The organism is Nocardia sp. NPDC059691, from assembly GCF_042733915.1.
Classification (GTDB): Bacteria; Actinomycetota; Actinomycetes; order Mycobacteriales; family Mycobacteriaceae; genus Nocardia; species Nocardia sichangensis.
Genome location: NZ_JBHWFB010000004.1, coordinates 456,789 through 513,464 on the forward strand (window position 1 = coordinate 456,789; position 56,676 = coordinate 513,464).

Sequence of the window (56,676 nt, forward strand, 5' to 3'; positions counted from 1 at the left end):
GCGGCCGTCCTCGGTGATCTTGTCCGGACCCCACGGCGGCATCCAGACCCAGTTGATCTTCAAGTCCTCCACCAGGCCGCTGCGCACCAGCGCGTTGCGGGACTGGTCCTCGATGACGTCGGTCAGCGGGCAGGCCGCCGAAGTCAGCGTCATATCCAGGACCGCGGTGCTGTCCTCCTCGACGCGCAATCCGTAGACCAAACCGAGGTCGACGACGTTGATGCCGAGTTCCGGGTCGACGACGTCACGCATCGCCTCTTCGATGTCCTCGAGCAGCTTGATGTCCTCGGCGGACAGCTCGGGCAAATCGGCGGCCGGTGCGGCCTGTTCGGCCTGCTCGGTGGCCGGTGTGTCACTCATGACGCTTCCCCGTTTTCCATCGGACGGTTCAGTTCTCTTCCGCGGCCGGCGCGGGCTGCTCGGGGCCGATCCTGAGGACGGCGTCCTTGAACGCCATCCACCCGAGCAACGCGCACTTCACCCGCGCTGGGTATTTCGAGACGCCTGCCAAGGCGACGCCGTCGCCGATCACGTCCTCGTCGCCCTCGATGGTGCCGCGGCTGGAGATCATCTCACTGTAGGAGTCGACCACCTTCAGCGCCTGCTGCACCGGGAGCCCGATCACCTGATCGGTGAGGATCGAGGTGGCCGCCTGGCTGATCGAGCAACCCTGGCCGTCGTAGGAGACGTCGGTGACGTCGCCGTTGTCGTCGAGCTGCACGCGCAGGGTCACCTCGTCGCCGCAGGTCGGGTTCACGTGGTGCACCTCGGCCCCGAACGGCTCGCGCAGCCCCCGATGGTGCGGGTGCTTGTAGTGATCCAGGATCACTTCCTGGTACATCTGCTCCATGCGCATGACTTATGCAACCCCGAAGAAGCTCTGGGCCTTCCGCACCGCGGCGACCAGCGCGTCCACCTCGGCGAGCGTGTTGTAGACCGCGAACGAGGCGCGTGCGGTCGCGGCGACGCCGAAACGCCGGTGCAGCGGCCACGCGCAGTGATGGCCCACCCGGATGGCCACGCCCTCGTCGTCCAGGATCTGCCCGACGTCGTGGGCGTGGATGCCGTCCACCACGAACGACACCGCACCGCCACGATCGATGTTCTCGGCAGGCCCGATGATCCGCACGCCGTCGATCCCGGCCAGCCCGTCCAGCGCCGCGCCGACCAGCGTGTGCTCGTGCGCGGCGACTGCGTCCATGCCGATCTCTTCCAGATACCGCACGGCCGCGCCCAATCCGACCACCTGGGAGGTCATCGGCACGCCCGCTTCGAAGCGCTGCGGCGGCGGCGCGTAGGTGCTGTGGTCCATGAAGACCGTCTCGATCATGGACCCGCCGGTGATGAACGGCGGCATCTCCTCCAGCAGCGAGCGGCGAGCGAAGAGCACACCGACACCGGAGGGGCCGAGCATCTTGTGCCCGGAGAAGGCGGCGAAATCCACACCGAGCGCGCGGAAGTCGACCGGCATGTGCGGCACCGACTGGCAGGCGTCGAGCACGACCAGCGCGCCCACCGCCTTCGCCCGGCGGACCAGCTCCTCGACCGGAGCGACCGCGCCGGTGACGTTGGACTGGTGGGTGAACGCGACCACCTTGGTGGCGGGCGACAGTTCCAGCGAATCCAGGTCGATCCGGCCTTCGTCGGTCACGCCGTACCACTTCAGCGTGGCGCCGGTGCGGCGGGCCAGCTCCTGCCAGGGCACCAGATTCGCGTGGTGTTCCAGCTCGGTGATCACGATCTCGTCGCCAGGGCCCACGTGGTGCGGGAACCGGTCGTCGGCGAAGGCGTAGGTCACCAGGTTCAGCGACTCGGTGGCGTTCTTGGTGAACACGATCTCGCCCGCGTCCACCCCGACGAACCGCGCGATGTCGGCCCGCGCGCCCTCGTAGGCGTCGGTCGCCTCCTCGGCCAGCTGGTGCGCGCCGCGGTGCACCGCCGAGTTGCTGGTGATCAGGAAGTCGCGTTCGGCTTCGAGCACCTCGATCGGCCGCTGCGCGGTCGCGCCGGAGTCCAGGTACACCAACGGTTTCCCGTCCCGGACCGTGCGGTTCAGGATCGGGAAGTCGGCCCGGATACGGGCGACGTCGAGGGTGCGGACCGTAGCGGTCATATCAAGCTCCAGCGGTGGCGGTCTGAGTGAAACGAACGTAGCCGTTGGCGTCGAGTTCCTCGGCGAGCTCGGCGCCGCCCTCGGCGACGATGCGGCCGCCGACGAAGACGTGCACGAACTCCGGCTGGATGTAGCGCAGGATGCGGGTGTAGTGCGTGATCAGCAGGATGCCGCCGTTCTCGCGCTCCTTATAGCGGTTGACGCCCTCGGAGACGATGCGCAGCGCGTCGACGTCCAGACCCGAGTCGGTCTCGTCCAAAATCGCGATCTTCGGCTTGAGCAGGCCGAGCTGGAGGATCTCGTGGCGCTTCTTCTCGCCGCCGGAGAAGCCCTCGTTCACGCTGCGCTCGGCGAAGGCGGCGTCGATCTCCAGTTCGCTCATCGACTCCTTCACCTCCTTGACCCAGTGCCGCAGCTTGGGGGCCTCGCCGCGCACGGCGGTGGCGGCGGTGCGCAGGAAGTTCGACATCGAGACGCCGGGAACCTCGACCGGGTACTGCATGGCGAGGAACAGGCCCGCACGGGCGCGCTCGTCCACCGACATCGCCAGCACGTCCTCGCCGTCGAGCGTGATCGAGCCGGAGGTCACCGTGTACTTCGGGTGACCGGCGATCGCGTAGGACAGCGTCGACTTGCCGGAGCCGTTCGGGCCCATGATGGCGTGCGTCTCACCGGACTTCACCGTGAGGTTCACGCCCTTGAGGATCTTGATGGGCTCGCCGGACTCGTCGGGGTTCGCGACCTCGACATGCAGGTCCTTGATTTCCAGGGTGGTCATCGAATTCGAATTCCTTTGCCAGGTATGGGGTCGTTGATCAGGCGCCGATGGCGGCGAGTTCGGCCTCGATGGCCGCCTCCAGCCGCTCCCGGACCTCGGGCACCGCGATCTTCTGGATGATCTCGTGGAAGAAACCGCGCACCACCAGGCGGCGGGCGGCGTCCTCCGGGATGCCGCGGGCGCGCAGGTAGAACAGCTGCTCGTCGTCGAACCTGCCGGTCGCGGACGCGTGTCCGGCGCCGACGATCTCGCCGGTCTCGATCTCCAGGTTCGGCACCGAGTCCGCCCGCGCGCCGTCGGTGAGCACGAGGTTGCGGTTCACCTCGAAGGTGTCGGTGCCCTCGGCGGCGGCGCGGATGAGCACGTCGCCGACCCACACGGTGCGAGCGTCGCCCTTGGGCGAGTGCGGGTCGCCTTGCAGCGCGCCCTTGTACAGCACATTCGACTTGCAGTTCGGCACGGCGTGGTCGACGAGCAGACGCTGCTCGAAGTGCTGGCCCGCGTCGGCGAAGTAGAGGCCGAGCAGTTCGGCGTCGCCGCCGGGGCCGTCGTAGCGGACGTTGCCGGTGAGCCGCACCAGATCACCGCCCAGGGTGACCGAGGTGTGCCGCAGCGTGGCGTCGCGGCCGAGCTTCGCGTGGTGGGCGGTGGCGTGCACCGCGTCGTCGGCCCAGTCCTGCACGGCCACCACGGTCAGCTTGGCGGAGTCGCCGAGCACGAATTCCACGTTCTCCGCGTAGGTTCCGCTGCCGCGTTGGTCGATGACCACGGTGGCCTTGGCGAAGTGCTCCAGCCGGATCTGCAGGTGCCCGTAGGCGGTCCTGCCCTCGCCGGGCCCGGTGATCGTGACCGTCACCGGTTCGGCGACCTCGACCTCCTTGCCGACCGTCACGACGGTGGCCTGCTCGAAGCCCGAGTACGCCTGCGCGGCAACGCGGTCGGACGGCACGCCGGCCTCGCCGAGGCGGGCGTCGGAGCGTTCGACCGTCTCCACCGTGACGCCCTCGGCCGCCGCGACCTCGACGCTCGTGCGGCCGTCCCGGACCGCGGTGCCGTCCTGCAGTCCACGCAGACGGCGCAGCGGGGTGAACCGCCACGCCTCGTCCTTGGCGGAAGGCACTTCGAAGGCGTCCACGTCGAACGACGTGAAGACCTCGCCCTTGTTGATCGCAGGGGTACGAGCCTCGGCGGCTTCGGCTACGTTCTCCACGGCCATCAGCCGACGGCTCCTTCCATCTGCAGTTCGATCAGGCGGTTCAGCTCGAGCGCGTATTCCATGGGCAGTTCCTTGGCGATCGGCTCGACGAAGCCGCGCACCACCATGGCCATCGCCTCGTCCTCGGTGAGGCCGCGGCTCATCAGGTAGAACAGCTGGTCCTCGGAGACCTTCGAGACGGTCGCCTCGTGACCCATGGTCACGTCGTCCTCGCGGATGTCGACGTAGGGGTAGGTGTCGGAGCGGCTGATCGTGTCGACCAGCAGCGCGTCGCACTTCACCGTCGACTTCGAGCCGTGGGCGCCCTTGTTCACCTGCACCAGGCCGCGGTAGGAGGCCCGGCCGCCGCCGCGCGCCACCGACTTCGACACGATGGTCGAGGAGGTGTGCGGCGCGAGGTGCAGCATCTTCGCACCGGTGTCCTGGTGCTGGCCCTCGCCGGCGAACGCCACCGACAGCACTTCGCCCTTGGCGTACTCGCCGGTCATCCAGACCGCCGGGTACTTCATGGTGACCTTGGAACCGATGTTGCCGTCGATCCACTCCATAGTCGCGCCCGCCTCGGCCTTGGCCCGCTTGGTGACCAGGTTGTAGACGTTGTTCGACCAGTTCTGGATGGTGGTGTAGCGGCAGCGGCCGCCCTTCTTCACGATGATCTCCACCACCGCGGAGTGCAGCGAGTCCGACTTGTAGATCGGCGCGGTGCAGCCCTCGACGTAGTGCACGTAGGCGCCCTCGTCGACGATGATCAGGGTGCGCTCGAACTGGCCCATGTTCTCGGTGTTGATCCGGAAGTAGGCCTGCAGCGGGATGTCGACGTGCACGCCCGGCGGCACGTAGATGAACGAGCCGCCCGACCACACGGCCGTGTTCAGCGCGGAGAATTTGTTGTCGCCCGCGGGGATCACCGAGCCGAAGTACTGCTGGAAGATCTCCGGGTGCTCTTTCAGACCGGTGTCGGTGTCCAGGAAGATCACGCCCTGGGCCTCCAGGTCCTCGCGGATCTGGTGGTACACGACCTCGGACTCGTACTGCGCGGCGACACCGGCGACCAGCCGCTGCTTCTCCGCTTCGGGGATGCCCAGCTTGTCGTAGGTGTTCTTGATGTCCTCGGGCAGCTCGTCCCAGGACGCGGCCTGCTTCTCGGTCGAGCGCACGAAGTACTTGATGTTGTCGAAGTCGATGCCGTCGAGGTTGGAGCCCCAGATCGGCATGGGCTTGCGATCGAAGATGCGTAGCGCCTTCAGCCGCTGTTCGAGCATCCATTCCGGCTCGTTCTTCTTCGCCGAGATGTCGCGGACAACCGCCTCGGACAGACCTCGTTGCGCGCTGGCGCCGGCCACATCCGAATCGGCCCAGCCGTAACCGTATTTGCCCAGGGAGGCGATCGCCTCTTCCTGGGTGAGCGGTTGCACCTGGTCGGTGGTCGTCGTCATTCGGCACTCCTTCCGGAGTCGTTCGTTCGTACCGCTGCGGGCTGTGCAGCGGTTGGTGCTGAAGTTTCGGTCCGGCCTGCGGGCAGGACGAGCAGCGGCACGTGCGTAGTGCACGCGCAATCGCCGTTGGCGATCGTGGCCAGCCGCTGCACATGGGTGCCGAGCAGCTCACGGAACGCCTCGAGCTCCGCCGCGCACAGCTGCGGGAACTCCTCGGCGACGTGCGCCACGGGGCAGTGGTGCTGGCAGATCTGCACGCCGGTGCCCACCTTGCGGGTGGTGGCGGCGAACCCGGCGTCGGTGAACGCCTCGGCGATCTCCTCGGCCTTGGCCGTGGTCTGTTCCGTGGTGTGCTCACCGACCGGTTCGATCCCGGCCACGATAGTGCGTGCTCGTTTGCGGGCGAACTCGGTGATGGCCTGTTCGCCGCCGATCTCTCCGAGCTGCCGGATGGCGGCTCCGGCCAGATCGTCGTAGGCGTGGCCGAGTTTGCCGCGTCCGGCCGCGGTGAGCTGGTACTGCTTGGCTGGGCGGCCCCGGCCTTTCTGCTGCCAGGGCGCCGATCGACCGGCCCGCGCCTGACCCGAATCGATCAGCGCGTCCAAGTGCCTGCGCACGCCCGCCGGGGCCAGGCCGAGCCGGTTCCCGATGGCGGTGGCGGTGATCGGTCCTTCCTCCAGCAGCAGCTGGACGATGGCCGCTCGGGTATGCCCTTCGCCGCCGACCGTCGCGGGCGCAGCAACCGACCCGGCGTCGGCCTTGCGACCGGCTCCTTCGTCGTCCCTCCGCAAACCCACGGTTTTCACAACATCAGTGTGGCGGAATTCGTTCCCGAAAGCTAATAAGGGTGCCCTGAGTCAGCGGCCCCGTCGACCTGCGGCGATTCCGGCACGGCGGAGGGCCCCATGCCGCCGTGCCGGACAGGTGTCCACCCGACGCGATGCCGGGTCGCAGCACAACTTTCCCGGCTGACCTGCGCAGAGAAAACGCCGCTCGGAACCAGGCGAGCCGCGTCCGCACGACTCCGGGCGTCGAGCGCCGAGCGGACAGCCCTCCTATCGGCGTCGGGGACAGGGCACGCAGTGCGATTCGTCACAGGCGCTCAGCGCACGGCGACCAGTTTCATCGGCGTCTCCAGCAGCGCGTCCACCGCCTCGTCCCACTCGGCCGTGACCGTGGTGACCAGCGAGGGATCGAAACGACCCGCGGCGACGAGATCGAGCACCTCGGGAATGACCGGGCGGACGTGCGCGCGACCCGTGTGGAAGGTGCAGCAGCGGGTGTACATGTCCAGGATCGGCAGGGCGACATCCTGCGACTGCACGCTGACGCTCGTGCACCAGCCGTCGTACGCCGCCGCATCGATCGCCGCGCGCAGCGACTTCGCCCCGCCGGCCGCCTCGACCACGATCGGGAACCGTCCCACCCGGGCGTCGCGCGGGCCTTCGATCGCCTCGGCGCCGAGCGATTTCGCGATCTCGAGCCGCTGGTCGGAGTCGTCGAGATAGACCACACGGGCAGAGCCGAGCGCGACCGCGAGCCCGGCGGCGTACAGGCCGATGGACGGCGCGGCGGGGCCCCCGATCACCAGTACTTCGGCAGCGGGATCGGCGGCCAGCTGGGGGCCGACCGAGCGGTAGGCGTCCGGGATGTTGTCGCTGGCGCTGGCCACCGCGACCGGGTCGACACCGGACGGCAGGCGGACCAGCATGGCGTCGGCGTGCGGTACGAGCGCGAGGTCGGCCCACAGCCCGCCCCAGTCCAGCCCGCCCATGGCGCCGAGACCGAAGGTGGACAGCCGCGGATGGCTGGTGCAGTTCCCGGTCCGGCCGCGCGCGCACGCCCGGCAGGCGCCGCACGAGATCTGGAACGGCACCACCACGAGATCGCCCACCGCGACGTCGCGGACCTCCGGCCCCACCTCGACCACTTCGGCGACTCCCTCGTGCCCGAAGGGATACGGCCCGGGTAGCGGGAAAGCGCCGCGCAGCACGGCCGGATCGATGTCGCAGGTGGCCAGCGCGACCGGCCGAACGAGCGCCTGATCGGGTCCGCCGAGGACGGGTTCGGGGTGGTCTTCCCAGCGCATCGCACCGGGGCCGGTCAGCATCAGTCGCTTCATCGTCCGAGTTTCGCTAGAACGTTCTTTCTAGTCAACAGCCTCACTTCGAATCTCTCTCCTCAGCGCGCATTTCCGGAAGATTTCCGGGCGACACGGCCGCATCGGCTTCGATTTCGTCCGAACCTTCTGCCGCCGAGACCGCGCCACCGATGCCCGCCGCCGCGAAGGTCGCCCGGATCAGCCGCTCCATCGACTTCGCGACCGTGCGCAGCGGTGCGTCCGTCTGGCGGATCCGGGCCAGGATGGTGGCGCCCTCGTAGGCGGCGACCACAGTGGCGGCGAGTTCGGCCGCGTCCTCCCCGCCGAGGCCGAGTTCGGCGAGCAGCCCGGCGAACGCCTGCTCCATCGTGTCGAAGGCGCGCACACAGGCCGAGCGCACCGCCGCCACGTCGCTGCCGCCGTCCAGCGCGGGCGTCCCGATCGGGCACCCGTCGGTCCATTCCGAATCCGCGAGCTTGCCCACCATGAATTCGAACAGCGTGGCCAAGGTGGCGAACACGTCGGTCGGCGCCTGCCGGATCATCCGGCCGGTCAGCACGCCGGTCCCGGTGATCGCCGCGACCGCGATCTCCTCCTTGCCCCCCGGAAAGTGGTGGTAGATCGAGCCGTACGGCAGTTCGGCCGCCTCGCTCAACGCCTTCAGACCGAACCCGTGATACCCGTGCCGCGCCAGCAGCCCGGAGGCGGCCACCTCGATCCGCCGCCTGGACTCCGAAACCATGCGTCGATTGTGCCGTGTGAGCGCCGCCGGTCCGGGCGGAACGATCTACAGCTGCTTCACGATTGCGCCTTGTTCATCGAGGATTGCGATCGATGGCGTGCCGTCCATGGCCACGCGCAACTGAATCCGCGGCCGTCCCTGCGGATCGCACAGTGTCAGCCCCGTTCCGTTCTCGGTGTCAGCGAACAGTCGCAGACCCATCGCATGAGTCGCTTCCTCGAGCGGCGTGTTGGGATCACCTATGTGCTTCATGGTCAGTGCAGCACCGGCAGGCGCGTCCTCCCAATTGGCCCCCAGGTGGATCGCATCCCCGTTGGGGTAGTCCAACGCGATCTGCGCCCCGACGCTGGAGGCGGTGATGCCACCCTTTTCGTCGCCATTCTCGTCGTTGAACAGCAGATACGAGGCATCAGGCCCTTGCCGCATCTGTGGCGGATACGTCTTACCTCCGAGGAGGATGGGTGGCTTCGCCGTTGCCAGCAGGAACCGTTGCTTGCCGCGATTGTCGACCACAGTGAACGAATCTTCGGCGGTCACGTCGTCCGTATCGCCCACCTTCGCCGCTGCGGCCCCGATTCCGACGCCTGCGGCAGCCACCGCGGATCCGATCACGACCGACCGCCGACTGACAGAGAGGATGTGGGTGAGCACCTCCCGCCGGGGTCTGACCCATCGACTGACTGACTTGGGGTCTTCAACGGGATTTGTCGGCCTGGGCGGGAGGTGCTCGTGTGCACTCACTGGGTGTGGCGTTGTGACTTCATAGGAGCCTGGCCAGAGGCCCCATCTCTGTCTTGTCCGCGTGCCCGGCTGGTGCGTGCCGCCCTGCCCAGTTGACGAGTAACAGGACGACGATGCGCTCCATTACACACGAACACACCGCGTCGGGCGAGATCGCCGGCGGAGTCGATACCCACCAGGACACTCACACCGCCGCCGTGCTCGATACCGTCGGCCGGGTCCTGGGGACGGCCGTGTTCACCGCCGACGCCGAAGGATATGCCGCGCTGTTGGATTGGATGCGCGGGTTCGGCCACCTGGTCCGGGTGGGAGTGGAAGGCACCGGTGTCTACGGTGCGGGATTGGCGCGCGTACTGCGCGAGAACCATATCCAGGTGGTGGAAGTCGATCGTCCCGACCGCAGGACCCGCCGTCTCCAGGGAAAGTCCGATCCGATCGACGCCATCCAGGCGGCGAGGACGGCATTGGCTGAGCACCGGACCGGCACACCGAAACAACGCGACGGCCGCGTCGAAGCGCTGCGCAATCTTCGCGTCGCGCGCCGGTCTGCGGTCGACCAGCGTGCCGACGCCCAACGCCGCATCAAGACGCTGATCGTCACCGCCCCCGACGAGTTACGCCAGCAATTGCGTGGGCTGGCGGTGAGCGCACTGATCGCCACGTGCGCGGGCTTCGAACCCGACCACACCGACGCCGCAACCCCACTCACCGCCACCAAGATCGCGTTGCGCTGCCTGGCACGGCGTCACCAGCAGCTCTCGACCGAGATCACCGAACTCGACGAACTACGCGCTCCGCTGGTGGCCGCCATCAACCCGAAGCTGGTCGCCGCCCACGGTGTCGGCACCGACACCGCCGGTCAACTGCTGGTCACCGCCGGGCAGAACCACGACCGCATCCGGTCAGAGGCCGCGTTCGCGATGCTCTGCGGCGTCGCTCCGATTCCCGCGTCCTCGGGCAAGACCCACCGGCACCGACTCAACCGCGGCGGCGACCGCCACGCCAACGCCGCGCTCTACCGCGTCGTGCTCTGCCGCCTGCGTTGGGACCCGCGCAGCCGCGCCTACGCCGAACGACGCACCAAAGAAGGCATGTCCAAGAAAGAAATCATCCGCTGCCTCAAACGATACGTCGCCCGCGAGCTCTACCAGCTCATCACCACAGACAGCCCTCAACCCGCTCCTTGACATCCATAGGAGCATCACAGACTCCCATCGGAGATACGGGACAGTGGCGGGCCGGTCCGAGGTTGGTGACGAGCCGACGACCGCACCGATCACATCCCGCCTTCAGCATCAGCGCGGCATGCTCCTGAAAACCGAATCCATCTGCCGAGCCGGCGGTGGTCATGCCGTGGCGGGAGCGGTGGGCACTCCTGGATATTGTTCTGGCGGAATATACAACGGCAAGCCCATCTCCGGTCGAACTATGGGTGCCAGCGCGTAGCGCCGAGAATTAGGGCGCGCGACGGGGTGGTGGGCGAACGCCGATGGTCGCTTCGCTCCCTGGATGACCTCGGACGAGGTCGCGGGCACACCCACTAGGCTTCGTGGCGTGGCGGTACTGGAGGGCGCGCGGCGCAGGACACTGGCGTTCGGGCGCCGGGCACTCGGACTCGACGTGCCCGCGGCCGATCACACGATCGCGGTGCTGCATCGCGACGAGTCGGAGGTGCCCGGTCTCGACCGCAAGGAGCTGGCGCAGCTCGACCGGATCCGCCTGATGGGCGCGACCGGCACGGTGCTGATGGCGATCAGCGCGCTGGGCATCGGCGCGCAGCCGGTGCACCAGAACCCCACGTCCGGCGTCCGGGTGCTCGGCATCTTCGCCCGCGCCCACACCGGATCGCTGGCCATGTGCATGACCGGCACCGTCGTCGTGGTGCTGGCCTGGCTGCTGCTGGGCCGGTTCGCGGTGGGCGGTATCGGCGGCTCACCACTGCACCGGCTGACCCGCTCGCAACTCGATCGCACGCTGCTGCTGTGGCTGATCCCGCTCAGCGTCGCTCCCCCGCTGTTCAGCAACGACGTCTACTCCTATCTGGCGCAGAGCGAGATCGCCGCGCGCGGCATCGACCCCTACGAGGAAGGCCCGGTCGCGGGGCTCGGGATCGACAACGTCCTCACCAACAACGTCCCGACCATCTGGCGTGACACCCCCGCGCCCTATGGCCCGCTGTTCCTTTGGATCGGCCGCGGCATCGCCGAACTCACCGGGGACAACATCATCGCGGGCGTGTGGGTGCACCGGATCCTCGCGCTCGGCGGCGTCGCGCTGATCGTCTGGGCACTGCCCCGGCTCTCGGTGCGCTGCGGCGTCGCGCCGGTCAGCGCGCTGTGGCTCGGCGCGGCCAACCCGCTGGTGCTGTTCCATCTGGTCGGCGGCGTGCACAACGACGCGCTGATGCTCGGCCTGATGCTGGCGGGCCTGGAGTTCTGCCTGCGCGCCATCGAGGACACTCACCCGTTCGACGGCCGCGCCTATGCGCGGCTGATCGGCGGCGCGGTCATCATCACGCTGTCGTCGTCGATCAAGTTCACCTCGATCATCGCGCTCGGTTTCGTCGGCATGGCACTGGCTCGCAGGTGGGGGGCCTCACTACGCACGGTGGCCATCGCCGCCGCCATGCTCGGCGCGATAGCCATCGGCACAACGCTTTTCATCAGTTCGGTGAGCGGGCTCGGATTCGGCTGGATCTACACGCTGAACACCGCGAGCGTGGTGCGCAGCTGGATGTCGCTGCCCACGGTGCTGGGCATCATCACCGGATTCGGAGGCGTGCTGCTGGGGCTCGGTGATCACACCACCGCGCTGCTGAGCATCACCCGCCCGATCGCGGCGCTGGTCGCGGCCTTCTTCACGGTGCGCATGCTGGTCGCCACCGGCACCGGGCGGCTGCATCCGGTCGGCGCGCTCGGCGTGGCGCTCGGCGCGATCGTGCTGCTGTTCCCGGTGGTGCAGCCCTGGTATCTGCTGTGGGCGATCGTCCCGATGGCCGCGTGGGCGACCAGGCCGGTGTTCCGCGTTCCGGCGGTGGCGTTCTCGGCGATCGTGAGCGTGATCCTGATGCCGCGCGGCGCCGATCTCGAGGTGTTCCAGATCGTGGGCGCCGCGATCGCCACCGTGATCGTCGGGGTGCTGTTCATCGTGATCACGCGCAATTCGCTGCCCTGGCGCGGGCAGACGGGGGTGTCGGCTCCGTCACAGGTGCCCACCTCTTACGGTGTGACATCGTGACCGAGCGTGGCGAGGGAGCCATCTACACAGCATCACCGGGTGCGCCGGAATCGAGCGCCGGCGAGGCGGCGTCGTGACGACAGCTTCCGGGCCTGCTGTCAGCGTGGACGGCGTCGTCAAGCGGTACGGCGACATCACGGCCGTGGACGGCCTGACGTTCGAGGTGGAACCGGCGCGGGTGCTCGCGCTGCTCGGCCCGAACGGCGCGGGCAAGACCACGACGGTGGAGATGTGCGAGGGATTCGCCGCGCCGGACGCGGGCACGGTGCGCGTGCTCGGCTTGGACCCGGTGGCCGATTCCGAACGACTGCGCCCCCGCATCGGCGTCATGTTGCAGGGCGGCGGCGCGTATCCCGGTGCGCGGGCGGGCGAGATGCTCGATTTGGTGGCCGCCTACTCCGCGGACCCGCTCGACCCCGACTGGCTGCTGCGCACGCTGGGCCTCCAGGACAACCGCCGGACCCCCTACCGCCGCCTCTCCGGCGGACAACAGCAACGGCTCGCTCTCGCCTGCGCACTGGTGGGCAAGCCGGAAATCGTCTTCCTCGACGAGCCAACCGCGGGGCTGGACGCTCAGGCCCGGTTGATCGTCTGGGAGCTGATCGATGCCCTGCGCCGCGACGGGGTGACCGTCGTGCTGACCACGCACATGATGGACGAGGCCGAGCAGCTCGCCGACCAACTGGTGATCATCGACCACGGCCGCATCGTCGCCTCCGGCACCCCGGCCGAGGTCACCGCCCACGGCGCGGCCGGGCAGCTGCGCTTCTGCGCGCCGCCCAAACTGAACCTGGAACTGCTGGCCAACGCCCTGCCCGAAGGCTTCGCGCCCCGGGAGACCACGCCGGGCACCTATCTGGTGGAGGGCGAGATCAATCCGCAAGTGCTCGCCACCGTCACCGCGTGGTGCGCGCGGATGAACGTGCTGGCCACCGACATCCGGATCGACCAGCGCCGCCTCGAGGACGTCTTCCTCGAACTGACCGGACGGGACCTGCGCGGATGAGCGAGCACGACCGGACCGCCAACCGTTTCGCGCCGGGCACTTTCGCTCCCGCCCCGCGCCCGAGCACCCGTGCCGCGATGCTGCTCGCGCAGACCAGGCTCGAACTGATCCTGTTGCTGCGCAACGGCGAACAACTGCTGCTGACCATGTTCATCCCGATCACCCTGCTGGTCGGCCTGAGCCTGCTGCCGTTCGGCGACCTCGGCGCGGACCGGGTGGACAAGATCGTGCCCGCGGTGATGATGGTGGCCGTCATGTCCACCGCGTTCACCGGTCAGGCCATCGCGGTCGGCTTCGACCGCCGCTACGGCGCGCTCAAGCGGCTCGGCGCGACGGCGCTGCCGCGCTGGGGCGTCATCGCGGGCAAGTGCGCGGCCGTGCTCATCGTGGTCGTGCTGCAAGCCGTGCTGCTCGGCCTCATCGGCTTCGCGCTGGGCTGGCGGCCGGAACCGCTCGGGTTGCTGCTTGGCGCGGCGGTGATCGCGCTCGGCACCGCGACGTTCGCGGCGATGGGCCTGCTGCTGGGCGGCACTCTCAAGGCCGAGGTGGTGCTCGCGCTGGCGAACATCCTGTGGTTCGTCATGCTCGGCGTCGCCAGCATCGTGTTCGCCTCCGACGACCTGCCCGCGGTGGTGAGCGTACTGGCCAGGCTGGTGCCCTCGGGGGCGTTGGCCGAAGCGCTGGAGAGCGCGATGCACACCAGCGTCGACTGGTTCGGGATCGCCGTGCTCGCGGTGTGGGGCGCGGTGTCGGGCGTCGCGGCCACCCGCCTGTTCCGCTTCCACTGAGCTTCAACGACGAAATGTAGTAGACCGGATGAAACCGCCGGATCCGGCCCGGCTACCATTTTCGACGTGCTGTATCGCGCGTTCTTGCGACTCGTCGACAAGCTGCCGCTGCCCTCCTCGCGGGTGCAGCGCCTGATCGCGCTCGCGGTCATCCTCTCCCAGGCGGGCATTTCGGTGACCGGCGCGGTCGTGCGCGTCACCGCGTCCGGGCTGGGCTGCCCGACCTGGCCGCAGTGCTTCCCCGGTAGTTTCACGCCGGTCGCGGTGTCGGAGGTCCCGGCCATCCACCAGGCGGTCGAGTTCTCCAACCGGCTGCTCACTTTCGTGGTCACGCTGTGCGCGGCGGCGATCGTGCTGGCCGTGACCCGGGCGCGCCGCCGCCGCGAGGTGCTGGTGTACGCGTGGCTGATGCCCGGTGGCACCGTCGTGCAGGCGGTCATCGGCGGCATCACGGTGCGCACCGGGCTGCTGTGGTGGACCGTGTCGACGCACCTGCTCGCGTCCATGGTGATGGTGTGGCTCGCGGTGGTGCTGTACGCGAAGATCGGTGAATCCGACGACGGCATCGACACCGTGCAGGCTCCCGCGCCGCTGCGCTGGCTGACCGCGCTGGCGGGGGTCGCGCTCGCGGCGGTCCTGGTCGCGGGCACCCTGGTGACCGCCGCAGGCCCGCACGCGGGCGACAAGAGCATCGAACGTCCCGTAGAGCGGTTGCAGGTGGAGATCGTCACCCTGGTGCATCTGCATTCGCAGCTGCTCGTCGGCTACCTCGCTCTGCTGATCGGCTTGGCCTTCGGTTTGTTCGCGGTCGGTATCACACCCGCCGTGCGCACCCGCCTCTTCGTGCTGCTGGGACTGGTGTGCGCACAGGGTTTGGTCGGCATCGTGCAGTACTTCACCGACGTCCCTGCGGCGCTGGTCGTCGTGCACGTGGGCGGGGCCGCGGCGTGCACCGCCGCCACCGCCGCATTGTGGGCTTCGCTGCGCACCCGGGAACGGGTCGTCGCCCCGAAGCCGGACCCCGCGGCACAGGCCGCCTGACGAAAACTGCGCGAACTGTGATCGTCCAGCGGGGAGCGAGCCGGGGTGATTCGGGGGCGGTGACCTCGGGCGGCGCCCACTCCGCGGGTCCTCCGGCGGGACGGGCCGCACGCTGGACGCCGCACCACAACCGCGACTGCGGGCGGTGAGTTCGCCGGCAGGCCTGACCGGTCAGTGAACTGCATCACCTACTGTTATTTCTCGGTGGTCGGCAGCGTCTCGTGGGCATGACGGAGCACAACAGCACCAGCTTCAAGGTCGTGGTCATCGGCGGCGGCTATGCGGGCACCGTGGCAGCCAATCGCCTGCGGCAGCGCGACGACGTCGAGATCACCGTGGTCAACTCTCGCCCGACCTTCGTCCAACGACTGCGGCTGCATCAATTCGTAGCCGGTACCGGAGAGGCCGAGGCGGACTACGGCCCGCTGCTCGGCGACGGTGTGCGCCTGGTCGTCGATGACGCCACCCGCATCGATACCGCCTCGCGGACCGTAGAGCTGGCATCGGGCCGCGCACTGGACTACGACTATGTCGTCTACGCGGTCGGCAGCACCGCGGCCCCGCCCACCACAGTGCCGGGAGCGGTCGAATTCGCCTACCCCATAGCGGAACTGGAGCACGCTCACCGCCTGCGGGCCGCCATCGATGAGCTGCCGACGCAGGCCCCGATCACCGTGGTCGGTGGCGGGCTCACCGGGATCGAAACAGCGGCCGAACTGGGCGAACAGGGGCGCGCCGTCACACTGATATGCGGCGATCGATTGGCTCCGAGTTTTTCGGAGCGGGCGCGACGGGTGGTGGCCCGGTGGATGGCCCGCAACAGCGTCGAGGTGCTCGAGAATGTGCGGGTGGCCGAGGTCCTGCGGGAGTCGATCGTCTTGTCCGACGGCTGCGTGGTGCCGAGCGCGGTCACCATCTGGACCGCCGGGTTCGGTGTGCCGGAGCTGGCCACACGCAGCGGCCTGCACACCGACGCTCTCGGGCGGCTCCTCACCGACGAGACCCTGACCAGCGTCGACGACAACCGTATCGTCGCGGCCGGGGACGCCGCCGCCCCGTCGAACCAGCCGCTGCGCATGAGCTGCCAAGCCGCCGGGCCGCTCGGCGCTCACGCCGCCGACACGGTGCTGGCCCGCATCGCAGGCACTGCGCCCGCGGCACTGGACATGGCGTTCCTCGGATCCAACGTCAGCCTCGGCCGCCGCGCGGGCATCGTGCAGCTCGCGCACAAGGACGACACACCCATGAACGCCCATATCTCCGGCCGCGTCGGCGCGCCGATCAAGGAGACGGCTACCAAGTGGACGCTGTGGGGAATTCGATGGGAAGCCCGCAAGCCCGGCTCGCTGTTCTGGCTCAAGGGCGGCAGGCGGCTCCCGCTGTCCGATTCGGAGATGGCGGCCAACTCGTGAGCACTACCGATGAGCATGCCGAGCGGTTCACCCTGTTGCGGCCGTTGCTGTTCACGATCGCCTACGAAATCCTCGGCTCGGCGACCGAATCCGACGACGTGCTGCAGGACAGCTACCTGCGGTGGGCCCAGGTGGACCTTGCGACGGTGCGGGACACCAAATCGTATCTCGCGCAGGTGGTGACCCGGCAGGCGCTCAGCGCGCTGCGGCTCAGCGCTCGCCGCCGCGAGGAATACATCGGACCATGGTTGCCCGAGCCGCTGCTGCTCACCGAGCACGATGCCGCGGGTGATCTGGTTCTCGCCGAGTCGGTTTCGATGGGGATGCTCGTGCTGCTGGAATCGCTCACCCCGGATGAACGCGCGGTGTTCGTGCTGCGCGAAGTATTCGCCTTCGGTTACGACGATATCGCCGCATCGGTCGGCAAATCCGCGGCGGCGGTGCGTCAAATGGCCTACCGCGCACGCGAATACGTCCGGTCGCGACGCAACCGGTTCGGGCCTTACGACAGCGCCCGCATCGCCGAGCTCACCGAGAAATTCATGACGGCGGCGACCACCGGTGACCTGGCGGGCCTGCTGTCGATGCTCGCGCCGAATGTCACTTGGACCACCGACAGCGGCGGCAAGATCACCGCGGTACGCCAGTTGGTGATGACCGGCGCCGAGCAAGTTGCCACGATTCTGCTGAACCTGCTGCAAGCAGTGCACCGCAGGCCCGGCATGCGGATCGAGCCGGTGAACTGCAACAGCGAGCCCGCGGTCGCCATCTACACCGGCGACCATCTGGAGGCCGTTCTCGTGCTGGACATCGTCGACGACGTGATCGTCAACGGCTACGGCATCCGTAACCCCGACAAACTCGCCGCCCTCGCCATCGCGCGCACCATCACCCGCGATCCCGACCGGGCGTGAGACCCGCGTTACCGCACCACGCTTCGAGCGGCCGGCTCGCCCGAACCATCCGACATCGCCAGGAGTGACCGACCATGTCAACCACCATCGAACTCGCCGACCTGACCGGCGACTTCGTCATCGATACCGCCCGCACACGAATCGGCTTCATCGCCCGGCACGCCATGGCCACCCGGGTGCGCGGAAATTTCGGGGAATTCGACGGCAGCGCGCATCTGCACTTCGGCGACCCCTCGAAATCCAGCGGCCGCCTGCGGATCCAGGCCGCGAGCATCGACACACGCAACCGGCGGCGCGACGACCTGCTGGGCAGAAAGTTCCTCGGCGCCGATGACCATCCGACGATCACCTTCGCCCTGACCAGGGTGGCGCGCGTCGACGAGACCACAGTCCAGGTCACCGGCGACCTGACCATCCGCGGTGTCACCAAGCCGGTGACCGTCGACTTCGAACCGGCCAGCGTGCGGAACGACCCGAACGGCGCCCTCCGAGTCGGCTTCACCGGCGCAACCACGATCAACCGCAAGGACTGGGGGGTGCACTGGAAGGCGGCCGCGGGCATGGTCGCTCCGAAGGTGACGCTGGAGTTCGACCTCGCGGTGATCCGGCAGTCCTGATATCGGCAATATTCTGAAAGCCGAGCCCGTCGCTCTTGGGTGATTCGACGCCCGAGGGCAACGGGCTCGAACCACCTGCGAGAACGGCAAGGACATCATGACCGATTACACGCTGTGCCCGATCGGGCACGTCGAATCCGTGCTGACCGACCCCGCCACCGCTCCCCGCCAACCCGACGAAGGAGCCCCGCCGGCCTGGCTGGTCATCGATGACCGATATGCCCGCGCCCTCGACGGACTCGCCGCAGGCATGGACATCTTGGTATTGACCTGGCTCGATCGTGCCGACCGCGAAACACTCACCGTCCACCCGCGTGGTGACGCGACTCGCGCGACCACCGGCGTCTTCGTCACCCGCGCACCGCATCGGCCCAATCCGATCGGTCTGCACAGCGTCCATGTCCTGGCCGTCACCGGAACCCGCATCCACGTCCGCAACCTCGAAGCTGTGCACGGCACGCCGGTCCTCGATCTCAAACCTGTTCTCACCGAGGACCGTTGACCGCTGTGGACGAGCCGTGCCGGGCCGCCACCGGCCCGGCACGGGTGTGAGCTAGCGCGGTCCGAGGAATCCGGTCAGTTCGAGCGCGACCGCGGCGGGATCGTCCTCATGGACATTGTGTCCGGCGCCCGGAATGATCCGCAGTGTCGAGTGGGGGATCAGCTGAGCGAGCGGCCGAGCCTGTGACGGGTCGACGACATGGTCGTTCTCGCCCCACAGGATCAGCGTGTCGGCTTCGATCGCGCTCGATTCTCGCTGTACTACGACCAGATCGAGAGTGCGTGGCTGCTTCCACATCGCGGTCCGGTTCTCCGTGCGGCTGAGCGGAGTCCAATACGTGTCCGCCAGCTCATCGGTGAGAATCTCCGGGTGCGCGTAGGCCCCGCGCAGGCCCGCCACGTAGATCTCCTCGGTCATGACGGAGGCGGCGAGCTCGCCCGCACCGGGTTGGCGCATCAGCCGCATGTTCATGTTGAGGTCGGTGTCCAACACGAGCGGCGCGATGAGGACCAGACGATCGACCTGTTCGGGATGCCGTGCGGCGAAATCGACTGCGACCGAACCGTTCAGCGAGTGCGCGACGACGGACGCGCGGGTAACCCCGACCGCGGACATGAACTGCCGCAACGCGTCCGACATGGCCCCCACGTCGTATCCGAAGTCGGCATCGTGCGGCGTGGTGTACCCGCTGCCGGGCAGGTCGACGGCATACACGGTGTGCGCGGTGGCGAGAGCCGGAATGATGTCGCGATAGGTATAGGACCACAGCGAGCCGCCTGGCAGGAGAATGAGCGGCGGTCCTTCGCCCGCTTTCCGGTAGTGGAAACGTGCCGTCGCGGTCTCGACGTACTGCCCCTCCGCGAGAAACGTCGAATCGGGCGTTCGGGCTCCGCTCGGTTCGGCCCCGGCCGGCGCCGCCATGTTCACCACCAGCAGAGCCGACACTATTACGAGCACCTGCCACCATCGAAACCGCTGACGCGGAGATCTGACGACCGACATTCGCACTCCTTCGCTTCGATGCTCACGCCGTTTCGCGAGCCGTACCGGAATGGGTCGAGCGGACCCAGCTGTTCAATCCACTAGACGCGGGTGCCCGCCGTTTTGTGACGCCGCGGGTGCACCTCCCCACCCGGAACACGTGTCCAGGTGGGGTTCTGCAGGCCGGTCGCGTCGCACCGAGTCAGGCTGCGGGCGTGTGGCCTTGAGCCGCCGCCGAGAGCTCCTTCCACTCGGCCCAGGTCTCGAGCCGGTCGGCGTAGACCTGCGGAAGGATTTGATTTCCCCCGGAACCGAAGAACACGCGCAAAGGCGGGTTGGTGGAGTCCGCGATCTCGAGCAACGCCCGGCCCGCGGCGGACGGGTCGCCGGAATCGAGGCTCTGCGCGTAGGCGGCGAACGCCGCGCGGAGTCCGTCGTAGCGCGGGTCGGCCTGGGCGTGGACCGCTCCGGCGGCGCCGTCGGTCGCGTAGGAGCCGGGCTCGACCAAGGTCACCTTGACACCGAAGCCGGCGACCTCCTGGGCGAGGGATTCACTCAGGCCTTCCAGCGCCCATTTGGAAGCGTGGTACGCGCCACCGAGCGGCCAGGCGGCGAGACCACCCACCGACGAGATCTGGATGATGTGCCCTCTGCCTTGCTCCCGCAGATATGGCAGCGCGGCCTGGACGACCCATACCGTGCCGAAGAAGTTGGTTTCCAACTGATCTCGCAGTTGCTGCTCGGTCAGTTCCTCGACCGCGCCGAGTAGCCCGTAACCCGCGTTGTTCACGATGACGTCCAAGTGGCCGAAATGCGCGTGGGCATGCTTCACGCTCTCGAAGACTCCTGCCCTGTCGGTCACATCCAGCTCGAGCGGGAGCACCGCGTCGCCGTAGGCGGTGACCAATTCCGCGAGATGTTCGGTACTGCGAGCGGCCGCGGCCACCTTGTCGCCGCGAGACAACGCGGCCGCGACGAAGTTTCGGCCCAGACCGCGAGAGGAGCCGGTGACGAACCAGACCTTGCTCATGATGTCCTTCCGTTCTTTCTGCAGTGGCGAGCGCAGCGAGGAGGCCCCTCACTGCCGATGTCCCGTGCTGCCGCACTGGACGAACACAAGATGTCGCCGACCCGCTCTTCGTAACGAAACCGCGGGGTGACGTGCGTCACCGCCGCATGTTGCGGGCCGGACTGAAAGGCGGCCTCGCTCACCGATTCAGCGAACTGCGGGGCGTGGTTATCCGGCCGGGTCCGACACGATTCCGACTAGCCCTGTTCACGCAGACCGCGGTTGCCGAACACCAGGTCACCTGGTTGCTCACCGGTAGTGTGGTCGACCGTGTCCACGCCACACGCGCGATCCGATGCGCCGCAGCCCTTTCCCGACATCGAGCCGTATGCGCACGGACTCTTGGACGTCGGGAACGGCCAACGGATCTACTGGGAGACCAGCGGTAACCCGGACGGGAAGGCCGCGCTGGTCGTGCACGGCGGGCCGGGCGGCGGCGGGCGGCGCGGTTCACGGAGGAGTTTCGACCCGGCCGCCTACCGAATCGTCCTGTTCGATCAACGTGGCTGCGGCGAGAGTCTGCCGCATGCCTCCGACCCGTCGGTCGACCTCACGCACAACACCACGCATCACTTGATCGCGGACATGGAACGTCTGCGCGAACACCTCGGAATAGACCGGTGGTTGCTCTTCGGCGGTTCCTGGGGCTCGACGCTGATCCTCGCCTACGCCCAGCGCTACCCCGAGCGGGTCAGCGAGATCGTGCTGGTCGGGGTGACCATGACCCGGCAAGAGGAGATCGACTGGCTCTACCGGGACGTCGCGAAACTCCTGCCAGCACAGTGGGAGACCTTCCGCACCGGCGTTCCCCTCGCCGACCGCCACGGCGACCTCGTCGACGCTTATCACCGACTGATCGAGAGCCCCGACGTGCAGACCCGCGAGTCGGCGGCGCGGCGGTGGTGCGCCTGGGAGGACGCGGTGATCGCGCACGAGAACCTGGGCAGCCCAGGGCAATACAGCGCGAAGCCGGACGCGGCGCGAATGGCCTTCGTGCGAATCTGCACGCATTACTTCGCCAACGCGGCCTGGCTGGAGGACGGGCAGTTGCTGCGTGACGTGCACCGGCTCACGGGCATTCCAGGCGTGCTGATCCACGGCCGACTCGACCTGAGCGCCCCGCTGTACACCGCCTGGCAGCTGGCCCAGGCGTGGCCCGACGCGGAACTACAGGTCATCGACGATTCCGGGCACACGGGCAGCACGGCCATGGGCGCCGCCGTCCTGCGGGCGATCGCCCGGTTCGCTCGGTAGCCCGCTCCGGCCTCGGCGGGCAATTTCGCCCGGTGAGGGTCTTAAGTCCCGACCATCAGGGGCCACCGCCCCCGGTGCGGAGCGGGTCCCCGCTGCGACTGTGGAAGTGACCATGTCACAGCCGCAAACGGAGACGAAATGAGCACACCAGCCGACCGTCAGTCGATCGTCGTCGGAATCGACGGCAGCCCGACCGCTGTGGGTGCAGCGCGCTGGGCCGGAGCCGTCGCGAATCGGCAGCGCGCCACGCTGGTGCTGCTGGGCGTGGTTCCCGCCCTCGACTACCCCATGACCTCCTCCGCTCTGGCCGAGGTCAATCTGCTGCCCGAACTCCGAGCGGCGGCGAAGCAGAAGGTCGAGGAGGCATTCGACGCCGTGCGCGCCGATCAGCCGGACATCGAGATCCACCGGACCGTCGAGGACGGCTCGCCCGCGCGCGAGTTGATCAAGCACAGCGCGGAAGCGCGCATGGTCGTCGTCGCGGCGAAACACCAGGACCGGCTGTCCACGCTGTTGCTGGGATCGACCGCGCTCACGGTCGCGAACAAGGCGGCCTGTCCGGTGACCGTATGGCGAGGCAGGCTCGACCAGCCACAGCCGGACGAGCGGCCCGTGCTCGTCGGCGTCGACGGGAGCCCGGGTAGTTCCGCGGCGCTCGGCGAGGCGTTCGAGCTGGCGTCCACACTCGGCGTCGAAGTGACCGCCTTGCACGCGTGGAACGACCCGGACCTGCTGCAGTGGACCCCGGTGCCCGACGCGTGGGATGTGCTGGCTCAGCAGGAGGAGGCACTACTGTCCGAATGCTTGGCCGGATGGTGCGAGAAATACCCGGACGTCACGGTCACCAAAGTGGTCGAGAAGAACACGCCCGCGCAGGCGCTGCTCGCCCACGCCGAGAAAGCCCAACTGCTGGTGACCGGCAGTCGTGGGCACAACCGCCTCACCGGACTCGTCCTCGGATCGACGAGCCAGAACTTGCTGCATCACGCCGCGAGCCCGGTGGTGATCTGCCGTGAGCGGTAGGACAGCGGTCGTGGGCGTGCGCGCGGATCAGTCCACGTCCGCCGCTGACGCCTGGACCACCCGCTGGAGCGCGCGCAAGTCCGCGTCCAGCGTGCGGAACAGCCAGTACACGGCGACGAACGCGAGCCCGCCGACGGCGCACAACCCGAGGACCGAATCGCGCACCAACGGAAGTTCCTCGGGTTCGAGCAGGCTGAATCCGGCCAGCACCCCGACCAGTGGCACGGACGCCGTGACCGCGAGATAGATCGTGGTTCTGCGGCGCAGCGTGCGGATGACGCCGAAGTCGTGCGCCGTCGTGCGGCTGTAACGCAAATAGATCGGATAGACACAGCGGACGATGTAGAACGTCGACAGGAAGAACGTGTAGGCGACGGAGATGACAGCCGCCATGAAAACGGTCATCGCCGCGTGTATCACCAGTCGCGCCGGAAGATCGGTGAGCCAGAGGCAGAGGAACACCCCCGTCACCGTTGCCGTAATCCCGGTCTGGAAGGTGTTCAGCGCACACATGTCCCCCCAGAACAATGTTCGCGACCGCACTCGCGCGAGCAGTGCCTCGTCGTAGCGTCTGCCCTCGCGCAAGCCGCGCGGAACCGCGAGCAGATCCCGCGACATATACGCGTAGATCACGATGGACAGCGGGCAGGCGATGAGGACGAAGACGTACACACCCATGTTGAGCTGCGCGTTTGTGGCATCGGGCAGGCGCTCTCTGATCAGGTCCTGGACGTGCACGGCCATGTAGATCGTCGCCAGGCCGACACCGACCAGCGAGGACAACCACAGAACCGGAGTGGGCCTGCTCGCGAGCCGTGCGCGCCAGCTGTCCGGGGGCGGATAGACGAGATCGCGGGCCCGCTGCTCCAGGCACAGGTCGAGTTGTTGCGCCAATTCCGAGCCGGACGAGTAGCGGTCCGCACGGTCGGGCGACAAACACTTCAGCAGCACGCGGCGCAGCGCCATGGGGCAGTCCGGCGGCAGCTCCGACAGGAACGCCGGACCGATGGGCCTGCGCCGCAGTGCGATCATGCGGGCCAGCGACGTCTGCGAATCGCCCGCCGACGTCTCGTCCGCGAAGGGGCGGCGCCCGGTGAGCAACTCCCACAGCATGACGCCGAGCGCGAAGATGTCGCTTCGCGTATCCAGTTCCACGGCGGTCGCGGGCAGGTCGGGGTGGCAGGCCTCGAGTTGCTCCGGCGACATGTATGCCAGCGACCCGCCGAAGTACGCCAACGGGCTGGTGCCCCGGACACGTTTGCTGAAGCTGACATTGAAGTCGGCCAGCTTCGGGATTCCCTCGGCGCTCAGCAGCACGTTCGCGGGTTTGATGTCGCGATGCAGCACCCCACGTTCGGACGCGTGCTCCAGCGCGTCCGCGAGCCGGCGCCCCAGCCATACCACGGTCTCCGGCCAGGTCAGTCCGGCGATCCTGGTCCGGACAGCCGACTCGGTCGGCCGCACCTCGCCCTTGTCGGCGAGCACCTTGTCGATGGCGTCCAGCAGCAGTTGCCCACTGCGACGTTCGGGCGGCGTCGTGCGCGACAAGCGCAGCACGTCGAGCAGCGTTCCGCCGGGCAGATACTGCATGTAGAGCAGCTTCAGCTCGCCGTCGGCGATGAGTCGCTGGTCGAAGATCCGCACGATGTATTCGTGGTCGAGCTGGGCGAGCGTCTGCGGCTCGTTGCCGTGGTTGTGCGAGATCTTGACCGCGACCAGTCGCTGCATCGACTGCTGCCGCGCGAGGTACACCTGGGCGAACGCGCCGACACCGATCCGCATCAGGAGGTCGAAATCATCGACCCGATCGCCGACGTCGATGGCGTCGAGCGCGACTTGGGCGCTCGGCCGCGCGATCATCGTGCTGCGGTAGTCGCTGGTGAACCGGTCGAGCTCCGGATCGGCCGCCGTCGCGGTGGCGGTGCCGTCCGAATCGGCGGCGTCGCGGCGGCCGCTACGGCGCATGGCGTGGAATTCCTCGTAGACCAGATCGGCCGGGAACGGAGCGCTGCGCAGCTCGGGGAATTCCGCGCGGTAGTCGATCAGCCGTTTGGGGAAGTGGTAGCGAAGCCAGCGGAACTCGAGGTCCACCTTGATCAATTCGATCAGCATCGTGTGCCGATCGGCCGGTTCGCGGGGCAGATAGGAGGACAGATCGGGCGGGAATCCCGACGCCCAGGCCTCGGAGAATCGCGCCACGGCGGCGGCGAGCGCCGCACGGGTCCGTTCCGCCGAATCGGCGAGATCGATCGGTTCGCGCATGGGTAGCTCGGAGTCAGCCGTTGCCGGTCAGACGACGGCTACACACGATGCGCCCTTGCCTCGCAGGTGTTCCACATCAGCTCCTTGACGTCGAATTACCCTGCTCAAGGGTATCGCTCCGAGCGGGGGCTTCGCGGCATCAGCGCCAACGCCGCCGAGTGATTGCTCAGCGGGCACTCGCGCCCCGCGCTCGACTCGGGTTCGGTCGCCGTCCGATCGTCCGAACTGCCGGGAATGGCATCGCCGAGGTGGTGCTCGAGACCACTGGTATCCGCTCATCCGGCGGGAACGGGCGGCGAAAACCTCCCACGAGTAGAACACGCGCCGCGAGACCTAGGACACCGCCCCGCACATCTGCACGGCGGCCGATATGCCCGGCAAACCTCGACTTCCTAGGTGCGGCGGGGCCAGCGCTCGACCTGGACACCACGATCCGTCTCCGAGTACACCGGGGCGGTCGACGGAAGACCGGCCGACAGATCGGACGCCGGGCAGCGCCGAGAACACCGGAAACACCGCGAGCATGCCTGCCGCCCCTGTCGACCCGGTGAACGTAGCGCTGAGGAACAGCTAACCGGGACCGCCCATAAGCGGACAGGGTGACGCGACGAGTTGGGCCAGGACGGGAACCGGACCGCGGGACCTGCGTCAGCGCCTTCGCATCCTCACCCAGCCGAGCGGGCACGATGATGCGGCCGGGTCCCGATTGCACGGGCAGCGCGTCACCCCGCCGAGTCCGGCTCGGCGCTCGGACGCCGCCGCGTGCGCTGCCAGGCCGAGCGCTGCTCACGGGTCGAGGAACAACCGCTCGTTCGGCAGGCGGGGCAGGCCCGTCGGATCGCCCGGGAGCACCGTGGCCGCGTCCTCGTAGTGGCGGGCGCGCCACTCCTGGACGAACAGCGCGGCAGCGCTCGCACAGGCCGCGAAGTTCAGACGCACGTCGTGGAATTGGACCGATACATGGACATCGGGCTCTTCCGGGCGCGGCGACCGCTGCTGCGGCCCGGTCACCACCGGCGTCCCGCGCGTACCCGGATCGCCGCGACGACGACCGAACCCGACGGCCGGAACGTATCGCGCGGCGGTTCCACCCACACGCGGAAGCACGGTGACCGGTCGGCGGGCGACGGCAGGGCGATCTGCGCGCCGCACCGTGCGACCGACACGTCCAGCCGGAACAGCTCGGCGAACAAGCCGACTTCGTCGGGCAGGTCCGGCCGCACCAGATAGGTCCAGCGCTTCGAGCGTGGATGCGAGATGATCGGCCCGAGCGCGGACCGCCGGACCTGCAACAGCGCCTTCACCTCCTGGCCGAGCCGAGCGGGCATGGTGATCGCGCCGACTCGGCCCGCGGGCACGATGATGCGGCCGAGTTCCGGTTGCACGGCCGCCGGAAGCCCGCACTGCCGGTAGAAACGGCACCGGCTGGCCGGGGTGTCGGCCGCCGGATCGCACAGGTCGCTCACCGCGTGCCCTCCCGCCCCGCCGCGCCGGGATCACCGACGCGGTGCGAGGCCGTCGCGCGCCGATCGTGTCCGCGCAGCGGTCGCGACGGCATCACGTCGAGGCGCGGTCGGTTGCTATCGGCGACTCGCGGACGGCGACGGCGGAGTCGGTGTGCGTGACACTGGACGACTCGCGCCCGGAAATCGTTGCGAGCCAAGTGATCCGGTAGGGATAGCGTGGAGCCGGGCGCGGACGCCGACACCGCGCGAATCGCACCGAGCTCGTTTCGATCACCGATCGCCACCGTCGCGATCGCGTCACCGTGCCGCTTCACGAACGTGTCGTTCCACGCGAAATCGACTGCCACTCCCCGCATCACGTTTGCCTTCCCCTGCTCATCGCGTTGTGAGCACCCGCGCCCTGGAGCGCAACCCGTTGTCGCGCGCACCGACGTGCCCGTCCCGGGGGCGAGTGCTCGCGACAGCTTGGCGGGCTGCCGGATCGGCGTTGTCCCGGTGCGGGACACCTGGCGGCGCGTCTAGCATGAGGTTTCGATCAGCATCCGGCGAGGGAGAGCCGATGAGCGAGGGTCAGGGGAACGACGAGGGCCGGTACATCGGCCGACAGGTGCGTGCCATTCGCGCGCGCCGTGGGATCTCGCAGCAAGTGCTGGCCGATCGGGTCGGCGTCAGCCGGGGCGCGATCGCCAAATACGAGAACGGCGAGCGTCCTATCGATTCGCGGCGGACCCTGCACGCCCTCGCCCAAGCGCTCGGCGTCGCGGTCGGTGATCTGACCGGCGATCAGGACGATCGGTTCGACCCGTCGTCGGCCGGGTTCCACGCCGCGGTGCCCGCCATCGAAACCGCGCTGTGGACCCGGGGCGACACCACTCCGACTGCACCACCCCGCAGCCTCACCGAACTCGCGGCGGCAGCACGTCATGCTGCCCATCTACGACGCGCGTGCGACTACGCGGCACTCGGTCCGATGTTGCCTGCTCTACTCACCGACTGCTATCGACACGCTCGTGATTCGGCCGGAGCCGATCGCGATCTTGCCTGGGATGTGCTTGCGGCGGCGGCGTACACGACAGCCGCGTCCTTGAAGGCCAGAGGGTACTCAGCGTTGGCTTGGACAGCAGCACAAGAGATCGAGCACGCCACCGCGAACATCGGTGGCACCTCCGGTTCGGCTACCGCAGCCTTCACTCGAAGCCAGATCCTGCTGTCGCGCCCCGGCTCATTGACTGCCGCGCTCGACGGCGCGACGAACGCTGCCGAGCGCCTGGGCCCGGAGGTGCGAAGCCGCGGCGAGATCGAAACCTACGGCATGCTGCACTTGCAGGCCGCGCTCGTTACCGCAGCGCTCGGCGGCGACCCTGGCGACCATCTGGACGAAGCGAGCGAGCAAGTCACCAGGCTCGACCAGGCTCCCCCGGAAACCGCGACTCTCCGCAACCCGACATTCGACGCGACGAACGTGATCCTCTGGCGAATGTCAGCGGCAATGGAGAAACGCGAACCAGGCCAAGTCCTCGAACTCGCCCCCACCCTCGACCCGCAAACCATCCCCGCCGAAGGCCGCAGAGCCCAATACTTCGTCGAGATCGGCCGAGCCCACGCCCTGCGCCGCGACTACCACAACTCCCTGCACGCCCTCCTGCGCGCCGAACACATCGCCCCCCAGCAAGTGCGCGGCATGACCCACGTCCGCGAACTCGTCGGCCACATGATGCGCACCGCCCACCGCAACCTCACCACCGGCGACCTCGGCCGCCTCGCCAAACGCATCGGCGCGGTCCCCTCCTGACCCATACCCCGGGCAACATATGCATCGGCCACAACAGGTTTCAGGTACCACGCGTCCGGCCTCGGCGGACCGGAGATGGGCGACATCCGAACGCAGGTCCGGCGGCATCCGATGCCGCACCCGTTGGCTGGCGGACGTCTAGGTCTCGAGTCCTGCCAGGATTATGCGCATCCCGGCCCGGAATTCGGCTGTCGGGTCGCTCGAGGCGGCGGCGTACGCGATCTCGATGAGCTTGGGGAACTGCTCGGGCGGCAATGCCGCGATCCGGTCGGTGATCGTCGTGAGGTCCTCGTCGCGCGCCACGGATAGCGGGCCGACGAGTTCGGCTTGCGCGTATCCGGTGATGAAGCCGGACACTGCGCGGAACGCCACCAGCAACGCGGTTCCTGATCTGCCGCTACGCGCGAGCGCCTGCAACAGGGCTTCGGTTGGCCGCAGGGTCGCCAGGTCGAGGCTGCGCCGAGTGAGAATCAGTGGGATCGCATGGGGATGTGCGCGCACGGCGCGCCACATTCCCTCGGCGACGGCGAGTACCTCGTCCTCCCAGTCCATGGACGGCGTGGCGTCCCAGTGCGCTTCGGCCATGACGGCCTCGGTGACGAGCTGCTCCAAACCTTCCCGTCCATCGACGTAGTTGTAGATCGTCATCGCACCGGTGCCCAGCGCCGACGCGAGACTGCGCATGGTCAACCCGGCCAGGCCATGGTCGTCGACCAAGGCCAGTGCCGCGGCTTGCAGCTGCTCGCGCGCGAATTTCCTGGGGGCGGGCATACTTCTCCTTGTTTAAGTACAACGTACGTGTTTAACTGAGCATGTTCACGTACAACGTACCTATATCGAGGTGTCATGACCACTCGCACCACCTTCCCTTCCGGCCGCGACGAATGCGCGGTGTGGCTGACGCTTCCGGACGGCCCAGGTCCGCATCCGGCCGTGGTGCTCGTCCACGGCGGTGGCGCAACGCACGAAATGATGCTGGCCCAGTACGAGAAGTGGTTCTCCGACGCGGGTCTTGCCGTGGTGGCCTTCGACTTCCGCCACCTCGGAGAATCAGGCGGCATGCCGCGCCAGCTGGTGAGTCAGCGCCGTTACGCCGAGGATGTCGACGCCGCCGTGGCTTTCGCCCGCTCCCGCCCCGAACTGGACGCTCACCGGATCGCGTTGTGGGGCACGTCGTTCGGCGCCAGCCACGTGCTGGCCGCAGCCGCACGCCACGACGACCTTCGTGCCGCGGTGGTTCAGTGTCCGGTCTTCAGTGGGCGAGCCGTGGTGTCACGGGCGGGGGTGCGGCATCTGTTGCGGTTCACGGTTCCGATCGCGTCCGACCTGGTGCGTGCCGCACTCGGTCGGTCGCGCCGTTACGTCCCCTTGGTCGGAAAGCCAGGGGACCTGGCGTTCGTGAACCAGCCCGGCGCTCTCGAGGGGTGGCAGTCGGTGACGCCACCGGGTTACGGCTTCGACAACCGGATCACGGCGGCCTCGGGACTGGGCATGTTGTTCTACAACGCCGCGTCCGCCGCGCCGCGCGTGCGCTGCCCGCTGCTGGTGTGCGCCTGCGATCGAGAAAATCTCATCGACCCCGCCATCGCGGGGCGGGTGGCCGCCACCGCACCACGGGCAACCCTGAAGCATTACGACGCCGACCACTTCACCGTCTACCATCCGCCGGCTGTCGATCGGATCGTCGCCGATCAGATCGAGTTTCTCACCACGCATCTCGCGTCGAACGCGTAACGAGAGGAGTACACCGGTGCAGCGTATTCACGACGTCCTCCATGGGGCGGCCACTACTGCCGCGGATGCTGTCGGCTGGATCGCGGACGACCGGAAGATCCGGTTCGCTGAGATGGACGCATGGTCGGACCGGGTCGCCAGCGGATTGCTGCGGCTGGGCATCCGGCGGGGTGATCGCGTCGCCGTCAACGGGCCCAACACACCCGAGTGGCTAGCGGTGTACTTCGCAGCGGCCAAAATCGGTGCGGTGGTGGTCGGGCTCAGCGTCCGATACCGGGAGACCGAGTTCGCGCGCATCCTCGGCGATTCCGGGTCCCGAGCGGTGGTCACCGTGCCGTCCAGTGAGGGAATCGACTTTCTGCAGATGCTGGCCGGTGCGAAATCGTCTTCCGCGGCTGGAAGCCGTAGTGACCTTCGGCGCCGACGGCGACCACCCGCTCGATGAGCTCTGGTCGACATCGGCGGACACCGTGGCGCTCGCTGAAGCCAAGGACGCGGTCCGCGAGGACGATCCGGTCATGATCATCTATACGTCCGGGACAACCGGCCGACCCAAAGGCGCGGTGCAGACGCATCGCGGCCAACTCGCAGCCGCTACCGCACAAGCGGAGCACATGCGGCTCGGACCTGGCGACACGCTACCGGTCGCCGTGCCGCTCAACCATGTCAGCGGCATCACCTGTTGCGTACTCGCCGCGCTGGTCACCTGCGCCCGCACCGTGCTGCTGCCGACGTTCCAGCCCGCGGCCGTCGCCGACCTGTTCCACTCAGCGGACCTCACGATCTGGGTCGGGGTACCGACCATGCACATTCTGCTACTCGACCGGTCTCGGTTCACCACGGTGGACACAGCCGCGGTTCGGCTCGTGGTCACCGGCGGCGCCAACGCCGAACCAGCCTTGCTGGAACGTTTGACCAGATTCTTTCCGAACGCCACCGTGATGAACCTCTACGGGCTCAGTGAGTCCTCGGGTGCAGTTGTGATGACCCCGTGGGGCAGTGACATGGAGTCGACCGTGCGCGCGATCGGCCGACCGCTTCCGAACGTGCAGATCAAGATCGCCGATGCCGACGGGACCGAAGTCGCCATCGGCGAAGCCGGCGAACTCCTGCTCCGAACCCCTTCGGTCATGGCGGGCTACCACAACATGCCCGCGGAAACGGCCGACGCCATCGGTAGCGACGGCTGGCTGCGCACGGGCGACATAGCCTGGACCGACAACGACGGCTTGATCACCCTGCACGGCCGGGCCAAGGACATGTTCGTCCAAGGCGGATACAACATCTACCCGATCGAAGTCGAGAACATACTGGCGGAGCACCCGCAGGTCCTCATGGCGGCCGGTATCGGTGTACCCGATCCGGTGCTCGGCGAGATCGGCCGCTACTACGTTGTCCTCACGCCGGACGCTCGGCTCGCCGAAGGCGACCTCGAACGATTCTGCGCGGACAGAATCGCGGATTACAAGGTCCCCAAGCAAATCATCATCATGCCCAACCTTCCCTTGACTCCATCCGGCAAGGTGCACAAGGCCATACTTCGCAACGAATCAGCGCAACCGGGCGCCGCGAGCTGACCGGTCCACTGGCGGTGGAGTGATGCTTCCCGTGCCATCCAACCGCTCCCGTCGGCATGGCACCATGAAAGTCGTGGACGCCAACGGAAATCCCGTGCTGTACGCCCTCGTGACCGGTTCGCCCCCCGCCCGCGATGTCGGCAAGTTGATCGCCCTGGCCCAGGCCGGCGGCTGGGAGGTGTGCGTCATCGCCTCCCCTTCGGGAACCGGGTTCATCGACGTCGACGCGCTGCGCGCGCAGACCGGTTATCCCGTGCGCAGCCAGTACAAGGAACCGGGCACGCCGGATGTGCTGCCACCCGCCGACGGCATCATCGCCGCACCGCTCACCGGCAATTCGATCGCGAAATGGGCTGCGGGGATCTCGGATACGCTCCTGCTCGGTCTGCTGGTCGAAGGGCTCGGCAAGGGCCTGCCCATCGTCGGCGTGCCGTACTCGAACCGAGCGCAGATCAGCTTTCCCGCGATCCAGGAGGGGATGCGCAAACTGTCCGAGTGGGGCGTCACCATCGTGATCGGCGAGGGCGAGCCGCACGAGCGGGGCACCGGAGCGGCGCGCCTGCCCCTTTTCCCCTGGCAGGCGGCCTGGAAAGCGCTCCTCGAGCATCCACGCCGGGACGGGGCCGCACCGAATCGGCCGTAGACAGCGACCCTACTCAGCCCACCGGGGCGTTCGGCCCGATCCACTGGTCGAACAACCGATCCACCGCCCCCGTCGCGAGCTGGGTGGTCAAGTACGCGTCCAGTAAGGCCGCCAGAACGGGATCGTCCTTGCGCACCAGCAGCACTTTCCCGAACGAGTCGAACGGCGCTTCGGGATGCAGCACTTGCAGATCCGGATGCTGACGAACGCGGTAGCGGCCCTCGACCGAATCGGTGACGAACACGTCGGCGCGGCCCTGCTCGATCTCACCGAAGATTGTCAGATTGTCCGGCCACAAGGTGAGTTGCGCGTCGGGGAAATTCTTGCGGGCGAAATCCTCGTTCGTCCCACCCCGATTGGCGATCACGCGAACACCGGGACGGTTGATCTCCGCGACGGTCGAATACGCCGCGCCGTTCGCGCGGTGGGTGATCGGGGCCTTGCCGTCGGTGCCGTAGGTGATCGAGAAGTCCGCGAACGCGCGCCGCGACGGCAGGTCGGAGATACCTCCGACCGCGAGGTCGCAGTTCCTTTCGGCGAAGTCGGTTTTCAGCGTCGCCCAGGTGACGGGCACGAACTCGACCGGACGGCCGAGCAGCGCGGCGAAACCCCGCGCGAGATCGACGTCCACCCCGCGGTGCTCGCCCGCGTCGTCCCTGATCGAGTACGGCGGATAGTCGCCGGGCGTGCAGGCACGCACCGCGTTCGAGGCCTGCGCGGCCGCGGGAGTCGCCACGGCGGCGAGCACCGTCCACCCGGCGATCAGCACCGCGCCGATCCGGCCGGGCAGCGTCAGGTTACGCAACGATCACTTCTCGTTGCGCGCCTTGGGGAAACGGGCCTGCTTGGCGACCCAGCCCGCCATCTTGGCCCAGTGCCCCTTGCGCGGGGTGACGATCGAGGTGAGCTCACGATCCCATTCGTCGGCCTCGGTGAGGCCGTCGATCGTGGCGACCAGTTCCTTGGCTGTCTCCAGGTCCGGGACCACCCGGTCACCGAGCACACCGTCGGAACCGACCAGGGTGACCCGCACACCAGCGCGACCGATCGGCTGGAGCACGGCCGTGGCGGAACGTCCGTGATCGGCGACGAACCCCTTGACGGACTCGACGAGGGCGCCCGACAGCTTCTGCGGCGCCGTGGCGGTTTCAGAACTCATGGCACGCAGTTTACCGACCGGTAGGCAGCGTGCCCGCCGCTCGGGTGTAGAACTGGATCTCATGCACGCCATTCAGGTTTCCGAACACGGTGGTCCCGAGGTCCTGAAGTACGTGGAGGCGCCCGATCCGCGGATCGGACCGGACCAGCTCCTGGTCGACACACAGGCGATCGGCGTCAACTTCATCGATACCTACATCCGTACCGGGCGCTATCCGCAGGACGTCCCCTACGTTCCCGGCGCGGAGGGCACCGGCGTCGTCGCCGAGGTCGGCTCGGATGTCACGGAGTTCGCGGTCGGCGACCGGGTGGCCTGGGCCGCCGCCCCGGGCAGCTACGCCCCGAAGGTCGCGGTGCCCGCCGCCGTCGCCATCCGGGTACCGGACGGCGTCGATCCGCCCGTGGCCGCGTCGGCGCTGTTGCAGGGCATGACGGCGCACTATCTCATCGAGTCCATCTACCGGCCCGAGCCAGGGGAGGCGGTGCTCGTGCACGCGGGCGCGGGCGGGGTCGGGCTGATCCTGACCCAGCTCCTCAACGCGCGCGGCGTCCGGGTGATCACGACGGTGTCCTCCGACGAGAAGGAGACGCTGTCGCGCGCGGCGGGAGCCGACGAGGTGCTGCGTTACGGCCACGGACTGGCCGGTCGCGTGCGCGAGCTCACCGACGGCGTCGGCGTGGCGGCGGTCTACGACGGCGTCGGCGCGGCGACCTTCGAGTCGAGTCTGGCCGCGCTGCGCGTGCGGGGCACGCTCGCCCTCTTCGGGGGCGCGAGCGGCCCGGTGCCGCCGTTCGACCTGCAACGGCTGGGCGGGGCCGGTTCGCTGTTCGTCACCCGTCCCACGTTGATGCACTACATCCGGGACCGCGCCGAACTCACCTGGCGCGCTGGCGACGTCTTCGACGCCATCGCGCGAGGCACGCTGAACATCCGGATCGGCGCGACCTACCCCCTCGCCGACGCCGAGCGGGCACACCGCGACCTGGAAGGCCGCAAGACCACCGGTTCCATCGTCCTGCTGCCGTGAGCCACGGGCGGGGGACGGTCCGATGGGCCGTCCCCCGCCCGCTCAGTAGTCGCGGCCGGTGAGACCGCGATAGATGAACCGGGTCAGGCCCTCCACGGCCTGTTCGTCGGTCAGCTCGACGCTCCCCTCTTCCACCGCGGCCAGCAGGCTCTGGGTGAGCATGAACATCATCGCGAGGCTGGCGTCGGGCGTGCTCGGCAGCCGCAGGCCCCGGTCGGCGAATCCTTCGACATGGTCGGCGATGTCCGCCCGCTGTTGTCTGCCGAACCGCGCGACCATCTGCGCGAATTCCTCGTTGACCAGGGCCGCCTGATTCACCGCGCGCAGCACGGGCCCGTGCTCCCGCGCGAAGGTCCAATACCCCGCGACGTGGTAACGCACCGCCTCCGGATCGCTGAAATCCGGGTTGTGATCGGGTCCTTCCGCGCGCTCGTCCCCTGCCGCGGCCAGATCGCTCAGCAGCGCCTGGAGCAGTTCTTCCTTGCTCGCGAAGTGGTTGTAGAACGACCCGGCCGCCCGTCCCGCGGCCGTCGTGATGTCGGTGATCTTGGTGTTCAGGTAGCCGCGCTCGGCGAACAACCGCAGCGCGGCGGCCTTCAACACCTGCTCGGTTTCGGCCGACTTCTCCTTGCGACTCAGCGACACCCACCTCACCTCCTTGACAACGCAACGTACCAAGCATGACACTGAATACTCATTCAGTGAATATTGATTCAGCAGGAGTACGCCATGGCACAGCTCGTTCTCGTCGCGGGCGCCGGACCCACCGGCCTCACCCTCGCCCTCGATCTCGCTCGCCGGGACATCCCGGTCCGGATCGTCGACAAGGCGGCCACCTTCTTCGCCGGCTCGCGCGGCGACGGCATCCAGCCGCGCACCCTGGAAGTGTTCGACGACCTGGGGGTATTGGACGCGGCGCTGGCGGCCGGAATGCCGACACCGGTAATGCGCGTACATCTGGGCGGCGAGTTCGTCACCGAACGCCGAATGAGCGAACCGGTCGAGCCGACGCCCGCCGTCCCCTACCCGAACCTGTGGGTGCTCGGCCAGTCCCGCACCGAGGCCATCCTGCGCGAGCGGCTCGCCGAGTTCGGGGTGCACGTGGAACTGGGCACCGCGCTGACCGGCTTCACACAGGACGACGACGGCGTCACCGTGACGCTGGAACACGACGGCACGCCGGAGACCGTGCGCGCCGCCTACCTGATCGGCGCGGACGGCGGCAAGAGCACCGTGCGCAAGACACTCGGCATCCCGTTCGAGGGCAGCACCGACGAATCGCTGCGCATGCTGCTCGGCGACGTGCGCGCCGACGCGCTCGACCACGAGTTCGGCTACTGGTTCGCCGCCGCCGACGAGCCCATGCGGGGCATCGCGTTGTCACCGCTGCCCGGTGGGCGTCAATTCCAATTCGCCGCCCCGTTGACCGGCGACGCGGAGCCGAGCCTCGAGCTGCTCCAGGAATACGTGGACCGCTATTGCGGACGCGACGACGTCACCCTCACCGACCTGACCTGGGTGACCGTGTGGCGCCCGAATATCCGCCTCGCGCAGCGCTTCCGCGACGGCAGGGTGTTCCTGGCCGGCGACGCCGCGCACGCGCATCCGCCCACCGGCGGCCAAGGCATGAACACCGGCATCCAGGACGCCTACAACCTCGGCTGGAAGCTGGCCGCCGCGCTCGCCGGGGACGACACGCTCCTGGACAGCTACGAGGCCGAGCGCAGGACCGTGGCCGCCAAGGTGCTCGGGCTCAGCTCCGAACTGCTGGACAAATTGGTCGACGGCGACGAGGACGCGATGGAGCGCGGAGCGGAGACCCAGCAACTGGACATCAGCTATCGAGACCCGGCCGAGCGCGGCTGGTTCGCCGTCGGCGACCGGGCGCCGGACGCGCCGGTGAAAGACGAGCACGGACGGCCCGTCCGGTTGTTCGACCTGTTCCGCGGGCCCCACGCGACGGTGCTGTCATTCGGCGCCCAGGCGGAAGCCGGGCCGTACGCGTACGCGGTGGTGCGTCCCGGTGAGCAGGTGGAAGGGCCGCACGTGGTGGATGTCGACGGGCATGCCCACGCGGCCTACGCCGCGGCCGAGGGCACCAGGGTGTTCGTCCGCCCGGACGGCTACGTCGGCGCGCTCAGCTGAAGAAGCTGCCGACGGTGTCCCAGCCGAGCACCGAGTCCACCGCGAGGCCGCAGAACACCACGGCCAGGTAGTTGTTCGACTGGAGGAACAGCCGAAGCGGCTTCACCGACTCGCCGCGCCGCACGCCCGCGTACAGCTGGTGCGCCATGAGCAGGAACCATGCTCCGGCCACCAGCGCCACGGCCGCGTAGATCACGCCGGTGGCGGGCACCAGGGCGAGCGTGGTGAGCACGGTCAGCCAGGTGTAGACGACGATCTGCTTGGTGACGGTCTTCTCGGTGGCAACCACCGGCAGCATCGGCACGCCCGCCGCGCGGTAGTCCTCCTTGTAGCGCATGGCCAGCGCCCAAGTGTGCGGCGGTGTCCAGAAGAAGATGACGCCGAACAGCGCGATGGCGGGCCAGCCGATGCCGCCGGTCACCGCCGACCAGCCCACCAGCGCGGGCATGCAGCCCGCCGCGCCGCCCCACACCACGTTCTGCGAGGTGCGGCGCTTGAGGCCCAGCGTGTAGACGAAGACGTAGAACAGGATCGTGGCGACGACGAGCACGCCGCTGAGCAGGTTGGCCTGCCACCACAGCCAGGCGAACGAGCCCAACCCGAGCACGACGCCGAACACGAACGCGTTGCGGGTCGGCACCGCGTCCCTGGCCAGCGGCCGCTTGGCGGTGCGCTTCATGACCTTGTCGATGTCGGCGTCCGCGACGCAGTTGAGCGTGTTCGCGCTCGCCGCGCCCATCCAGCCGCCGAACAGCGTCGCGAGGATCAGACGGATGTCGACGGTGCCGCGGTCGGCCAGCAGCATGGTCGGAATCGTGGCGACGAGCAACAGCTCGATGACCCTGGGCTTGGTCAGCGCGACGTAGGCCAGTACCCGTCGAATCAGCCGGGACGGTAGGCCGGGACCCGTGAACCGGTCGGCCAGCGCCGTCGCGGAGGAGCCGTGCGCACCATCGCCACCCGGCTGTTGCCCAATCCGCACTGTCTCTCCTCGCACGCTGTGCATCGCATCCGGCATCGACCAGCAGTGCACTCGTCCCGGTGGTACGGGTGCGCCCGCGCCGGACTTCCGTCCGCCCCGGCGCCCCTTCCGACCGGTGCGGCGCGACTACTACTACTACAAAGGATGGTAGACCCCCGCCGCGCGCGCCCCTCCCGTCGCCCCCGCGCTAGAGGACCGGAATGTGACGGGGGCGACGGCTCGTTCGGCTCGTCCGCGCCACCCGGTTCGGAGCCCTTGCCCTCCCCCTGTCCACGTCCTCGACTCGCGCGGAGCCGTGCGCACGCGCGACGCGGATTCCGCGCCGCGAAAAAAATTCGTCGACTCCACCGAACCCGGCGAACCCACCGCATGCCCCGCACCGCATGGTGCGGCAACTTTCGCCACCGCACCGGCGCGTGCCACAAAGCAGTCGCTTGCTCAATACTTTCCCATCACACCGAACACCCGCCCTACGAGGGCGTTCACGACCCGTCACGCGTCACGCATGCGCGTGACGCGAGCACCGAAGACACCCGGCCCACCCGTTCCGGCGCCCCTGATGCAAGGCCGCCAACCCGCCGCCGTCGCAGTCGCGGCCTGTGCGAAACCACCTGCGAACGCGCAGCGCAACGAGCGCCGCGAAACCAACACAGGGTTAATGGTGTGCCGGTCACCGGGCACATCTAGGGTAAGTGGGTATACCCGGTTAGCACGCCGTAGCTGCCGCGCGATCATCGCCGTCAGAAACCCACCCGCCGTCGACGAACCAATGTCAGGAGAACCTCGGTCGTGTCGATCACAGACGACATCCGCGCCCTCACTCAGCCGAACCACCCGGACGACTGGACGGATCTGGACACCAAGGCTGTCGACACCATCCGGGTCCTGGCCGCCGAGGCGGTGCAGAACGCCGGAAACGGCCACCCCGGCACCGCGATGAGCCTGGCGCCGCTTGCGTACACGCTGTACCAGCGGACCATGCGCATCGACCCGAGCGATCCGAGCTGGGTCGGCCGGGACCGGTTCGTGCTGTCCTGCGGGCACTCCAGCCTCACCCAGTACATCCAGCTCTACCTGGCGGGTTACGGTCTCGAGCTGGACGACCTGAAGAACCTGCGCAAGTGGGGCTCGCTCACCCCTGGCCACCCCGAGTTCCGGCACACCGACGGCGTCGAGATCACCACCGGCCCGCTCGGCCAGGGCCTGGCGTCGGCGGTCGGCATGGCGATGGCGGCGCGCCGCGAGCGCGGACTGTTCGATCCCGCCGCCGCGCCGGGCACCAGCCCGTTCGACCACTTCATCTACGCCATCGCCTCCGACGGCGACCTCGAGGAGGGCGTCACCTCCGAGGCGTCGTCGCTCGCGGGCACCCAGCAGCTGGGCAATCTCGTCGTCATCTACGACGACAACAAGATCTCCATCGAGGACGACACCACCATCGCGTTCACCGAGGACGTCGCCGAGCGCTACGAGGCATACGGCTGGCACGTGCAGGTGGTCGAGGGCGGCGAAGACGTCGTCGCCATCGAGGCCGCGCTGGAAGCCGCCAAGGCCGAGACCGGCAAGCCCTCGATCATCGTGCTGCGCACCATCATCGGCTACCCCGCCCCCAGCAAGATGAACACCGGCACCGCCCACGGCGCGGCGCTGGGCGCCGACGAGGTGGCCGCCACCAAGAAGGTCCTCGGCTTCGACCCGGACAAGAGCTTCGACGTGGACCCGGCCGTCATCGAGCACACCCGCAAGGCCATCGAGCGCGGCCGGAAGGCGCACGAGCAGTGGCAGCAGTCGTTCGACGCGTGGGCCGCGGCCAACCCGGAGAACAAGGCGCTGTTCGACCGCCTCTTCGCGCGGCGCCTGCCGGAGAACTGGACCGCGAATCTGCCCAGCTACGAACCGGATCCGAAGGGCATGGCCACCCGCAAGGCGTCCGGCAAGGTGCTCGCCGCGCTGGCGCCGGTGCTGCCGGAGCTGTGGGGCGGTTCGGCCGACCTGGCCGAGTCCAACAACACCACCATGCCCGACCAGCGCAGCTTCGGGCCTGAGTCGATCTCCACCGGCATGTGGAAGGCCGATCCGTACGGCCGCACCCTGCACTTCGGTGTGCGCGAGCACGCGATGGGCGCGATCCTCAACGGCATCGCCCTGCACGGCCCGACCCGTCCGTACGGCGGCACCTTCCTGGTGTTCAGCGACTACATGCGCCCGTCGGTCCGCCTGGCCGCGCTGATGCGCGTGCCCGCGATCTACGTCTGGACCCACGACTCCATCGGTCTCGGTGAGGACGGCCCCACGCACCAGCCGATCGAGCACCTCGCCGCGCTGCGCGCCATCCCGGGCCTGAACGTGGTCCGGCCCGGTGACGCCAACGAGACCACCTACGCCTGGCGCACCATCCTGGAGCGCGACAGCAGCGAGCACAGCTCGCACTTCTCGGTGTCCGAGCCGCCGCACCAGGACGGCCCGTCCGGGCTGGCGCTGACCCGCCAGGACCTGCCGATTCTCGAGGGCACCAGCTACGAAGGCGTGAAGAAGGGCGGCTACATCCTGGCCGAGGCGTCCACGGGCACACCGCAAGTGATCCTGATCGCCACCGGTTCGGAGCTGCAGCTCGCGGTCGCCGCCCGCATTACGCTGGAGGAGCAGGGCATCGCCACCCGCGTGGTGTCGATGCCGTGCGTGGAGTGGTTCGACGCGCAGGACAAGGCTTACCGGGATGAAGTGCTTCCCCCCGCGATCGCCGCGCGCGTCGTCGTCGAAGCCGGTATCGCGATGCCGTGGCACCGGTTCGCCGGTGACGCGGGCGAGATCGTGTCGATCGAGCACTTCGGCGCCTCCGCCGACTACAAGACCCTGTTCCGCGAATTCGGCTTCACTCCGGAAGCCGTCGTTGCCGCCGCGCAGCGCACGCTCGAGAACGTGAAGGGATAAGCGCTCATGGCTCAGAACGAGAATCTCGCCGCCCTCTCGGCGGCGGGAGTGTCCGTATGGCTCGACGATCTGTCCAGGGACCGGATCCAGTCCGGCAACCTGCTCGAGCTGATCGAGACCCGGTCCGTCGTCGGGGTCACCACCAACCCGACGATCTTCCAGGGTGCGCTCAGCCAGGGCCACGCCTACGACGGCCAGCTGAAAGAGCTTGCCGCGCAAGGCGCCGACGCCGACGCCGCGATCCGCACCATCACCACTGATGACGTCCGCGCCGCCTGCGACGTGTTCGCTCCGGTCTTCGAGGCGACCGGTGGCGTGGACGGCCGGGTCTCCATCGAGGTCGACCCCCGCCTGGCGTTCGACACCGACCGGACCGTCGCGCAGGCGGTCGAACTGTGGAAGATCGTCGACCGGCCCAACCTGTTCATCAAGATCCCGGCCACCGAGGAGGGCCTGCCCGCCATCGCGGCCGTGATCGGCGAGGGCATCAGCGTGAACGTCACGCTGATCTTCTCGGTGCAGCGCTATCGCGCGGTGATGGGCGCCTACCTGGAGGGCGTGAAGAAGGCCAAGATCGCCGGTCACGACCCGGCCAGGATCCACTCCGTCGCCTCGTTCTTCGTCTCCCGCGTGGATACCGAGATCGACAAGCGACTGGAGGCGCTCGGCACCGACGAGGCGCTCGCGCTGCGCGGCAAGGCGGGTATCGCCAATGCCCGCCTCGCCTACGCCGAGTACCAGGATGTGTTCGACGGAGGCAAGCACACCTCCACGTTCCTGAACCTGGCCTCCTCGGGCGCGAATCGGCAGCGTCCGCTGTGGGCGTCGACCGGCGTGAAGAACCCGGAGTACGCCGACACGATGTACGTCACCGAACTGGTCGCCCCCAACACGGTGAACACGCTGCCGGAGAAGACGCTCCAGGCGGTCGCCGACCACGGCGTGGTCTCCGGCGACACGGTCAGCGGCAAGGCGGCGGAGGCCAAGGACGTCTTCGATCGGCTCACCGCCGTCGGCGTCGACCTCGACGACGTGTTCGCGGTGCTCGAGCGCGAGGGCGTGGACAAGTTCGAGAAGTCCTGGGAGGAGCTGCTTTCCGCCACCGCCGTCGAGCTGAAGTCGGCGTCGACCGGGAACGGCTGATCGATGGCCGGGGCAGCACCCGCGGATCGACCGGACGCAGTCGAATGGCAGAACCCGCTGCGGGACAAACGGGACAAACGGCTTCCGCGCATCGCCGGACCGTGCAGCATGGTCATCTTCGGCGTCACCGGTGACCTGTCTCGCAAGAAGCTGATGCCGGCCATCTACGACCTGGCCAACCGGGGGCTGCTGCCCCCGGCCTTCGGCCTGGTCGGTTTCGCGCGCCGCGACTACGCGGACGAGGACTTCGCGCAGGTGGTGCTGGAAGCGGTCAAGGCGCACGCGCGTACCCCCTTCCGTCAAGAGGTCTGGGACCAGCTCCTGGAGGGCATCCGGTTCGTCCAGGGCACCTTCGACGACGACGCGGCCTTCGACCGGCTCGCCGACACCTTGACCACGCTGGACAAGGAGCGCGGCACCGGCGGCAATCACGCGTTCTATCTGTCCATCCCGCCGAACATGTTCCCGCTCGTGCTCGACCAGCTCTGCGCGCACGGCCTGGCCCAGACCACCGGGCCCGACGCTGCGCGCAAGCCCTGGCGGCGAGTGGTGATCGAGAAGCCGTTCGGGCACGACCTGAAGAGCGCGCAAGAACTCAACGCACTGGTCAACGGCGTGTTCCCCGAGGAGCGGGTCTTCCGCATCGACCATTACCTCGGCAAGGAGACGGTGCAGAACATCCTGGCGCTGCGCTTCGCCAACCAGCAGTACGAGCCGATCTGGAACGCCAACTTCGTCGACCACGTGCAGATCACCATGGCCGAGGACATCGGCCTCGGCGGACGCGCGGGCTACTACGACGGCATCGGCGCCGCGCGCGACGTGATCCAGAACCACCTGCTGCAACTGCTGGCCCTCACCGCCATGGAGGAGCCGATCAGCTTCGAGCCCAAGCAATTGCAGACCGAGAAGATCAAGGTGCTCTCGGCGACCAGGCTCATCGAACCGCTGGACGACACCACCGCGCGCGGCCAGTACACCGAAGGCTGGCAGGGCAGCGAGCACGTGGTCGGGCTGTTGGAAGAAGAAGGCTTCGACCCGAACTCGAAGACCGAGACCTATGCCGCGATCCGGCTGGAGATCGATACCCGCCGCTGGGCGGGTGTTCCGTTCTTCCTGCGCACCGGAAAGCGGCTCGGCCGCAGGGTCACCGAGATCGCGGTGATCTTCAAGCGGGCGCCGCACCTTCCGTTCGACCAGACCATGACCGAGGAACTCGGGCAGAACGCGCTGGTCATCCGGGTGCAGCCGGACGAGGGCATCACCACGCGGTTCGGCTCGAAGGTGCCGGGCTCCAGCATGGAGGTGCGCGACGTCAACATGGACTTCAGCTACGGCGAGGCGTTCACCGAATCATCGCCGGAGGCCTACGAACGCCTGATCCTCGACGTGCTGCTCGGGGAGCCGTCGCTGTTCCCGGTGAACGCGGAGGTCGAATTGTCCTGGCGCATCCTCGATCCGGTGCTCGACCACTGGGCGGGCGACGGCAGGCCGGAGCCGTACGAGGCGGGCACCTGGGGCCCGTCGTCCGCGGACGAGATGATCGCCCGCACCGGGCGGGAATGGCGGCGCCCGTGATCGTCGACATGCCCGACACCAAGACCAGCGAGGTCACCAAGCGCATCGTGCAGTTGCGCGAGAGCAACGGCGTGATCACCATGGGCCGCGTGCTCACGCTGGTGGTGTGCACGCTGGACAGCTCCGAGGCCGAGCACGCGATCGAAGCGGCGAACGAGGCCAGCCGCGAGCACCCCTGTCGCGTGGTGGTGCTCGCGCGCGGCGACCGGGAGGCCGCCACCCGGCTGGACGCGCAGATCCGGGTGGGCGGCGACGCGGGGGCGGCCGAGGTCATCGTGCTGCGGCTGCAAGGCGAACTGGTCAACCACGAGAGCAGCGTCGTCACCCCGTTCCTACTGCCGGATACTCCGGTGGTGGCTTGGTGGCCGCGCGGAGCGCCGGAGTTCCCGTCGAAGGATTCGGTGGGCCGCCTGGCGGGCCGCCGCATCACCGACGCCACGTTCGCGTCCGATCCCCAGGCGGCGATCAAGAGGCGGCTGCAGTCCTATGCCAGCGGCGACACCGATCTGGCCTGGAGCCGGATCACGTACTGGCGGGCCCTGCTGGCAGCGGCCATGGACGAGCCGCCGTTCGAGTCGGTGGATTCGGTGACGGTGTCCGGGCTGCGCGACGAGCCCGCCTTGGACATGCTGGCCGGCTGGCTGGCCGCCCGGCTGGGCTGCCCGGTACACCGGCGCACCGGCCCGCTGCGGGTGGAACTGCATCGTCCCACCGTCTCCATCGCGATCGAACGTCCGCAGACCGGCCGCACCGCGACGCTGACCCGCACCGGCGAACCGGTGCAGCGAATCGCCCTGGCGCGCCGGGAGACTCGTGACTGCCTCGCCGAGGACCTACGCAGGCTGGACGCCGACGAGACCTACGCCGAGGCGCTGGCCGGAATCGAGAAGGTGATCTATGAGTGAGCACACCGATTCGCCGTTCCCCAGCGACACCGTCGAGGTGCATCTCGACACCGAGTCGCTGGTGGCCGCCGCCGCGGCCCGCTTCGTCTCCGTCGTCGTCGCCGCCCAGGCCGAGCGCGGCTCCGCGTCGGTGGTGGTGACCGGCGGCGGGACCGGCATCGCCCTGCTCGAACAGGTGCGCAAGTCGCCCGGCGATATCGACTGGTCCCGAGTCGAGGTGTTCTGGGGCGACGAGCGTTTCGTGCCCGCGAACGACCCCGAGCGCAACGACCTGCAAGCCAGGCAGGCGCTGTTCGACCATGTGCCGGTGGATCCGGCGCGGGTGCATCCGGTGGCCGTCTCCGACGGCGAGTACCCCGACCCGGTGGAGGCCGCCGCCGAGTACTCCGCGACGGTGCACGCCCACCTAGCCGAACACGGCGCGTTCGATCTGCACCTGCTCGGCATGGGCGGCGAGGGACACGTGAATTCGCTGTTCCCGGATACCGACGCGGTGCGCGAATCCCACGAACTCGTCGTCGCCGTGACGAATTCGCCCAAGCCCCCGCCGGTTCGGGTGACATTGACCCTGCCCGCGATCCGCCGCAGCAGGCACGTCGTGCTGGTGGTCGGCGGCGCTTCGAAGGCCGAAGCGGTCGCCGCCGCCATCGGCGGCGCGGACCCGGTGGACGTGCCCGCGGCGGGAGCGACCGGTACGGACTCCACCACCTGGCTGCTCGATCAGGAGGCGGCGTCCGCGCTGCGCTGAGCGCGCTCGCTACCAACTCCTTCCTCTTGTAAATTTGCACATCGCGGCCCTAGTTTTCCGGAAGAACACCGCCGGATAACGCCGCCGAGCGGCGAAGTTTACGAGATGATCGGTCGATGACCGAGCAGGCAGTGGATCTCGACGAGCGGTTCCGCACCGCCGTCGCCGCACTCGTCGCCCGCCCCGGCCGTCCGGCGGACCAACCGATCGCACCCGGCGGCGCGATCACCGGTGCGGCGTGCCTCGAGCTGTTCGAAGCGCAGGCGACGAGCAGGCATCTCGATCTCGCGGCACGCCGCCTCGGCAGCGCCCGGCGCGGTTATTACAGCATCGGATCGTCCGGTCACGAGGGCAATGCCGCTGTGGCGGCGGCCCTGCGGGTCACCGATCCCGCCCTGCTGCACTACCGATCGGGGGCGTTCTTCGTGCATCGGGCCCGGCGCGTGCCTGGGCTCGACCCGATCCGGGACGTTCTGCTCGGGGTGGCGGCCGCGGCGGCGGACCCGATTTCCGGTGGCAGGCACAAGGTGTTCGGCAGCGCCGCGGCCAACGTCATCCCGCAGACCTCGACCATCGCCTCGCACCTTCCGCGCGCGGTTGGGCTGGCGTTCGCGATCGATCGCGCGGCCCGGCTCGGTGTCGCCGGTCCCTGGCCCGCCGACTCGGTGGTGGTGTGCAGCTTCGGTGACGCGTCGGCCAACCATTCCACCGCGGCCGGGGCGATCAATGCCGCGATCCACACCGCCGGTCAGGGAATCGCCATGCCCATCCTGTTCGTCTGCGAGGACAACGGCATCGGAATCAGTGTTCCCACGCCACCGGATTGGATCGAGCAGGCCTACGGCAGCCGCCCGGGCCTGGCCTACTTCGCCGCGGACGGCTGCGCCGCCCTCGACGCGCTGAGCACCGCGAATACGGCGGCGCGGTGGGTGCGGGACCGCCGCGCGCCCGCGTTCCTGCGGCTGCGGACCGTGCGTCTGCTCGGTCACGCGGGATCCGATGTCGAAGCCGCCTATCGCCGCCCCGCCGAGATCGCCGCCGATCTCGCCCGCGATCCGGTCGTGGCCACCGCACGGCTGCTGATCGAGTCCGGAGTGGCCACACCCGCCTGCGTGCTCGACCGCTATGCCGACATCGGCCGCCGGGTCGCCACGGCCGCCGAACTCGCCTCGGCGGAACCGAAACTCGCCTCGGCGGCGGCCGTGATCGCGCCGATCGCTCCCGCCCGCCCTGCGCTCGTGCGCGCCGACGCGCTGCGGACCGAACCCCTCCCACCCAACGAGCGCGAACACGCGGAGACCGAGGACACGATCGCGGGCCGCGGTGCGCCGCAGCGCCGCAATGGCGCCGCGCATACCGAGCCGATGACCTTGGCGCAGGCGATCAACGAAACCCTCGCAAGCCTCCTGGCGCGCGATCGCGACCTGCTCGTCTTCGGCGAGGACGTCGGCCGCAAGGGTGGCGTGTACGGCGTGACGAAGGGTCTGCAGAAGACCTTCGGCGCGCGCCGGGTGTTCGACACCCTGCTGGACGAGCAGAGCGTCCTCGGCACCGCGCTGGGCTCGGCGCTGGCCGGGTTCGTGCCGATTCCGGAGATCCAGTACCTCGCCTACCTGCACAACGCCGTCGATCAGATCCGCGGCGAAGCGGCCACGCTGTCGTTCTTCTCCGACGGCCGTTACCGGAATCCGATGGTGGTGCGGATCGCCGGATACGCCTATCAAAAGGGTTTCGGCGGCCATTTCCACAACGACAACTCGGTGGCCGCGCTACGCGACATCCCCGGCGTCGTGCTCGCCTCCCCGGCCCGGGCCGACGACGCCGCGGCGATGCTGCGCACGTGCGTATCGGCGGCCCGCGTGGACGGCAGAGTGTGCCTGTATCTCGAGCCCATCGCGCTGTATCACACCCGCGACCTGCACCGTCCCGGCGACGACGGCTGGCTGGCACACCCGGCTCCGGCCGAGCACGCCGAAATCGGCCGCGCGCGCGTCTACGGCGACGGCCCCGATCTGACCCTGGTGAGTTTCGCCAACGGCGTGCCGATGAGCCTGCGCGCGGCGCGGCGCTTGGCCCGGCACGGAATCGACGCGCGCGTGCTCGACCTGCGCTGGCTCGCTCCCCTGCCGGTGGACGATCTGCTGCGCCACGCGCGCGTGACCGGGCGGGTCCTCGTCGCGGACGAGACCCGCCGTGGTGGTGGCGTGTCGGAGGCCGTGTGCGCCGCGCTGGTCGACGCCGGTTTCACCGGCCACCTCGGGCGCGTGACCAGCGAGGACAGTTTCGTGCCACTGGGTCCGGCCGCCGCGACGGTGCTACTCGACGAGGACCGGATCGAAGCCGCGGCCCTCCGCCTGCTGAGCGACGCGACCGGCACGCGGCCTCGGCGCGCCGAGGCCCGGCATTCCCCGGAATTCGATTCGACCGGGGAATAGTGGAAATACAGTGAGGACGACGGTGACCAGCAGCGGAAAGGACTCGCGATGACCACGATGTCCATGCTCGGCGAGGTACGACCGGAGCACGAGCACACGGCCGACGGCGACCTGGTGCTCTTGCACTACTTGCGGTCGTTCCACAAGCCCGTGCTGGACGTGTGGTCGGCGGCCACCGAACGGGGCCAGCTCGGCCGCTGGCTCGGCGCCGTCTCCGGCGGCAACGGCAACCTGACCATCGAGCTGTTCGACGGTCCCGTCCCCGGCCCGGTCGCGGTGCGCGTCGACCACTGTCAGGCGCCGCACGAACTGGTCGTGCACATCGACGGTTGCCTGCTCGAAGTCCGGATGACCCAGGTCGGCGTGGTCACCACGGTGGAACTGACCCGCCGCCACGTGAGTCCCGCCGACGCGGGCGCGATCGGTCCCCGCTGGCAGTATCTGCTCGACCGGCTCACCGCCTACCTCGACTACCAGCCGCTGCCGCGGTGGTCGGACTATCCGAAACTGGCCGGGGAATACCGTTAGGCCCACGGCTCAGTAGAAGAACCCGGCGACGCCCCAGCCGGGACGGGCCTGCGCCTCCCGGATCCACTCGACGCAGGACTCGATAGCGGCGAGTACCTCGTGGTCGACCTCCTCGCGCTGCGGTGGCGTGGTGGACTCCCACTGCACGAGCGCTTCCGCGCACTGCTCCGGCGTCCATTCGCCGTAGCCGGGCAACTCGTCGGGCTGCGGCAGCGAGGGCGGCAGCGAGTGGTACATGAACGCGCGGACGCTGACCGCTTTGATGCCGAGCGTGGCCAAGCCGTCGTCGATGTGGTCCAGCCAGCGACCACGGAACGCCGAGAAGTAGCGGTTGTCCACGAACCGGCCGTAGAACTGGCAGATCGTCTGGTAGGCGTAGCCGTACTGGAAACCGTAGGCCGGGTCGAACGGGCCGCCGTCGATGACGGCGCGCACCGCCTCGTAGCGAGTGGGCGCACCGGCCGCGATCTCCTCGGCGAACCAGTCGTCGTCATGGGTGAGCTGGGCTTTGAACCGGCCGCCGATCATCCGCCGGAGCTTGTCGTCCCCGCACCCGATGGCGCCCTTGATCCGGTCCAGCTCGACGACGTAGATGCTCAGGCTATAACTCATTCACCGAACATTAGCGGTGCCCACCGACACCGAACGCCGCTGAGCCCGAACGCGTTTCGGCTCAGGCCGGAAGCCCGGCCGGATGCGCGGCCAGATGGGCGAGATGAGTGGTGAGCAACGCGTTCACCTGCTCGGTCCGCTCCAACTGGACGAGGTGGCCCGCGCCGCCTATCTCGGTCACCGCGCGCAGGTCGGTGACGTGCCCGCGCATGGTCGCCAGCGGATCGCGGCCGCTGAAACCTTCCATGTCGGGATCCCGGTCGCCGTACAGGAAATAAGCGGGCGCGGTGACTTTCGCGTCCGCGTAGTCGGCGGTGAGCTCCCAGTTGCGATCCAAGTTGCGGTACCAGTTCAGTCCGCCGGTGAATCCGGTGCGTTCGAAATCCCGTGTCAGCACGTCCAGCTCGTCCGCGCCGAGCCAGCGCCACGGCAGCGCGGGCGCCTCCGGCAGCACGTCGAGATAACCGGTGCCCTCCGCCGGGAAACGCCAGGTGTCCAGGTAGTGATAGTCGGCGCTCAGCGCGTAGTACACGCGGGCGAGGAACTCCCGGGGACGTGCGCCGAGTTCCTCGTCCGCCGGGCCGGGGGTCTGGAAGTAGTGCAGGTGCAGGAAGTGCCGGGCCGCCGCCTTGGCCCACAGCTGCGACGGAGCACGCGGCGGGCGTGGCGCGAACGGATTGTTCAGGACGATGATGCCGCGCACCCGCTCCGGCGCGCGTAACGCCAGTTCCCACACCAGCGCCGCGCCGAAGTCCAAGCCGACGAACACCGCCTGCTCGGCGCCGATGTCATCGAGCAGAGCGAGCAGATCACCGCAGACCGCGCGATTGGTGTACTCCTCCGGATCGGCCGGGACATCGGTCTGTCCGTAACCGCGCAGATCCGGCGCGATGGCGCGGTACCCGGCCGCCGCGATCGCGGGCAGCTGGCGGTGCCAGATGTACCAGGTGTGCGGGAAGCCGTGGCAGAAGACCACCGGCTGTCCTGTTCCCTGCTCGGCGACGTGCATACGGACCCCGCCGGTCGTCACGAACCGATGCGTCAGCTCCACTCGAGCCTCCAAAGCCTAGAACACGTTATCGTTTCACGGTAATGTTCCGGTTTCGTGAGCGGAATACCCGAAAGGCTCGAAGGCAAGGTCGCGGTGGTCACCGGCGCCAGCCGCGGCATAGGCAAGGGCATCGCACTGGAGCTGGGCGCCGCGGGCGCCACGGTGTTCGTCACCGGCCGCTCGGCGGCGCAGGGACGGCTACCCGGCACCGTACACGCCACGGCCGCGGAAATCGATGCCGCGGGCGGGAGCGGCATCCCGTTCGTGTGCGACCACCGCGACGACGACGCGGTGGAGCGGCTGTTCGAGTTGATCCGCGCCGAGCACGGCAGGCTGGACGTGCTGGTGAACAACGTCTACAACTCCCCCGCCGCGGCCCGCTGGCTGGGCAAGCCGTTCTGGGAGGTCCCGCCTGCGGCATGGGACGAGTCGTTCGACGTGGGCGTCCGATCCCATTACGTGGCAAGCTTTTTCGCCGCGCCCCTGTTGATCGAGTCGGGCGGGCTGATCGTCAATATCTCGTCGCCAGGCGCGCGCCGATACATGCACAACGCGGTCTACGGCGTCGCGAAATCCGCCGTGGACCGGCTCACCGCCGACATGGCGCACAACCTCGCCGGTACCGAGGTCACCGTGGTCTCGCTCTGGCCCGGCATCGTGGACACCGAACTGCTGCAACTGGTTCCGGCAGGCACCGACGGCAGGCGGCTGGTCACGCTGCCCGGCGAGGGCACCTTCGATCTCGGCGACGCGCAGACACCGCGCTTCTCCGGCCGCGCCGTCGTCGCGCTCGCCACCGACGCGGGGCGTCGCTCCCGCACCGGGTTGCCCTGGCCGGTAGCGGATCTCGCCGAGTACTACGGGTTCACCGACATCGACGGGCGCATTCATCGCGTCGACCGACCGTGATCAGAGCACCCCGAGAAAGCGCTGCACCGAGCGTGGCGGGACCGGCCTGGCGCGCCACGCCACGTACACGTGTGAGGGCGGCGCGTCGGGGATGTCCAGATAGACCACGCCGGGGTGCGGCGCCCTGGTGCGCGCCAGATCCGGCACCACGCCGATACCGCGATCGGCCGCCACCAATTCGATCCATTCGTCGAAGTTCGTACAGGCGATGACGACGCGATCCGGGTCGACCGGCTGCCAGGACGCCGCGTCGGTGGTGCCCGAGACGGTGTTGACCACCAGCGGCCGATCGGCCAGTTCCGACCAGGAAAGGCGCGGCGCACTCGCCAGCGGCGAGTGGGTGGCCACCGCGAGCACCCGCCGTTCGGTCGCGATGATCCGCGACGCCAGATGACGCGGTAGCCGGGCCTCCTTGCGATAGATGGCGATATCGACCGTCCGCTCATCGAGCGCGGCGAGCGGATCGTCCACGCGCCGTAGGGTGATCCGGCCGCCCTGTTCCTCGTAACGACGACGGGTCGCGGCGAACCAAGCGTCCGGCAGCAACCAGGAGAATCCGACGTCCAGCGTGGCGCGCGAACGCAGTTCCGCGGCGACCCCGTCGACGTCGGCGAGGATGCGGCGGGTGTGGGACAGCAATTCGGCGCCCTCGGCGGTGAGCGCGAACCGCCGGGACGTGCGCTCCACCAACCGGCAGTCGACCAAGCGCTCCAGTTGCTGGATCGTCCGGGTCAAGGCGGGCTGGCTCAGGTGCAGCCGGGTCGCGGCGCGGGTGTAGTTCGCCTCCTCGCACAATGCGAGGTAGGCCCGCAGATGCCGCAACTCGATATCCATGCGTTGAGCGTATACATCGTGCGTGGAAAGCATTTCCGCGGCGCTGCCCTGCGCTCTTACGGTCGAACCGTGACCACTGTTGCCCTCGCCGCACCCCAGCGCCGCGGCCTCGCTCCCGCGGTGGCCGCGGCATCCGGCCTGGCCGCCGCGATGGGGGTGGGGCGCTTCGTCTACACCCCCTTGCTACCGCTCATGGTCGACGCGCACCGCATCACCGCGCACGACGGCGCCTTGATCGCGACCGCGAACTACGCCGGTTATCTGCTCGGCGCGCTGCTGCTCACCTGGCGTCCGGCGCTGCACGACCGCAGGGTCTTCCTGGCGTCTGCAGCGCTGCTGATCGCGAGCGAGGCGCTGATGGCGGCGCCGGGGCCGATCCTGTTCCCCGCCGTGCTGCGCCTGGTCGCTGGCGTCGCCAGCGCGGTGATCTTCGTCGCTTGCGCCAGTTTCGCGAGCCGTCCCGGCAGCGGCAGGCAGTCGGCGGGAATAGTGTTCGGCGGCATCGGATTCGGCATCGCGTGGACCGGCCTGCTGGTGCTGGCGTTGCGGCCGGTGCTGTCCTGGCAGCTGCTGTGGCTGGTCTCCGCGGCGCTCACCGCGGTCTTGCTGATTCCCGTGTGGCGCTTGGATATTCGTCCCGGGCAGCGCGTCCCACGTGGTGCGGCACGCGGCTCGCGCGTCTGGCGCGCCCTGCTCGTCGCCTACTTCCTCGAAGGCGTCGGGTACATCGTGATCGGAACCTTCGCGGTGGCGGCGGTCAGCGCGGAACGCGGGCCGGTGGCCGGCTCGGCGATGTGGATCGTCGTCGGCGCGGCAGCCTCGGTCTCGACCGTGCTGTGGAGCGTGGCCGCCCGGCGCTGGTCTCCGGCGCTGCTGTTACCCGTCGCGTTGGCGGCGCAATGCGTATCGGCCGTGCTCCCGGCCGTGTCCGGCGCGCTCTGGGCCGCGGTGACGGCGGCGGCCGTGTTCGGCGGGACGTTCGTCGGCATCGTCATGCTCGCGATGCGGGTCGGCGCCGAGTTGACCGATGGCGCCGCGGCGCCGCTGACGGCCGGTTACGGCGCGGGCCAGATCCTCGGCCCCGTGATGGTGGCCCCTGTGCTCGGGACGAGCTATTCCGCCGCGTTCGTCATCGCCGCGGTGGTGCTCGGCGCGGCGGCGCTGACGGCAGGAGCGGTGACCGCCGGGATCAGGCGAACTTGATCTCCAGGCCGATGCCGAGGATGGCGATCAGCCAGATGAGGCCGGTGAAGATGGTGACGCGGTCGAGGTTCTTCTCCACGACAGTGGACCCGGACAGGCTGGACTGCACGCCGCCGCCGAACAGGCTGGACAGACCTCCACCCTTGGCGCGGTGCAACAGCACCAGCAGCACCAGCAGCACGCTGGTGATGATCAGGAGGATATCCAGGAACATCCGCATGCCGGACAGTGTATGCGGTCGATGCGACGGCACCGAATCAGGCACTCGGCGGGCGCTAGCGCCGGTCGACCGCGACCAGATGGGTGACCTGCTCCGCTTCGTCGGCGCGGAACTTCGCGACGGCCTCTTCCCGCAGCTGGTCCTGAGCGGTGAGCCGGACCTGGTGCTGGTGCATGTGCTCGGCCCAGGACCGCACGACGAACGCCTCGACATACCGGTCGATCACCCCGACGTCGCGATACAGGCGCCATTCCATCGCTCCGGTGCGCTGCCGGGACCGCCCGACGAAGGCCATGGCGGTGAGGAATTCCTCGACGCACCCCTCCGGGACGTCGTAACCGCGCAGGATCAGCACCGGGCCGTCGTCGGGATCGGGTTCGACAACCAGCTCGGGTTCCGGCCAGAACGCCGAAGGGGTGAGATCGAGCAACTCGGGATCGTTGCGGATGGGCAGCCACACCGTGCTCACCGCGCAGAACGCCAGCAGCCCGGCGGCCCACAGCAGCGCGGGCACCGAGCCGATCGCGCCTGCGACCACGCCCCAGACCAGCGAGCCGATCGCCTGCCCACCCATGAAGACCAGCAGATACACCGAGAGCCCTCGGGCACGCACCCAGGACGGCAGCAGCAGCTGCATGGTCGAGTTCATGGTGGACATCGCCAGCAGCCAGGCCAGGCCCGCGAACACCAGCAGCAGCAGTACCACCGGCACGACGTGTAGCAGCGCGGTGCCCGCGCTCGCCAGTCCGAACAGGATCGCGGCGGTGGTCAACCGCTGCGTGGGGGTCAGCCACGCGCGCAACCGCGACAGCGCCGCGGCGCCGAGCACCGCGCCGATGCCGAGGGCGCCGAGCATGAGGCCGTACCCGGACGACGACAGCCCGAGTTGATCCCGCGCGATCACCGGCAGCAGCGCCCACACCGCGCTGGCGGGTGCGATGAACAGGATCGAGCGCAACAGCACCCGGCGAATGGCGGGCGCCGCGCGGATGAACCGGGTACCCGCCTGCAAGGCCGCCAGCGGACGCTCGGTGGGCAGGCGCCGATCGGTCGCGGGGCGGCGCCACACCGTCAGCACCGCGACGATGCCGACGAACGACACCGCGTTCAACCCGAACACCAGCGTCGGCCCGGACAGCGACACCAGCACACCGGCCAGCGCCGGACCCACCGCCCTTCCGATATTGATGTTCATGCTGCCCAGCGCCGACGCCGCCGGGATCTGCTCGCGCGGGACCAGTTCCGGCTGGATCGCCTGCCAGGCCGGTGCGGTCAGCGCCTGACCGCAACCGAGCAGGAACAGCAAGGTGAGCAGCACCGCCGGCGTGGTGTGCCCGGTCGCGGTCGAGACCGCGAGGACCATGGCCAGCACCGCCATCGTGGATTGCGCGCCGAGCAGCAGCCTGCGCCGATCCAGCAGGTCGGCGATCACGCCGGACGGAATGGCCAGCAGCATCACCGGAAGCGTGATCGCGGTCTGCACGAACGACACCAGCGCCGCCGCATTGGGCTGGTCGACCATGATCCACTGCGCGCCGACGGTCTGCATCCAGGTGCCCAGGTTCGACACCAATTGGGCCACCCACAGCGCCCGGTAGATCGGAGAACGCAGCGGCGCCCACGTGGAAATCGGGAGCGTCGCGGCGGTCGTCACTCGCCGAAGCTTAGTCGTGGGACAGACACCGCCCCGACGTCGCATCCGGTGCCTGTGCCGCCGGTCGTGCCTGGGTCGCCGCGAGCAGCACCGCGGCGATCAACAAGGCGGCGCCCGCCAGTCCCGAGGCGGTAAGGCGTTCGCCCAGGACCACCGCCGCCAGCACCGCCCCCGTCAGCGGCTCGAGCAGGGCGAGCACCGCGGCGATCCCTGGACCGGCCGCCGCCAGCCCGCGGAAGTACAGGGTGTAGGCCACCGCGGTCGGCGCCAGCCCGAGCAAGAGCACCAGCGCGACGCTGCGAGGCGTCAGGTCGAACGCCACACCGCTGGTAGCCGCGAGCGGAGCCAGCAACAGCGCGCCTCCGGTGAACCCGAGGCCCGTGGTGGTCATCGCGTCGAGCCCCGGTACCGGCGCCGCGTTGATCACGGTGACCGTCGCGAACGCCGCCGCGGCCGTCGAGGCGAGCGCCGCACCCGCCAGTAACCCGCCCGCGCCCGCGTGGCCGGTCGGCACGCCGACCAGCAGAGCCAGTCCGCAGAGGGCGATGCCGATGGTCGCCGCCCTGCGCCGGTCCACCGCACGCCTTCCGGTGCAGTGCTCGAGCACGGCGACCACCACCGGCGACATGCCGATCGTGAGCAATGTGGCGAGGCTCACCGACGACGCCGTCACGGCGCCGAAATAGGCGCCCTGGAAAACCGCCGCGAGTCCGGCCACCGCACCGATCCGCCGCCACGCCAGGGGATCTCGCGGCCACGGCCGCCGCGTTCCCGCGAGCAGGACCACCAGCAGCAGCCCGCCGACCGCGAGGCGGCAGGTGGCGACCGCGACGGGCGACAGGCCGGTGGCCCGGTGCAACAGCGTGCCGAGTAAACCGCCGGTGCCCCAAAGGATTCCGGCGCCGACGAGATGGACCAGCCCGGAACGGCCGGCCGAGGACACAGATGAGGACATGAAAGATCGCGCTCCTGCGACAAAAGGGATAGGGTCGCGGAAGCGAGGTGCACAGCGATGCCGAGAAGCGCGCGCTCACCGATCGGTGGCGCGCTGGATACCTACACCTCGCTCAGGAGGCGGGCGGCGGGGTGATGGGGAAGCACCGGTGCACGGCACAGATGCTAGTACGAGTACGAGGCGTGGGGGCGAGTCATCGACGCCGCGACCGTCGAAATCCGGGTGCGACGGCGCATCATCGGTAGCATCGCCGCATGGTGGCACACTTGGCGCGGCTGGGACCCGTCGTCCTGCTCGCCCTCTGGGCGATCACCGGGTGCTCGAGTGGCGAACCGAAGCGAGGCGCCGACGAACCGACCCCGGCGGGCCGCACCTTCCTCTCGACCGATGTCCAGGGCACTCCGATTCCCGGGGGCGGTCCGCTGACGCTCGGTTTCACCGACAGCCGCATCGCCGCGGACGCGGGCTGCAACAAGTTCACCGGCGCGGTCTCCTTCGACGACCACGTCCTCCACGTGTCCGGCCTGGCCACCACCCTCATGGCCTGCGAGGACGATCGGCGCGGCGCCGACGAGTGGCTCAGCGGGCTGCTGAATTCCGAGCCCAGCTGGCGGCTCGAGGACACCCGGCTCACGCTGCACAGCCCCGATCGCACCGTGACTCTGCTCGACAAGAAGATCGTCCGGCCGGACAAACCGGTCAAGGGCACGCAGTGGCTGGTCACCGCGCTCATCACCGACAACAGCCAGGTCCGCTCACGCGCTCTCGACGAGGCGCAGCCGACGCTCGTCATCGCCGAGGACAACGGCGTCTCCGGCAACGCCGGATGCAACCGCATGACCGGCAGCGCCGAGGTGTCCGGCACCCGGATCACCTTCCGGATCGCCACCACGAAGATGATGTGCTCGCCGGAGGTGATGGAGGTCGAGCAGGCCGTTCTGAAAGCCCTGGACGGCAAGACCACCGCCACGGTGGACGCCGACACGCTGACCGTGCGCAACGACAACGGCGCGGGACTGGTCCTGCACGCGCAGTGAACGTGCCCGCTACTTCTTCCGCGTGAGTACCACGCGATCGGCGACCCGCTCCGCCTCGCCGGGCGGCGCGAAGTAGATCTCCATCACCACCCGATCGGCCGACTCCGGCAGGATCACCGTGCGCATAGGGATGGTCTTGCCGACGAACTGCGGCCCGAGCACACCGGGGTCGGTG

General features: G+C 68.8%; 55 protein-coding genes (2 of these 55 running past the window's edge). 28 read left to right on the plus strand and 27 right to left on the minus strand.

The genetic code is table 11. The annotated features are described in order from the left end of the window. The 10 genes from ACFV2O_RS12395 to ACFV2O_RS12440 all read right to left on the minus strand — a co-directional run. Positions 1-306: the 5' portion of a metal-sulfur cluster assembly factor gene (locus ACFV2O_RS12395; RefSeq protein ID WP_355071057.1), read on the minus strand. 33 nt of this gene lie to the left of the window's left edge; only the first 306 of its 339 coding nucleotides appear in the window; it begins with the start codon at positions 304-306; its stop codon lies beyond the left edge, outside the window. An 82-nt stretch (positions 307-388) separates the two neighbouring features. Next, the gene (gene sufU, locus ACFV2O_RS12400; RefSeq protein WP_379251864.1) at positions 389-856 is read right to left on the minus strand and encodes a Fe-S cluster assembly sulfur transfer protein SufU; all 468 of its coding nucleotides are present in this window, start codon (positions 854-856) and stop codon (positions 389-391) included. Between the two features lie 3 nt (positions 857-859). Further along, positions 860-2,113 carry a cysteine desulfurase gene (locus tag ACFV2O_RS12405; RefSeq protein ID WP_356961837.1) on the minus strand — a complete coding sequence of 418 codons (1,254 nt, stop codon included), beginning with the start codon at positions 2,111-2,113 and terminating at the stop codon, positions 860-862. Between the two features lies 1 nt (position 2,114). After that, entirely contained in the window at positions 2,115-2,891 is a 777-nt protein-coding gene (gene sufC, locus ACFV2O_RS12410) for a Fe-S cluster assembly ATPase SufC (RefSeq protein WP_355070834.1), read from the minus strand. A gap of 37 nt (positions 2,892-2,928) precedes the next feature. After that, positions 2,929-4,107: a Fe-S cluster assembly protein SufD gene (gene sufD / locus ACFV2O_RS12415; protein ID WP_379251865.1), complete on the minus strand. Its 1,179-nt coding sequence runs from the start codon at positions 4,105-4,107 to the stop codon at positions 2,929-2,931. Further along, positions 4,107-5,543 (minus strand): Fe-S cluster assembly protein SufB, encoded by a 1,437-nt coding sequence (gene sufB / locus ACFV2O_RS12420; protein ID WP_067801810.1) that lies wholly within the window; start codon positions 5,541-5,543, stop codon positions 4,107-4,109. Before sufB ends, sufD begins: the two co-directional genes overlap by 1 nt. Next, positions 5,540-6,349 (minus strand): helix-turn-helix transcriptional regulator, encoded by an 810-nt coding sequence (locus tag ACFV2O_RS12425; protein WP_379251866.1) that lies wholly within the window; start codon positions 6,347-6,349, stop codon positions 5,540-5,542. Before ACFV2O_RS12425 ends, sufB begins: the two co-directional genes overlap by 4 nt. A gap of 296 nt (positions 6,350-6,645) precedes the next feature. Continuing rightward, positions 6,646-7,665, minus strand: a complete 1,020-nt coding sequence (locus ACFV2O_RS12430) for a zinc-binding dehydrogenase (RefSeq protein ID WP_379251867.1) — start codon at positions 7,663-7,665, stop codon at positions 6,646-6,648. 40 nt (positions 7,666-7,705) lie between these two features. Continuing rightward, positions 7,706-8,386: a TetR/AcrR family transcriptional regulator gene (locus tag ACFV2O_RS12435; RefSeq protein WP_379251868.1), complete on the minus strand. Its 681-nt coding sequence runs from the start codon at positions 8,384-8,386 to the stop codon at positions 7,706-7,708. Between the two features lie 45 nt (positions 8,387-8,431). Beyond that, positions 8,432-8,983: a hypothetical protein gene (locus ACFV2O_RS12440; RefSeq protein WP_379251869.1), complete on the minus strand. Its 552-nt coding sequence runs from the start codon at positions 8,981-8,983 to the stop codon at positions 8,432-8,434. Positions 8,984-9,249: 266 nt separating this feature from the next. Between ACFV2O_RS12440 and ACFV2O_RS12445 the strand changes: the two genes are divergently transcribed. The 9 genes from ACFV2O_RS12445 to tsaA all read left to right on the plus strand — a co-directional run bounded on the left by ACFV2O_RS12445 (position 9,250) and on the right by tsaA (position 18,644). After that, positions 9,250-10,314 carry an IS110 family transposase gene (locus tag ACFV2O_RS12445; RefSeq protein WP_379251923.1) on the plus strand — a complete coding sequence of 355 codons (1,065 nt, stop codon included), beginning with the start codon at positions 9,250-9,252 and terminating at the stop codon, positions 10,312-10,314. 322 nt (positions 10,315-10,636) lie between these two features. Then, entirely contained in the window at positions 10,637-12,364 is a 1,728-nt protein-coding gene (gene mptB / locus ACFV2O_RS12450) for a polyprenol phosphomannose-dependent alpha 1,6 mannosyltransferase MptB (RefSeq protein ID WP_379251870.1), read from the plus strand. Between the two features lie 73 nt (positions 12,365-12,437). Beyond that, positions 12,438-13,370 carry an ABC transporter ATP-binding protein gene (locus ACFV2O_RS12455; RefSeq protein WP_379251871.1) on the plus strand — a complete coding sequence of 311 codons (933 nt, stop codon included), beginning with the start codon at positions 12,438-12,440 and terminating at the stop codon, positions 13,368-13,370. Continuing rightward, positions 13,367-14,158 carry an ABC transporter permease gene (locus ACFV2O_RS12460; RefSeq protein ID WP_379251872.1) on the plus strand — a complete coding sequence of 264 codons (792 nt, stop codon included), beginning with the start codon at positions 13,367-13,369 and terminating at the stop codon, positions 14,156-14,158. The genes ACFV2O_RS12455 and ACFV2O_RS12460 overlap by 4 nt, the downstream gene beginning before the upstream one ends. A 66-nt stretch (positions 14,159-14,224) precedes the next feature. Continuing rightward, positions 14,225-15,199: a heme A synthase gene (locus tag ACFV2O_RS12465; RefSeq protein ID WP_379251873.1), complete on the plus strand. Its 975-nt coding sequence runs from the start codon at positions 14,225-14,227 to the stop codon at positions 15,197-15,199. 227 nt (positions 15,200-15,426) lie between these two features. Beyond that, positions 15,427-16,611, plus strand: a complete 1,185-nt coding sequence (locus tag ACFV2O_RS12470; protein ID WP_379251874.1) for an NAD(P)/FAD-dependent oxidoreductase — start codon at positions 15,427-15,429, stop codon at positions 16,609-16,611. Beyond that, positions 16,608-17,525 carry an RNA polymerase sigma factor SigJ gene (gene sigJ / locus ACFV2O_RS12475; RefSeq protein WP_379251875.1) on the plus strand — a complete coding sequence of 306 codons (918 nt, stop codon included), beginning with the start codon at positions 16,608-16,610 and terminating at the stop codon, positions 17,523-17,525. The genes ACFV2O_RS12470 and sigJ overlap by 4 nt, the downstream gene beginning before the upstream one ends. Before the next feature lie 74 nt (positions 17,526-17,599). Then, positions 17,600-18,142, plus strand: a complete 543-nt coding sequence (locus ACFV2O_RS12480) for a YceI family protein (RefSeq protein ID WP_379251876.1) — start codon at positions 17,600-17,602, stop codon at positions 18,140-18,142. A gap of 97 nt (positions 18,143-18,239) precedes the next feature. Then, a complete protein-coding gene (gene tsaA, locus ACFV2O_RS12485) occupies positions 18,240-18,644 on the plus strand; it encodes a tRNA (N6-threonylcarbamoyladenosine(37)-N6)-methyltransferase TrmO (protein ID WP_379251877.1) in 405 nt (134 codons plus the stop codon). A gap of 51 nt (positions 18,645-18,695) precedes the next feature. Here tsaA and ACFV2O_RS12490 read toward each other — a convergent pair whose 3' ends face one another. Continuing rightward, positions 18,696-19,646 carry an alpha/beta fold hydrolase gene (locus tag ACFV2O_RS12490; RefSeq protein ID WP_379251878.1) on the minus strand — a complete coding sequence of 317 codons (951 nt, stop codon included), beginning with the start codon at positions 19,644-19,646 and terminating at the stop codon, positions 18,696-18,698. Positions 19,647-19,827: 181 nt separating this feature from the next. After that, on the minus strand, positions 19,828-20,658 hold the full coding sequence (locus ACFV2O_RS12495; RefSeq protein ID WP_379251924.1) for an SDR family NAD(P)-dependent oxidoreductase: 831 nt from the start codon (positions 20,656-20,658) through the stop codon (positions 19,828-19,830). Positions 20,659-20,964: 306 nt separating this feature from the next. Between ACFV2O_RS12495 and pip the strand changes: the two genes are divergently transcribed. Both pip and ACFV2O_RS12505 read left to right on the plus strand, forming a co-directional pair. Continuing rightward, the gene (gene pip / locus ACFV2O_RS12500) at positions 20,965-21,948 is read left to right on the plus strand and encodes a prolyl aminopeptidase (protein ID WP_379251879.1); all 984 of its coding nucleotides are present in this window, start codon (positions 20,965-20,967) and stop codon (positions 21,946-21,948) included. A gap of 138 nt (positions 21,949-22,086) precedes the next feature. Continuing rightward, entirely contained in the window at positions 22,087-22,971 is an 885-nt protein-coding gene (locus ACFV2O_RS12505; protein WP_379251880.1) for a universal stress protein, read from the plus strand. Between the two features lie 27 nt (positions 22,972-22,998). Here ACFV2O_RS12505 and ACFV2O_RS12510 read toward each other — a convergent pair whose 3' ends face one another. The 3 genes from ACFV2O_RS12510 to ACFV2O_RS12520 form a co-directional block, all read right to left on the minus strand. Continuing rightward, complete coding sequence (locus ACFV2O_RS12510) at positions 22,999-25,233, minus strand: serine/threonine-protein kinase (protein ID WP_379251881.1); 2,235 nt, start codon at positions 25,231-25,233, stop codon at positions 22,999-23,001. A 786-nt stretch (positions 25,234-26,019) separates the two neighbouring features. Next, the gene (locus tag ACFV2O_RS12515) at positions 26,020-26,172 is read right to left on the minus strand and encodes a hypothetical protein (RefSeq protein WP_379251882.1); all 153 of its coding nucleotides are present in this window, start codon (positions 26,170-26,172) and stop codon (positions 26,020-26,022) included. A gap of 68 nt (positions 26,173-26,240) precedes the next feature. Then, on the minus strand, positions 26,241-26,699 hold the full coding sequence (locus tag ACFV2O_RS12520; RefSeq protein ID WP_379251883.1) for a DNA-directed RNA polymerase subunit beta: 459 nt from the start codon (positions 26,697-26,699) through the stop codon (positions 26,241-26,243). A 559-nt stretch (positions 26,700-27,258) separates the two neighbouring features. Here ACFV2O_RS12520 and ACFV2O_RS12525 point away from each other — a divergent pair. Continuing rightward, the gene (locus ACFV2O_RS12525) at positions 27,259-28,491 is read left to right on the plus strand and encodes a helix-turn-helix domain-containing protein (RefSeq protein WP_379251884.1); all 1,233 of its coding nucleotides are present in this window, start codon (positions 27,259-27,261) and stop codon (positions 28,489-28,491) included. Between the two features lie 138 nt (positions 28,492-28,629). Here ACFV2O_RS12525 and ACFV2O_RS12530 read toward each other — a convergent pair whose 3' ends face one another. Next, entirely contained in the window at positions 28,630-29,262 is a 633-nt protein-coding gene (locus ACFV2O_RS12530) for a TetR/AcrR family transcriptional regulator (RefSeq protein ID WP_067801856.1), read from the minus strand. A 75-nt stretch (positions 29,263-29,337) separates the two neighbouring features. On the opposite strand from ACFV2O_RS12530, the gene ACFV2O_RS12535 reads away from it, so the two are divergent. The 4 genes from ACFV2O_RS12535 to ACFV2O_RS12550 all read left to right on the plus strand — a co-directional run bounded on the left by ACFV2O_RS12535 (position 29,338) and on the right by ACFV2O_RS12550 (position 32,445). After that, positions 29,338-30,225, plus strand: a complete 888-nt coding sequence (locus tag ACFV2O_RS12535) for an alpha/beta hydrolase (protein ID WP_379251885.1) — start codon at positions 29,338-29,340, stop codon at positions 30,223-30,225. Between the two features lie 16 nt (positions 30,226-30,241). Next, the gene (locus tag ACFV2O_RS12540) at positions 30,242-30,670 is read left to right on the plus strand and encodes an AMP-binding protein (protein ID WP_379251886.1); all 429 of its coding nucleotides are present in this window, start codon (positions 30,242-30,244) and stop codon (positions 30,668-30,670) included. Then, positions 30,633-31,802: a class I adenylate-forming enzyme family protein gene (locus tag ACFV2O_RS12545; RefSeq protein WP_379251887.1), complete on the plus strand. Its 1,170-nt coding sequence runs from the start codon at positions 30,633-30,635 to the stop codon at positions 31,800-31,802. Before ACFV2O_RS12540 ends, ACFV2O_RS12545 begins: the two co-directional genes overlap by 38 nt. Positions 31,803-31,875: 73 nt before the next feature. Next, positions 31,876-32,445: a flavoprotein gene (locus tag ACFV2O_RS12550; protein ID WP_379251888.1), complete on the plus strand. Its 570-nt coding sequence runs from the start codon at positions 31,876-31,878 to the stop codon at positions 32,443-32,445. A 13-nt stretch (positions 32,446-32,458) separates the two neighbouring features. On the opposite strand, the gene ACFV2O_RS12555 is transcribed toward ACFV2O_RS12550, so the two are convergent. Further along, complete coding sequence (locus ACFV2O_RS12555) at positions 32,459-33,250, minus strand: transporter substrate-binding domain-containing protein (RefSeq protein ID WP_379251889.1); 792 nt, start codon at positions 33,248-33,250, stop codon at positions 32,459-32,461. Positions 33,251-33,253: 3 nt separating this feature from the next. Continuing rightward, entirely contained in the window at positions 33,254-33,604 is a 351-nt protein-coding gene (locus tag ACFV2O_RS12560; protein ID WP_355070793.1) for a hypothetical protein, read from the minus strand. 61 nt (positions 33,605-33,665) lie between these two features. Between ACFV2O_RS12560 and ACFV2O_RS12565 the strand changes: the two genes are divergently transcribed. Then, positions 33,666-34,631, plus strand: a complete 966-nt coding sequence (locus ACFV2O_RS12565; protein WP_364431361.1) for a quinone oxidoreductase — start codon at positions 33,666-33,668, stop codon at positions 34,629-34,631. A gap of 42 nt (positions 34,632-34,673) precedes the next feature. Here the strand turns inward: ACFV2O_RS12565 and ACFV2O_RS12570 are convergent, their stop codons facing one another. Further along, complete coding sequence (locus ACFV2O_RS12570; protein WP_356961802.1) at positions 34,674-35,276, minus strand: TetR/AcrR family transcriptional regulator; 603 nt, start codon at positions 35,274-35,276, stop codon at positions 34,674-34,676. Between the two features lie 84 nt (positions 35,277-35,360). Here ACFV2O_RS12570 and ACFV2O_RS12575 point away from each other — a divergent pair, with 84 nt between their 5' ends. Beyond that, positions 35,361-36,776, plus strand: a complete 1,416-nt coding sequence (locus ACFV2O_RS12575) for an FAD-dependent monooxygenase (RefSeq protein WP_379251890.1) — start codon at positions 35,361-35,363, stop codon at positions 36,774-36,776. On the opposite strand, the gene ACFV2O_RS12580 is transcribed toward ACFV2O_RS12575, so the two are convergent. Further along, positions 36,769-37,758 carry a heme o synthase gene (locus tag ACFV2O_RS12580; protein WP_355070787.1) on the minus strand — a complete coding sequence of 330 codons (990 nt, stop codon included), beginning with the start codon at positions 37,756-37,758 and terminating at the stop codon, positions 36,769-36,771. The genes ACFV2O_RS12575 and ACFV2O_RS12580 overlap by 8 nt on opposite strands. Positions 37,759-38,547: 789 nt before the next feature. On the opposite strand from ACFV2O_RS12580, the gene tkt reads away from it, so the two are divergent. The 7 genes from tkt (at position 38,548) to ACFV2O_RS12615 (ending at position 48,026) form a co-directional block, all read left to right on the plus strand. Then, on the plus strand, positions 38,548-40,689 hold the full coding sequence (gene tkt / locus ACFV2O_RS12585; protein ID WP_379251891.1) for a transketolase: 2,142 nt from the start codon (positions 38,548-38,550) through the stop codon (positions 40,687-40,689). Positions 40,690-40,695: 6 nt separating this feature from the next. Then, on the plus strand, positions 40,696-41,832 hold the full coding sequence (tal, locus tag ACFV2O_RS12590) for a transaldolase (RefSeq protein ID WP_379251892.1): 1,137 nt from the start codon (positions 40,696-40,698) through the stop codon (positions 41,830-41,832). 3 nt (positions 41,833-41,835) lie between these two features. Continuing rightward, on the plus strand, positions 41,836-43,410 hold the full coding sequence (gene zwf, locus ACFV2O_RS12595) for a glucose-6-phosphate dehydrogenase (protein WP_355070781.1): 1,575 nt from the start codon (positions 41,836-41,838) through the stop codon (positions 43,408-43,410). Then, positions 43,407-44,315 carry a glucose-6-phosphate dehydrogenase assembly protein OpcA gene (opcA, locus tag ACFV2O_RS12600; RefSeq protein ID WP_379251893.1) on the plus strand — a complete coding sequence of 303 codons (909 nt, stop codon included), beginning with the start codon at positions 43,407-43,409 and terminating at the stop codon, positions 44,313-44,315. Before zwf ends, opcA begins: the two co-directional genes overlap by 4 nt. Further along, on the plus strand, positions 44,308-45,063 hold the full coding sequence (gene pgl / locus ACFV2O_RS12605; protein WP_356961795.1) for a 6-phosphogluconolactonase: 756 nt from the start codon (positions 44,308-44,310) through the stop codon (positions 45,061-45,063). The genes opcA and pgl overlap by 8 nt, the downstream gene beginning before the upstream one ends. Before the next feature lie 116 nt (positions 45,064-45,179). Next, entirely contained in the window at positions 45,180-47,498 is a 2,319-nt protein-coding gene (locus ACFV2O_RS12610) for a transketolase C-terminal domain-containing protein (RefSeq protein ID WP_379251894.1), read from the plus strand. Positions 47,499-47,546: 48 nt separating this feature from the next. Then, entirely contained in the window at positions 47,547-48,026 is a 480-nt protein-coding gene (locus ACFV2O_RS12615) for a hypothetical protein (RefSeq protein ID WP_355070773.1), read from the plus strand. A gap of 9 nt (positions 48,027-48,035) precedes the next feature. On the opposite strand, the gene ACFV2O_RS12620 is transcribed toward ACFV2O_RS12615, so the two are convergent. Together ACFV2O_RS12620 and ACFV2O_RS12625 are read right to left on the minus strand one after the other, a co-directional pair. Then, entirely contained in the window at positions 48,036-48,638 is a 603-nt protein-coding gene (locus ACFV2O_RS12620) for a hypothetical protein (RefSeq protein ID WP_355070771.1), read from the minus strand. Between the two features lie 61 nt (positions 48,639-48,699). Next, on the minus strand, positions 48,700-49,689 hold the full coding sequence (locus tag ACFV2O_RS12625; protein ID WP_356961792.1) for an alpha/beta hydrolase: 990 nt from the start codon (positions 49,687-49,689) through the stop codon (positions 48,700-48,702). Between the two features lie 54 nt (positions 49,690-49,743). Here ACFV2O_RS12625 and ACFV2O_RS12630 point away from each other — a divergent pair, with 54 nt between their 5' ends. Further along, the gene (locus tag ACFV2O_RS12630; RefSeq protein WP_379251895.1) at positions 49,744-50,598 is read left to right on the plus strand and encodes an SDR family NAD(P)-dependent oxidoreductase; all 855 of its coding nucleotides are present in this window, start codon (positions 49,744-49,746) and stop codon (positions 50,596-50,598) included. On the opposite strand, the gene ACFV2O_RS12635 is transcribed toward ACFV2O_RS12630, so the two are convergent. Beyond that, positions 50,599-51,432: a LysR family transcriptional regulator gene (locus ACFV2O_RS12635; RefSeq protein WP_379251896.1), complete on the minus strand. Its 834-nt coding sequence runs from the start codon at positions 51,430-51,432 to the stop codon at positions 50,599-50,601. Positions 51,433-51,501: 69 nt separating this feature from the next. Between ACFV2O_RS12635 and ACFV2O_RS12640 the strand changes: the two genes are divergently transcribed. Continuing rightward, the gene (locus ACFV2O_RS12640) at positions 51,502-52,635 is read left to right on the plus strand and encodes a YbfB/YjiJ family MFS transporter (protein ID WP_379251897.1); all 1,134 of its coding nucleotides are present in this window, start codon (positions 51,502-51,504) and stop codon (positions 52,633-52,635) included. On the opposite strand, the gene secG is transcribed toward ACFV2O_RS12640, so the two are convergent. Genes secG through ACFV2O_RS12655 form a run of 3 tightly spaced genes read right to left on the minus strand, consistent with a single transcriptional unit; the run spans position 52,622 to position 55,464 of the window. Continuing rightward, positions 52,622-52,855, minus strand: coding sequence for a preprotein translocase subunit SecG (gene secG / locus ACFV2O_RS12645; protein ID WP_014351691.1), 234 nt, complete (start codon positions 52,853-52,855; stop codon positions 52,622-52,624). The genes ACFV2O_RS12640 and secG overlap by 14 nt on opposite strands. A 55-nt stretch (positions 52,856-52,910) precedes the next feature. Further along, positions 52,911-54,509, minus strand: a complete 1,599-nt coding sequence (locus tag ACFV2O_RS12650) for an MFS transporter (RefSeq protein ID WP_379251898.1) — start codon at positions 54,507-54,509, stop codon at positions 52,911-52,913. 10 nt (positions 54,510-54,519) lie between these two features. Beyond that, positions 54,520-55,464, minus strand: a complete 945-nt coding sequence (locus tag ACFV2O_RS12655) for an EamA family transporter (protein ID WP_379251899.1) — start codon at positions 55,462-55,464, stop codon at positions 54,520-54,522. Between the two features lie 254 nt (positions 55,465-55,718). Here ACFV2O_RS12655 and ACFV2O_RS12660 point away from each other — a divergent pair, with 254 nt between their 5' ends. Further along, positions 55,719-56,501, plus strand: coding sequence for an META domain-containing protein (locus ACFV2O_RS12660; RefSeq protein ID WP_379251900.1), 783 nt, complete (start codon positions 55,719-55,721; stop codon positions 56,499-56,501). 9 nt (positions 56,502-56,510) lie between these two features. On the opposite strand, the gene ACFV2O_RS12665 is transcribed toward ACFV2O_RS12660, so the two are convergent. Beyond that, positions 56,511-56,676: the 3' portion of a DUF1579 family protein gene (locus ACFV2O_RS12665; RefSeq protein WP_379251901.1), read on the minus strand. It continues 476 nt past the right edge of the window; only the last 166 of its 642 coding nucleotides appear in the window; its start codon lies beyond the right edge, outside the window; the stop codon is at positions 56,511-56,513.

What these genes read in the sequence shown, in the direction of transcription:
- ACFV2O_RS12610 (WP_379251894.1), top strand. Translation starts at nt 45,180, where the DNA reads ATGACCGAGCAGGCAGTGGATCTCGACGAGCGGTTCCGCACCGCCGTC.
- ACFV2O_RS12470 (WP_379251874.1), top strand. Translation starts at nt 15,427, where the DNA reads ATGACGGAGCACAACAGCACCAGCTTCAAGGTCGTGGTCATCGGCGGC.
- ACFV2O_RS12505 (WP_379251880.1), top strand. Translation starts at nt 22,087, where the DNA reads ATGAGCACACCAGCCGACCGTCAGTCGATCGTCGTCGGAATCGACGGC.
- sufB (WP_067801810.1), bottom strand. Translation starts at nt 5,543, where the DNA reads ATGACGACGACCACCGACCAGGTGCAACCGCTCACCCAGGAAGAGGCG.
- ACFV2O_RS12435 (WP_379251868.1), bottom strand. Translation starts at nt 8,386, where the DNA reads ATGGTTTCGGAGTCCAGGCGGCGGATCGAGGTGGCCGCCTCCGGGCTG.
- ACFV2O_RS12480 (WP_379251876.1), top strand. Translation starts at nt 17,600, where the DNA reads ATGTCAACCACCATCGAACTCGCCGACCTGACCGGCGACTTCGTCATC.
- zwf (WP_355070781.1), top strand. Translation starts at nt 41,836, where the DNA reads ATGGCCGGGGCAGCACCCGCGGATCGACCGGACGCAGTCGAATGGCAG.
- ACFV2O_RS12535 (WP_379251885.1), top strand. Translation starts at nt 29,338, where the DNA reads ATGACCACTCGCACCACCTTCCCTTCCGGCCGCGACGAATGCGCGGTG.
- ACFV2O_RS12460 (WP_379251872.1), top strand. Translation starts at nt 13,367, where the DNA reads ATGAGCGAGCACGACCGGACCGCCAACCGTTTCGCGCCGGGCACTTTC.
- ACFV2O_RS12430 (WP_379251867.1), bottom strand. Translation starts at nt 7,665, where the DNA reads ATGAAGCGACTGATGCTGACCGGCCCCGGTGCGATGCGCTGGGAAGAC.
- ACFV2O_RS12405 (WP_356961837.1), bottom strand. Translation starts at nt 2,113, where the DNA reads ATGACCGCTACGGTCCGCACCCTCGACGTCGCCCGTATCCGGGCCGAC.
- ACFV2O_RS12655 (WP_379251899.1), bottom strand. Translation starts at nt 55,464, where the DNA reads ATGTCCTCATCTGTGTCCTCGGCCGGCCGTTCCGGGCTGGTCCATCTC.
- ACFV2O_RS12490 (WP_379251878.1), bottom strand. Translation starts at nt 19,646, where the DNA reads ATGTCGGTCGTCAGATCTCCGCGTCAGCGGTTTCGATGGTGGCAGGTG.
- ACFV2O_RS12620 (WP_355070771.1), bottom strand. Translation starts at nt 48,638, where the DNA reads ATGAGTTATAGCCTGAGCATCTACGTCGTCGAGCTGGACCGGATCAAG.
- secG (WP_014351691.1), bottom strand. Translation starts at nt 52,855, where the DNA reads ATGCGGATGTTCCTGGATATCCTCCTGATCATCACCAGCGTGCTGCTG.
- pgl (WP_356961795.1), top strand. Translation starts at nt 44,308, where the DNA reads ATGAGTGAGCACACCGATTCGCCGTTCCCCAGCGACACCGTCGAGGTG.
- ACFV2O_RS12575 (WP_379251890.1), top strand. Translation starts at nt 35,361, where the DNA reads ATGGCACAGCTCGTTCTCGTCGCGGGCGCCGGACCCACCGGCCTCACC.
- ACFV2O_RS12525 (WP_379251884.1), top strand. Translation starts at nt 27,259, where the DNA reads ATGAGCGAGGGTCAGGGGAACGACGAGGGCCGGTACATCGGCCGACAG.
- ACFV2O_RS12510 (WP_379251881.1), bottom strand. Translation starts at nt 25,233, where the DNA reads ATGCGCGAACCGATCGATCTCGCCGATTCGGCGGAACGGACCCGTGCG.
- ACFV2O_RS12635 (WP_379251896.1), bottom strand. Translation starts at nt 51,432, where the DNA reads ATGGATATCGAGTTGCGGCATCTGCGGGCCTACCTCGCATTGTGCGAG.
- mptB (WP_379251870.1), top strand. Translation starts at nt 10,637, where the DNA reads ATGACCTCGGACGAGGTCGCGGGCACACCCACTAGGCTTCGTGGCGTG.
- tal (WP_379251892.1), top strand. Translation starts at nt 40,696, where the DNA reads ATGGCTCAGAACGAGAATCTCGCCGCCCTCTCGGCGGCGGGAGTGTCC.
- sufU (WP_379251864.1), bottom strand. Translation starts at nt 856, where the DNA reads ATGCGCATGGAGCAGATGTACCAGGAAGTGATCCTGGATCACTACAAG.
- tsaA (WP_379251877.1), top strand. Translation starts at nt 18,240, where the DNA reads ATGACCGATTACACGCTGTGCCCGATCGGGCACGTCGAATCCGTGCTG.
- ACFV2O_RS12530 (WP_067801856.1), bottom strand. Translation starts at nt 29,262, where the DNA reads ATGCCCGCCCCCAGGAAATTCGCGCGCGAGCAGCTGCAAGCCGCGGCA.
- ACFV2O_RS12565 (WP_364431361.1), top strand. Translation starts at nt 33,666, where the DNA reads ATGCACGCCATTCAGGTTTCCGAACACGGTGGTCCCGAGGTCCTGAAG.
- ACFV2O_RS12560 (WP_355070793.1), bottom strand. Translation starts at nt 33,604, where the DNA reads ATGAGTTCTGAAACCGCCACGGCGCCGCAGAAGCTGTCGGGCGCCCTC.
- sufC (WP_355070834.1), bottom strand. Translation starts at nt 2,891, where the DNA reads ATGACCACCCTGGAAATCAAGGACCTGCATGTCGAGGTCGCGAACCCC.
- sufD (WP_379251865.1), bottom strand. Translation starts at nt 4,107, where the DNA reads ATGGCCGTGGAGAACGTAGCCGAAGCCGCCGAGGCTCGTACCCCTGCG.
- ACFV2O_RS12615 (WP_355070773.1), top strand. Translation starts at nt 47,547, where the DNA reads ATGACCACGATGTCCATGCTCGGCGAGGTACGACCGGAGCACGAGCAC.
- ACFV2O_RS12660 (WP_379251900.1), top strand. Translation starts at nt 55,719, where the DNA reads ATGGTGGCACACTTGGCGCGGCTGGGACCCGTCGTCCTGCTCGCCCTC.